This is a genomic window from Alicyclobacillus mali NBRC 102425, from assembly GCF_001570745.1.
GTDB lineage: Bacteria > Bacillota > Bacilli > Alicyclobacillales > Alicyclobacillaceae > Alicyclobacillus > Alicyclobacillus mali.
Map to the genome: position 1 here is coordinate 1 of NZ_BCSG01000022.1, position 57291 is coordinate 57291.

Consider the following 57291-nt stretch of genomic DNA (forward strand, 5'->3'; position numbering starts at 1 on the left):
CACACCGGGCCACATCATCGTGTCGGCCCAGCTTCCGAAGGTGCCCGGAGGACTGCTGCCTCAGACGTCCACACGCCTCCCTCTCTGGATTGCGTTGGGCCTCGCCCTGTTGATGCTCGGGGGTGGTTCCGCCGTTCCCGTGTGGCGGTGGACGCGGCGCTGGATGGTGTGAGTCATGAAGGCGAAGCAGATGCGGCGGCTCGCGCTCGGCGCGCGGGCCGTTCCGCTTCTTCTGGCGCTCATCGGGGCTGTGATGGCCGGTGACGCAGGATGGGCCTATTTGTGGGAGACCGCCTGGGTGAACCTTCGCCCCCTTCCCGTCTATCAGCCTGGGCCTCGCGCAGCCGGTCAAGGTGCTGGGGATATCGCGCTCTGGATGCCTCCGCCCCGGCTGGGACAAAAAATCGGTGAGCTCGTCTTTCCGGCCGAAGGCGTGCGCGTGCCTGTCGTCCAAGGGGACTCGTGGGCGGATCTCGCGCTTGGCGCTGGGCACGATCCGGCCTCCGCTCTCCCTGGGCAGGGCAGCAACGTGTACGTCGCCGGACACCGCGACACGGTGTTCCACGTCTTGAGCCGCCTGCGCGTGGGCGATCTCGTCGAATTTGAAACAGCCTACGGGACGTTCACCTACCAGGTGACGGGTGCACAAATCGTCCCGCCGACCGACACGGCCGTGACCGCGCCGACGCCGCGAGAGACGCTGACACTTCAGACCTGTTGGCCTTTTGACTACATCGGGTTCGCGCCGCTCCGCTACATCGTCCATACCCGCTTCCTTCACGGTCCGCGCTCAACGAACAGAGATTGAGGATCCCCCTTCGTCATGGGGGGGTTCCCCCGAATTCCCCCGGTTCTCGGGATATAGGCAGACTATTTCGGATTGTATACTCCAAGAAAGATGAGTGTCGTGGCGCGTGTCCCTGATGCAGGCCGAAGGGCTTGTACGGGAGGCATGGCGACTCGCGAGGGGGTGCGTGTCACATGGCGGTTGCGCTGAATACAGAGGAGAGAAACGAGCTGGAGCGAGCGCGGCGCTTCATCGAACGGGAGCGTCGGAAGATCACGCCGAGCAAGCGCCAGCGCGAGGTGGTGAAAGCGCTTGTAAAACACGGCGTGCTTCATGCGTTGCGCGATCGGAGCCGAGACGAAGAGGCTCGCCAGCGCCTCTTGGGACAACGGCTGCGCGCAGCGTTTGAAGAACTCGGCCCCACATTTATCAAGCTCGGGCAGGTCATCATGACCCGGCAGGAACTCCTGCCCGAAGCGGTGACGGCGGAGCTGGCCTACCTCCTCGACAGCGTGCCCCCGCTGCCTTTTCACTACATGATGGCCGTGCTCGAGGACGAGATCCCCAACTGGGCTGAGGTTTTTCGCTGGATCGACCCGAATCCGCTCGGTTCGGCTTCACTGGCGCAGGTGTATCGCGCGCAGTTGGCGGATGGTCGGATGGCGGCGGTCAAGATTGTCCGGCCGCTCGTCGATAGACTGTTCCAGGTGGACATCAACAACGTTCGCAAGCTCGTGCGGCGCTTGCAGAAATTGCTTCCGCCGCAGCTCGAGGTTTCCATCGATTTGAACGGCATTATTGAAGACTACTACAGCAGCACGATGAACGAGCTGGACCTGCGCCGCGAGGCGGAAATCATGGAAGAGCAGCGCGGCATGGTCCAGGAGTTCGAGACTCTGTACATCCCGGAAGTGTACCACGTCACGCAGCGCGTGCTCGTGATGGAGTTCATCGATGGGTGGAATCTGAAGGACTTTCCCGTCGACTTCTTCACCTTTGAAGAGCGCTTGGAGCGCATGACGGACCTCGCTCATTACTACGTGAAAGCGTTTGTCGAGGGCAATTACCACGCGGACCCGCACGCATCCAACCTGATGGTGGATAAGCGAACCAAGCGCATCGCCATTCTCGACTGGGGCCTGGTGGGGCGCATGGACGCGGCGCACACGGAGGCCATCTTCCGCATGCTCATGCACGTGCGCGTCAACCAGCAGGAGGACGCCATCGAGGCTCTGCTCGACATCTACGAACCGACCCGGTACACCGATCTCGTCCGCCTGCGCGATCAGCTTCGCTCCTTGCTCATTCACTACACCAACAGCACGCAGGCCAGCTACTACAACTGGGGCAACCTCCTGCTCACCACCATCGTGATCGCGGCGAAAAACTACTGCCGGATCCCGAACGGCCTGGCGCTTTGGACCAAAGGCTTTTCGGCAGCGGAGGGCACGGCGCGCTGGCTTTGCCCCGAGATCTCGTATCACCAACTGGTGGAGATTGCGGACGTCCAGATCCTGCGACGCTGGATGATGCGCCGCTTCAACTATCACACCAACGCCAGCTTTGCGGCTGAGTTCGCGAAACTCACCGCGACGTTGCCGCGGCGCCTGAACAAGATCCTCGAGCACTTCGAATGGAACGACTTTCGCGTCAACCTGGACGCGCAGTTGTCTCACCAGGCCGTGCGCACGCTGCATCGCGTGGTCAACAAGTTGCTTCTGGCCACCATGTCCGGGACGTTCTTCCTCGGCGGCGCCATCCTGCTCGCCTTTGCCGACACGCGGCCCGCTGCGCATGGCGGGATTGTCGATCTCGGCTGGGGCGGCGTGGCGGCCAGCGTGGCGCTCGGCCTCTCGGCGCTCTGGAGCACCATCCGATCCAAGAAGCGAATCTGAACAGCGGCGGAGGGGATGTGTATGGCGGTGCAGTTTCAGTCAAGGGAACCCATGCCGGCCCGCGGCGGGACGCGTGAGACGGGCGACCTGTCGCGGGAAGCGCAGGAGCAGTTGACGATTCAAAAACGCATGGAGGCGTTTTACCGCCAGTCCGGTGGCCCCAACAATCCGGATATCCCGAAAATTCTGGAGAAGCACCTGCTTTACGGGCGCGATCACGGCCCAAAGGGCAAGCGCGAGACGCTCGAGGACGCTTTGCGCGACATGATCACCCAGGACTATTCCAACCAAATCCTTTTCAAGTGGTTCATGCAGATGCGCATGGAGCGGCAGAAGCGTGCGCAGGCGGATCACGCCGAATTGGCTCGTATGCGGGGCGAGTTGGAAGCTCTGAAGCAGCAGGTCCAGGCGCTGCGGGCGCTGATTGAGGAGCACGTCGTCCCCCAGCGCGCGGCGTCGAGCGGCGCGCAAGGGTGCGGCGAAATGTCAAGGGAGGAACAGCCATGGTCATGACGAGTGTGAGACTCCCCGAGTACGGCATGTTCATTGACGGCGAATACACGCCTGCGGAAAGCGGCGAGATGTTCGAGGTGGTGAATCCCGCCTCGGGTCAGCCCTGCGCGCGCGTGGCCAAGTCGGACGCGCGAGACGTGGACCGCGCTGTGCGGAGCGCGCGGCGGGCGTTTGAATCGGGCGAGTGGTCGCGCGCGAAGCCCCACGAGCGAGCTCGGGTGTTGCTCCGGTTCGCGGACGAGATCGTCGCGCACGCGCAGGAGATCGCGTTTCTCGAAATCTTGACATCCGGTGCAACCGTGCGGCGCGTGTCGAGCGCGGATATGTTGCTCATTGTCGACCTGCTCCAGCAGACGGCCAAGTTCGCGCAGGAGTACGAATACGCCAAGACGCTTCCGCTGCGCCCGTTCCCGGCGCCGAGCCACAACCAGGTTTGGAGGGAGCCGGTCGGCGTCTGTGCGGGCATCACGGCGTGGAACTATCCGCTCATTCTCGCGATGTGGAAACTGGCGCCCGCGCTCGCCATGGGCAACTCCATCGTCATTAAGCCGGCGTCCAACACGCCGCTTTCCACGCTCAAGCTGGCCGAGCTCGCCGTGAAGGCCGGGCTGCCGAAGGGCGTGTTCAACGTGGTCACCGGGCCGGGATCGTCCGTGGGCGAGGCGTTGGTCACGCACCCGGAGGTCGACAAAATTGCCTTCACCGGATCGACCGAGGTCGGCAAGCGGATCATGCAGCTCGCGGCGCAGGGCGTGAAGCGCGTGACGCTGGAGTTGGGCGGCAAGTCGCCGGCCATTGTATTGCCGGATGCGGATCTGGATCTCGCCATTCCCGGCATCCTGTTTGGCGTCTTCCTGCACAGCGGCCAGGTGTGCGAGTGCGGGACGCGCGTGATCGTGCACGAGGCGGTCTATGACGAGGTGGTGGAGCGGCTCGCGCAGCTGGCGTCGCAGATTCGCCTGGGCAACCCGCTCGACGACAAGGTGGGCATGGGGCCCATCATCTCGGAGACACAGCTCAAGTCCATCCTGGGTTATATCGAGTCCGGTAAAGAGGAGGGTGCTCGCCTCGTGTGCGGCGGTTCGCGCGCGGACGTGGTAGGGCTCGAAGGCGGGTATTTCGTCGAACCCACCATCTTCGCCGACGTCGATAACCGCATGAAGATCGCGCAGGAGGAGATCTTCGGTCCCGTGCTCGCGGTCATGAAGGCGCGGGACGTGGACGAGGCGGTGCGGCTGGCCAACGACACCGTCTACGGTCTAGCCGGCGGCGTCTGGACGCGCGATCTCAACCAGGCCTATCGCGTCGCGCGCGAGATTCGCGCGGGAACCATCTGGGTGAACGATTGGCACATGTTCCGCAGTGACGCGCCGTTCGGCGGTTACAAGATGAGCGGCTTTGGGCGCGAGATAGGCCAGTATGCGCTTGACGAGTACACCCAGCTGAAGCACGTGCACGCCTCCCTCGTGCACGAGGTGGAAAACCGCCACTGGTATTCCATCGTCCTGCCCGAGAAGGCCTGACGCCATCGACGACTGCGAGGGGGTTCATCCATGCCATACATCCGATCCGGTTTTCAATTCATGGCGAGAACGACCATCACAAACGGCGTTGGCTCGCGCGTGCTCCTGCCCGAGACCGTGCGCGGGCTCGGCGGCAAGCGCGCGTTTGTCGTCACCGATCCTGGAATTGTGCGGGCCGGCTTGCTCGACAAGATATTGGAGCTGTTCGATCTCGTCCCGACGCCCGTGACCATCGCCGGCGTGTTCGATCGCGTCGAGCAGGACGCGAAGGCGCATATCATCAACGAGGCCGCGCGCGCGTACCGCGAGTGTGCCGCAGACAGCCTCATCGCCCTCGGCGGGGGCAGCGTGCTCGACACCGTGAAGGGCATCAAGTGGATGGTGAGCCGCGGTCTCACCGACATACGCCCCGCGCTCATCGGCAACGCGCTCGAGATGTGGCCCGAGGCGCAGCCCATCTTTATTCCGCACGTGGCGCTGCCCACCACCGCCGGAACAGGTGCCGAGGCTTCGCCCATCGCCGTGGTCTTCCACGACGATCTCGGCGTCAAGGTGAACCTCATCAACCCGTTCATCAACGCGGATATCGCCATTCTTGATCCCGAACTCACGGTCGGCCTGCCGCCCAGCATCACGGCCTTCACGGGCTTCGACGCGCTGACCCACGCCATTGAAGGCTTCTTCTCGCCGCAGGCCAACCCGTTCACCGACGCGTACGCCATTCAATCCGCGCGCATGATCTTCGAAAATCTGCCGAAGGCCGTGGCCAATGGGCAGGATCTGACCGCCCGCGCCAACATGCTCATGGCGAGCACGATGGCCATCATCAGCTTCAGCCTCGCCTTGAACGCCATTCCCGTGCACAACATGGCGCACGCCTTCGGCGCGAAGTTCGGCATTCCGCACGGCCTCGCGAACGCCGTGCTCTTGCCGAACGTGATGGCCGCGATGCCCGCGTTCTACCGCCCGCGCGTCGTCGAATTCATGCAGGCGCTGAATCTCGACGCCCCTTCCGATCCCGACGCCGCCCTCGACGCGCTCATTCAGCGCATTCGCCATCTGCGCGAGCAGGTCGGCCTGCCCGCGACGTTCGCCGAGTACCAGCTCGACAAGCGTCAGCTCGGCAAGATGGTGGATCTGGTGCACGCCGATCCGTCCGGCGTCGTCTATCGCCTGCCGGATGCCATCATTCAGCGCGTCACGCGAGAAGTGGCGAGTTAAGGCAAGGCGCAGGGTTGGAATGGGCTCCACATCTCATATTCCTCGGCGATCTCGCTCGTCGGTCGGGGGGAGTTTCAACAGCGAGCTCGTCGCCAACACAAATTGACGTCGTGGGCGCAGTTCAAATCGAGCTGCGCCCTTACGTATGGCAACAACGGCCCGGTCGTTCCATGTCGTTCCCCATTGCGTCCCTCTCCAGAAACCGCTATCATGATCCCTGTAGTTCTCATTTGAACTCGGATTTCATATTCGTAAACGACGGAGGTGAGTCGCGTGGACTTTACGCTCCCATCCGAGCTGGAGGAAATGCGGCGGACGATTCGCGACTTTGTGGAACACGAGATTGAGCCGCTCGCCATGCAGATCGAGGAAGAGGATCACGTGCCGGACAGCGTGTTGGAAAAATCGAAGGAACTCGGCCTGTTTGGCCTCAGCATCCCGGAGGAGTATGGCGGCATTGGGCTCAACATGTTGGGCAAGTGCGCCATCTACGAGGAACTCGGCAAGACCATCAATGGATACACGACCATCATCGGCGCGCACAACGGCATCGGGTCGGTCGGCATCGTGGAGTTCGGCAACAAGGAGCAGAAGGAGAAGTATCTGCCCAGGATGGCGACAGGGGAGTGGCTCGGCGCGTTTGCGCTGACAGAGCCGCAGGCGGGATCGAACGCGGCGGCCATCAAGACGACGGCTGTGAAAAAGGGAGACCGCTACATCCTCAACGGCCAGAAGATCTACATCACAAACGCGCCGTATGCGCATGTGTTCACGGTGATGGCGGTCACAGATCCGTCCAAGGGGCCGAAGGGGATCACGTCGTTCATTGTGGAACGCGACTTTCCGGGTTTTCGCGTGGGACACATTGAAAAGAAGATGGGGCTGCACGGCTCGCACACGGCGCAGATCTTCTTCGAGGACATGGAGGTCCCAGAGGAGAACGTCCTCGGCCGAGAGGGCGAGGGCTATGTCAACGCGCTCAAGATTCTGGCCAACGGCCGGGCGGGGCTCGCCGCAAGATGCCTGGGTTCCTGCGAATATCTGTTGGACAAATCGCTGGCGTTTGCACACGAGCGGATTCAGTTCGGCAAGCCCATCTTTGAGCAGCAGATCATCCAGCACTATCTCGCGGAGATGGCGCTCGAGATCGAACTTCTGCGCACGTTTGTGTACCGCGTGGCGTGGATGACGGATCAACAGATGAACGTCATCAAGGAAGCCGCGATGCTGAAACTGTATGGGTCCGAGGTCTACAACCGCGTGGCGGACAAGGCGGTCCAGATCCACGGAGGGCTCGGCTTCATCGCGGAGTATCCCATCGAGCGGTTTTATCGCGACGCGCGCATCACGAGGATTTACGAGGGCACCTCGGAGATCCAGAAGAACATCATTGCGGCACAGTTGCACAAGGAGTATGAGCGCACCAAGGCGGATGCGTGATCGCGAAATCGAAATTCTATTTCATCTATGAAAAAATTCTGGCGGTCAGTCGTCCGGCTGTGATAGGATGAAGATGTGCAATCAGCCTGAACGTTGGACCCATTCCGACATCGGCGAGCCGGTGGCTCAGGACGGACGATGTCAGCGCTTACGCGAACTGCCGGCGGGATGATGAGAGAGGAGTATGGATGATGGGCAAGTTGGATGGACAAGTGGCGATTGTGACGGGTGCAGCGCGCGGCATTGGTGCCGCGACGGCCAAGCGGTTGGCGGCGGACGGCGCGAAGGTCGCCGTGTTTGACATCAAGGAAGAGCTGACGAAGGACACGGTTGAGGCCATCCGGCAGGCGGGCGGCGAAGCCATCGGCGTCGGCTGTGACGTGACCAAGGCGGACGACGTGGAGCGGGCCGTCGAGTCGGTCGTGCAGCAGTGGGGCCGATTGGACATCCTCGTCAACAACGCGGGCGTCATCCGCGACAACCTGCTCTTCAAGATGACCGAAGAAGACTGGGACATGGTGATGAACGTCCACCTCAAGGGTGCGTTCCTCTGCAGCCGCGCGGCCCAGAAGTACATGGTGCAGCAGAAGTCCGGGAAGATCATCAACCTTTCGAGCACGTCTGCTCTTGGCAACCGTGGCCAGGCCAATTACTCGGCAGCAAAGGCTGGCATGCAGGGTTTCACGCGGACGCTCGCAATTGAGCTCGGGCCATTCGGTATTCGCGTGAACGCGGTCGCGCCTGGCTTTATCGAGACGGACATGACGCGCGCCACGGCCGAGCGCGTCGGTGTCGACTACGAGGCGTTCAAGCAGGCGGCCTCGCAGCAGATTGCGCTGCGGCGCACGGGCAAGCCGGAAGATGTGGCGAACGTCATTGCCTTCTTCGCCAGCGACGACTCTTCGTACGTGTCGGGCCAGGTGATCTACATCGACGGCTGCCGCCATCGTTGAGGACGTGGCCGATCGCGCCGGTATGGCGTGATCGGCCGCATGGACTTGAAAAGGGGGGCTCTCGGATGAGCGTGTTCGACCTGTTCCGCCTCGACGACAAGGTCGCCATCGTCACAGGTGGTGGACGTGGCCTGGGGCAGCAGATCGCGGAGGCGTATGCGGAGGCGGGGGCAAAGGTGGTGCTCTGCTCGCGCCGCGTCGAGAACTGCGAGGAGGTCGCGAAGGAGCTGGCCGATCGCGGCGCTGAGGCCGTCGCGCTTCCCCTCGACGTCACGGATGAGGCGTCCATCGACGCGCTGGTCGGTGAGGTGGTGGCTCGATTCGGACGGATCGACGTGCTCGTCAACAATTCCGGCACATCCTGGGGGGCGCCCGCGCTCGACATGCCGTACGACGCGTGGATGAAGGTGCTGCAGACAAACCTGACTGGCGCATTCCTCATGTCGCAGCGCGTCGCGCGGCACATGAAGGATCAGGGTGGCGGCAAAATTGTCAACATCGCGTCCGTGGCGGGCATGCGCGGATCGCCGCCGGAGGTGCTGGACGCGGCGGGTTACGCGGCCTCGAAGGGCGGACTCATCGCCATGACGCGCGATCTCGCCGTGAAGTGGGCGCGCTACCGCATCTATGTGAACGCAATTGCTCCTGGGTTCTTCCCGACCAAGATGACGCGTGTCGTGCTCGAGCGCGGTGGCAACCTGATTCATCTTCGCACGCCGCTCGGGCGCGTGGGCGGGGACCAGGACCTGAAGGGCGCGGCGCTGTTTTTCGCCACCGCGGCTTCCGACTACGTGACGGGACAGGTCCTCGCCGTGGACGGCGGCACGACGGCGATGTGACGATCGCGACTCGCGTGAAGGAGCGGTGTTTGTGGATTTCTCGTACTCCGACAAAGTGGTGGCGCTGAAGCAAAAGCTTGAGGAATTCATGGAGGAAGTCATCTACCCTGGCGAACGCGTGTACTACGAGCAGCTCGCGTCTCTGCCGAGCCGCTGGATGATCCCGCCCATCATGGAAGAGATGAAGGCCAAGGCGAAGGCGGCGGGGCTGTGGAACCTGTTTCTCCCGGACAGCGAGTACGGCGCAGGGCTCACGAATCTCGAGTATGCGCCGCTCGCCGAGGTGATGGGCCGATCCCCGATTGCGCCGGAGGTTTTCAACTGCAACGCGCCGGACACCGGGAACATGGAGGTGCTCGTTCGCTACGGCACACCTGAGCAGAAGGAGAAGTGGCTGAAGCCGCTCCTCGCCGGTGAGATCCGCTCGTGTTTCTCCATGACGGAGCCGGAGGTGGCATCTTCGGACGCCACCAACATTTCGGCGAGCATTGTCCGAGACGGCGACGAATACGTGATCCATGCGCACAAGTGGTGGTCTTCCGGAGCTGGGGATCCTCGCTGCAAGTTCGCGATCGTGATGGGCAAGACGAATCCCGACGCGCCAAAGCATGAGCAGCAGTCCATGATCATCGTGCCGCTCGACACGTCGGGTGTCACCATCGTCCGCACGCTGAACGTGTTCGGCTACGACGATGCGCCACACGGGCACGCCGAAATTGTGTTCGACAACGTCCGCGTGCCGAAGGAAAACCTCATCTGGGGCGAGGGCAAGGGATTCGCCATCGCGCAGGGACGGCTGGGCCCGGGGCGAATTCACCACTGCATGCGGCAGATCGGCATGGCGGAGCGGGCGCTCGAGCTCATGGTGGAACGGGTCAAGGAGCGCGTCGCGTTTGGGCGGCCGCTTGCCGAGCAGGGGGTCATTCGCGAGTGGATTGCCGAGTCGCGCATCGAGATTGAACAGGCGCGCCTTCTCGTACTCAAGGCCGCGTACATGATGGACACCGTGGGCAACAAAGCTGCACAAAAGGAAATTGCCATGATCAAGGTGGTCGCTCCGAACGTGGCGCAGCGCGTCATCGATCGCGCCATTCAGGCGTTTGGCGCCGCCGGCGTCAGCCAGGATACGCCGCTTGCCTACATGTGGACGCAGGCGCGCGTCATCCGAATTGCGGACGGCCCGGACGAGGTGCACAAGCGCCACGTGGCGAGGCTCGAGCTCGCGCAGGACACAAAGCGCCCCAACTGACGCGCTGATATCATCCGCATGAACTCGGTGTGGATACCTGCGAGGAAAGGAATTTTCGCGAAGGAGTCGATGACGATGATGAATTATCCGCTTCTGCTCAAATCGCCGCTCTACCGCGCCAAGACCATCTTCCCCGATAAAGAGATTGTCTCGCGCGGCTACAACGGCGTGTTTCGCTACACGTATCGCGATTTGTACGATCGCGTCTGTCGGCTCGCGAACGCGATCGACCGCGTTCTCGGTGTGAAAGCGCTTGAACACGTCGGATCGTTCGCGTGGAACCACCATCGCCACATGGAACTGTACTACGCGGTGCCATGCTCGCAGCGCGTGTTGCACACCGTCAACATTCGGCTGTTTCCCGAGCAGATTGCCTACGTCATCAACCACGCTGAGGACAAGGTCCTGTTTGTGGACGAGGACCTGTTGCCGCTCATCGAAGCCGTGGCGCCCAAGCTCACGACCGTTCAGGCGTACGTTGTCATGACGGACAACGACAAGCTGCCGGAGACGAAGCTCCCGAATGTCTACCATTATGAAGATCTGATTCGCGAGGCAGATCCTCACTTCGACTTTCCGGCGTTCGACGAGAACACGCCAGCGCTCATCAGCTACACCTCGGCCACGACCGGCAATCCCAAGGGCGTCGTCTACAGCCACCGCGGCCTCTACCTGCATTGCTTGACGGTGCTCGTCGACGAGCTCGGCACGCGCGAGACGGACGTGACGATGCCGGTGGTGCCCATGTTCCACGTGAACGCGTGGGGGCGGCCATACGCCGACACGTGGATTGGCGCAAAACAGGTCTATCCGGGTCCGCGGCCCACGGCGAAAGACCTGGCGGATCTCATTCACAACGAGCGCGTCACGTATTCGGCGGGCGTGCCTACCATCTGGATGGGCATCCTGAATCACGTCCGCCAACACCCGGGCGAGTACGACTTCTCCTGCGTGCGCTTCTTCATGTCGGGCGGATCGGCGTTGCCAGCGGCACTCACGGAAGCGTACGAGAAGGAGCTTGGCGTGACGCTGTACCAGGGCTACGGCCAGACGGAGACGAGCCCGGTGACCTTTGTCTCGTTTCCGAAGGAAAAGCTCAGAGATCTCCCCGCGCCTGACAAGTACCGCCTGCGCGCCAAGACGGGCCTCATTCTGCCCGGGCTTGAGATGAAAGTCGTCAACGAGCAGGGCGAGGAGGTCGCGCACGACGGCAAGGAGATGGGCGAACTTCTCCTCAAAGGGCCCTGGATCATCGATGGCTACTACAAAGATCCGGAGAAGACGAAGGAGACCTTCACCGAGGACGGCTGGTTCCGCACCGGTGACATCGCCACCATCGATGAAAACGGCTATCTGCAGATTGTCGATCGCGTCAAGGACCTCGTGAAGTCGGGCGGCGAATGGATCTCGTCCGTGGATCTGGAGAACGCCCTTATGGCGCATCCTGCGGTGGCGGAGGCGGCCGTGATCGCCATCCCTCACGAGAAATGGCAGGAGCGGCCGCTCGCGTGCGTCGTCCTGCGCGAGGAGTACCGCGGGAAGGTCACGAAGGACGATCTCCAGGCGCACCTGTCCAATATGGTGGCGAAGTGGTGGTTGCCGGACGACTACGTGTTTGTCGACGAGATCCCGAAAACGAGCGTTGGCAAGTTCTCGAAGAAGACACTGCGCGAGCAGTACGATGAGGGCCGGCTCGTGTCTATGTACTGAGTCTTGGCGGAGGAGATGAACGATGGAACTCGCGGATTTTGAGCGGTTGCTCGGCGTGTGGTCCAAACCTGTGAAAAACGAGGTGGAGAAGGGGGCCATTCGGAAGTTCGCGGACGCAATTGGCGATCCGAACCCCCTCTATCACGACGAGGAGCGCGCGGCGCAGAGCCGGTTCGGCCGCCTCGTGGCGCCCCCGACGTTCAGCCGCACGTTTGACTACGGCGTGATTCCGGGCCTCGAGATGCCGACAGAGGGTCTGATTCACGGTGAGATGTTCTATACGTATTACAAGCCCATTCTCGCGGGTGACGTGCTGTACGCGAGCTTCGCGCTCACGGACGCCAAGGAGCGGGCCGGCAAGCTCGGTCGCATGATCCTGCTCGTCTTCACGTACAAGGTGGAGAACGAAGCGGGCGAACTCGTCCAGGAGGCGAAGTCGACTGTCATCTATCGGCCGGAAGGGGGCGGGGCGCAATGACGGCGAAGCGATATCAGCCGGGCGATCATCTCACGCCGCTCATCAAGCCGCCCGTGAGCAAGATCCAGCTCGTGAAGTACTCGGGCGCATCGGGCGATTTCAATCCCATCCACACCGTGGAGGAATTCGCCAAGGAGGCGGGACTTGGTGGCGTGATCGCCCACGGCATGCTGACCATGGGCTTCGTGGCGCAGATGCTGACGGACGAGGTCGGCGAAGCAGGCGAACTTCTTTCGTTCGGCGTGCGATTCGTTGACATGGTGCGGCCGGGTGATATCATCACCTGTGACGGCGTCGTCCAAGAGGTGAAAGAGGAAGAAGGCTATCAGGTGGTGACGTGCGACGTCTGGGCGCAGAAGTCGCCGGGAGATGTCCGCGTCGTCCAGGGTACGGCGACGTTCCGCAAACCGCTCGCCTGAAGGCGGGCCAGACACTTTTTCGCGGAATGAGGGTGTCCGTTGGACTACCAAGTGCCATCTGTCGCGCTCGCGGCGCGCGTTTTGAAGCTTTTGAGCCGGCACAAATACCGGCAATCAACGCTGACAGAGATTGCCGAGCGGCTCAGCGTGAACAAGACGACTTGTCTGCGCGTGCTGCGGACGTTGGAGCGGGAGGACTTCGTCTCTTACGATCCGCAGTCGCGCCGCTACAGTCTCGGCCCGTACCTCATCCCGCTCGGCGCGCGTGCGGCGGATCTCAACGATGTGTACGCGCACGCGCTCGCCGAACTGCATCAGGTCGCCGCGCAGACGGGCATGACGGCGGTGCTCGTGAAACGGCTGCGGGACGATCGCGTCATTTACATCGGCTCCGCCGAGCCGCCGGGCGACGGGGTGCGCATCGCCGTGTCCGTGGGGCAGCAGTTCCCTGTGTACGGCGCCGCGTTCGGCCGATGCTTTCTGGCATATGACGACGAGTCCACGTGGCGTCGAGTGCTGCGGGATGGACTCAGGGCCTACACCGCGAACAGTGTCACCGATGAAGAAGCGTACATGCGCCTCCTGCAGGAGGTGCGCGACAAGGGGTACGCCGTCTCCCACGGTGAGCTCTGGGCCGGCATCTCGGCGGTGGCGGTGCCCGTCTTCAACCAGCAGAACAAGGTCGATCTCGTCCTGTCTTGTCTGACGATGACGTCGGTCATCCGCGACGAGGACGTGGAGCGGGCGGTGAAGGCGCTCAAGGACACCGCCGCCAAAGTCTCGGCGTGGAGCGGATATCAGGGTCGAGCATAGGCACCCGTTTCGGCGGGTGCCTTTTCAATTGGGCGCGATGGTGCTCTCTGCACACGTCGTTGATACGCCTTGACAGGAGGAATGCACTGCTGACGCTCGGGGAACAGGCGCTTTCGGAAGAGCAACGATTGCGGTTGAGAAAGGAGTTGCGCACGATGTATCGGCTCATCGACGAGATCTTTGAAGATGGTCGCCGAGAGGGGCGCCTTGAGGGCTTCAAGGAAGGTCTTCAGGAAGGCATGGAGAAAGGCGTCGAGAAAGGCATCGAAAAGGGAATCGAAAAGGGAATCGAAAAGGGAATCGAAAAGGGAATCGAAAAGGGTATGGAAATCGGTTCGGAGATGGGCGTTCGCCGAGTTGCGCGCAACATGCTCGAGGCGGGCATGCCGTACGAGGTCATCGAGCGAGCGACGGGGCTTTCACGCGACGTAATTGAAAGCCTGCAAAAACAGGTCAACTGAGACGAGGGGCCAGTCGGCGGCCGCGCCGGCTGGCCTTCGATATGGGCTTCGCGGCGATGTCAGCTGCGCTCCATCTCGACCTTGGCATGTTCCACGAGCGCCCGGATGCCGTCGCCAAATCGGGCGAAGCGAGCGTCGGACGTCTTCCCCATCTTGTAACGCACGTAAATCTGTTGCAAAATGACGGCGAGCTTGAACACGCCGAACACGTAGTAAAACTTCATGTCGTGCATGGAGCGCCCGGTCAGACCTGCATATCGCTCGGCCATCTCGCGGCGCGAGTAAAATCCTTCGAGCGTCGTCACGGAAGGGAAAAGCGCCCGGAGTGACGGCGGATCCGACGGCTCCGTCCAGTAGCTCAGCATGACGCCGAGATCCAACAAGGGATCGCCGACGGTCGCCATCTCCCAGTCCACGATGCCCATGATGTCCTGATACGCAGGCGGCGCAAACAGCATGTTGTTCAACTTGAAGTCGTTGTGGATGAAGGTGACGTCGCGCGATTCCGGGACGTGGCCGCTCAGCCACGCCATCACGGCGTCCGCGTGCGGGACGTCTTCATCCGTGCGAGATCGGTGGAATCTCTCGATCCATCCGTCGACCTGGCGGCGCAGAAAGCCCTCGGGTTTGCCAAACTGAATGAGACCGGATGCCACCGGGTCCACTGCGTGAAGCTCCGCGAGCGCCTGAATCGCGCGCTCGGAGATGGCCCGCCCCACCTCGGGCGCATATGCGAAGCCCGCGGGGAACGCGTCGTCCAACGGGACGCCCGGGCGGTACTCCATGACGAAAAACGGCACGCCGATGACATGCGGATCTTCGCAGTGGGCATACGGCTTCGGTGCTTTCGAGAAGTGCGGATGGAGCTTCGCGAGGATGGATGACTCGCGTCCCATGTCGTGCGCCCGCGGTGGGAGCGGGCCGTGGGGCGGGCGGCGCAGGACGGCCACAAACTCTCCGCTCTGGATCAGGTACGTGAGGTTGGACGCACCGGTGGGGAATTGGACGGCTTCAATCGGTCCAGCGTCCGCGGGAAGGACGCCCTCGCGCACAAGGTAGCTCCAGAGTGCATCCCAATCCAACTGGTCTTCTTCGCGAACCGGCATGACGCCGGAGACAGCGCGGATGTCCATGGGCTTGCCCTCCAAGCCTCGCGTCACAGGCGATCTGTGGCATAGATTTTATCAATGAAATACAATTTCTATTATGTGAAACGCGAGCTTCGGATGCAAGCGTTTTCGAGGAGGGGGCGCGTCATGCAGTCGGCGTCACCGGAACGAACCATCTTCATCAGCGACATACACGGGCACCTGCGCCCGTTTCTTCGCCTGTTAGCGAAGCTTGAATACCGGCCGGGCCGCGATCAGCTGGTTCTCGTCGGCGACTACATCTCCGGCGGGCCGGACAGCCTCGGCGTTCTCCACTTGGTGCATCAGCTTTGCGGCCAGGGGGCGGTTGCGCTCCGCGGCAATCACGAGGATGCAGTGGTGCACTGGATGCGCGGCGGCATGAAGGCGCTCGGCTCCGTGCGAGACAAGTTGTACCGATCCATCGCGGCGGACGCGACACTTGCTGCCTTTCTCCCCACGCTGCCCTACGCGTGGGAAGGGGACCGGTGGATTGCGGTTCACGCCGGGATCGATCCCGACAAGCCCGATTGGCGCCAGACTTCCAAGCGGGACCTGTTGACGATTCGCGAGCGGTTTTACGCACGTCCGCATCGGGCGGGCAAACGGGTGGTGTTCGGGCACACGCCGTGCATGGTGCTGCACGGGACGCATGACGTGTGGTATGGTTCGGATAAAGTCGGAATTGACGGAGGTGCGCGACACGGCGGACAGGTGAACGCGCTCGTCGACGCGGGCGGCGCGTTGACCAGCACGGCTGAGCCCGTGTGACATCGTGCGGCAGATGACCGCGGCGCAGGCGTGGATGCCGCGTAGCCAACAAGAAGGGGGCGGTGCGCGTGCTGTTTCGCAGCCCGACGCTCGGCGTGGTGACACTGGAACAGGTGGCGGCGGACGTCATTCAGGAGCGCAGCGAACATCCTCAGGACCGCTTTCGGCTGATCATCGGCACCGATTCGCAGCCGCATGAGCACACGGCATCCGCGACCTTCGTCACCGCGGTCATTCTGCACCGCGTGGGGCGAGGCGCCCGCTATTACGTGCACAAGGAGCAGCACGAGCACATTCATTCGTTGCGTCAGCGCATGTTCACCGAAGCCTCGCTGTCCCTTCAGGTGGGCGGCCTGCTGAGCGAGTTGCTCCAGAAGGCGGGGCAGGACTGGCAGATTGAAGTGCACCTGGACATCGGCGAGGGAGGCGAGACCAAGCAGTGGATCCGCGAGATTGTCGCTTGGATCGAGTCGAACGGCTATGAGGCGCGCATCAAGCCTGATTCGTTCGGCGCGAGCAAGGTGGCGGATCGCTACACCAAGTCGTGATGCCCCCGGCAACGATGCGGCCCGCGCATCCGGCTCATCCAGGACTCGACTGCCCGCCAATCGCGCTGTCCCGGCCAGAGCGGCGGTGGATCGCCCGAACCGCCGAAGAGGATCATCTCAGCCGCCCGCGCATCCTCGCGCAAGACGTCGAGGGTGCGCGTCTCGGAACGGATCCCGCGCCCGGGGTTGCCAATCAGCCTCTCGTCCCACGGGTCATATACTTTCCACGGAATCCCGGCGCGGCGCGTGAGGGCAAAGAATAGGCCGGGAGACGCCACGAAACGCGGTGAGACCCGCGCGAAGGCGGAAAGGGGGATGAAGTGCGGCAGGAGAAACGGCCGCAGCGATGCGGGCGCGCCCGCGCGGTGCACGAGGCGCTGCCAGCGCCGGTCGAGATCGGCCGCACGCACGTGGCCCCACACCCCCATGATGGCTTCCGGGTGTCGAAGCGCGTCCTGTAGGAAGTCCGCAAGCATTGGACCGAAACTCCCCCGCCAGTCCGCATCCACCATCAGCACGGCTGCCGATTCGGGCCAACGCCGCCACGCCTCCACGGCTGCAACCGCACGCGGGGCGTCGTGCCCCAGCGCCTGCTCAAACTCGATTACGGCGAGTTCCATGTGCAAAGTGTCCGACACGCGCCGCGCCTCTGCCACGGTGCCATCCGTGCAGCCGTTGGCGCAGAGCGCAACCCGGCGCACGCCTGCCCTTCCCACCTGCCGCAACACATTGCCAATCCGCCCCGCCTCGTCGCGCGCCCCGAGCGCGCACGCGATGTCTCGCGCATCCGCCATCTTTCCATCCCCCGGGATTCACGAAGCCGTCGTGCCGCATACCGTAGTCTAGAGCCCGCCAAGGGAGGCGATGACGGTGTGGCACATTGGCGATCGCGTCACGCGCCGCTCGTACGGCCACGACATATGCTTCGTGATTGTTGAATTGGACGAAAGCTCGAAGACCGCCATCCTCAAAGGAATGGACGTGCGCCTGATGGCCGACGCGCCCTTTGACGATCTCGCCCCTGTCACCGAGGAGGATATGCGCGCGTTCGAGGCGATGCGCACGCAGGTGGTCGGCGAATGCCTCCGCATCATTCGATCCCGCCGCGCCCACGACTCGGAGAAGCGGCTTCTCCGCAAGGAAGCGCGGTACCGTGCGAATCCCGATTTTTTCGAGCGCCCCGGCACCGTGCTCCACATGGACGGCGACGGCAGTTACCTGCAGAAGTGCCTCGCCATGTACGAGGAGCTCGGCATTCGCGCCGTCGGGCAGCACGTGGCGGAATCGGAGATGCCGGGAAAGGTCGTGCATCTGCTCGAGACGTATGCGCCGGATATCCTGATCATCACCGGCCACGACGGCGTCATCCGCAAGGGCAAGGACTGGGCGGACATCAAGAACTACCGCAACTCGCAAAACTTCGTGAAGACGGTCGCCAATGCGCGGAAATACGTGCGCAACATGGACGATCTCGTCATCATCGCGGGGGCGTGCCAGTCGCATTTTGAGGCGTTGATCGAGGCGGGCGCCAACTTCGCCTCGTCGCCGCAGCGGATCATGATCCACGCGCTCGATCCCGTCTTTATCGCGGAAAAGGTGGCGTTCACGCCCATTCACGAGACGGTGAACCTGTACGACGCGGTGAAGTCCACCTACACAGGGACGGACGGGATCGGCGGCCTGGAATCGCGCGGAAAGTACCGGCTTGGTCTGCCGAAATCCTTGTACTGAAGCCGTACTGTCGGGAAGTCACATGGGCGCGTGGCGCAGCAGCCGCTGCTGGCGCGGTGGCTTCGCCCTTCATCTCGGCGGGGTGAATTCACCGAACTTCGCCACAGATCCCCGTAAAATACCCATTGACACCGAAAAACATGCGGTGATATACTCATTAAATTTCATTGACACCATGTTCCGCGCGATGGTATAATGAAGCGCGGAAAGAGGTGGTGTGTGTTGGCCAGGAATGCGCTCCACGACATTAAGAAGAGTCTGGATGGACTCGTCGGTGAACGCGTGTTGCTCCGAGCAAACGGAGGCAGGCGAAAAACCATTGAGCGCTTCGGGGTTCTCGAAGAGACGTATCCGTCGGTATTCGTCGTCAAGCTCGACCCGCCGGACGGATCGTTTGAGCGCGTCTCGTACAGCTATGCGGACGTGCTGACCGAGACCGTCGAGCTGATGCTGTGCAAGGAGGACGGGAACACCACCAAGTTCGTGGTCGAACACTGAACCTCGAAGATGGACCGGGGTCTCGGCAAGGACAGGCCTCGTCACATACATGAGACAGGATGAATCGCACCGGGGTGAGGCGCTTGCCTTGCCCTTTTTTGTTGCCCGTCGGCGTGTCGCCGGCAGGACAAGGTGCATAGAACGTGCCAAGCGGGCGCATCGTAAGCCTGTCGCCTCTGACCCAGGGAGGGATTTGGCATGGCACGGCGGAGAAGCACCATGTCAGATGCGTTCAAGGTGGAACTGGCCAAGGAGCTCGGGTTCTACGACACGGTCCAGCGCGAGGGCTGGGGCGGGATCAAGGCGCGCGACGCCGGGAACATGGTGAAGCGCGCCATCGAGATCGCAGAACAGGCGTTGGCTGAGAAGTCCGGGCAGAGGTGACCGGGGCGGCCGGGATGATCCCGGCCGCCTTTTGCTGCAATCGCATGATGGCAAGCCATTTCGGAAAGATTATCTGGATGATCTAACCAATAACCTGGGAGGGCGTGCGGTTGGGGCAGAAAGGACCTCTCGTCATCATCGGCGGCGCGGAGGACAAGGTGGGTGAGTGCCGCATCCTGCGCCGATTTCTCCATCTCGGCGGCGATAAACACGCGCGGGTCCTCGTCATCACCGTGGCGACGAAGACGCCGGTCGAGGTGGGCGCGGAGTACGTGGATGTGTTTCACCGCCTCGGCGTGGACGACGTGCGGACGTTCGACGTGTCCACCCGCGAGGCTGCGAACCGCGACAGCGCGGTGCAGATGATCGCGCAGGCGACGTGCATCTTTTTCACCGGTGGTGAACAGGAGCGCATCACGAAGCTCCTGGGGGGAACCAAGGCGGACGCGGCGCTGCACGAGGCGCACCGCAACGGCGTCGTGCTCGGCGGCACGAGCGCGGGCGCCTCCATGATGTCGAGCACCATGATTGTCGAAGGCGAGGGCGAGACGAATCCTCGTCCGTCCATCGTGCACATGGCACCCGGCATGGAGTTTCTCGATGGCTGCGTGATCGACCAACACTTCGCGCAGCGGGGCCGGCTCGGAAGACTCCTGTCGGCGGTCGCGCAGTATCCGCATCATCTGGGACTTGGCATTGATGAGGACACGGCCGTCGTGGTGCACGACGGGCACGTGCTCGAGGTCATCGGCCGCGGAGCGGTGAGCGTCGTAGATGCGGGCAGCGCGACGTACTCCAATCTCGACCGCATTCGCCGGGACGAGTCGCTGGCGCTTTGCGACGTGATACTGCACACGCTGCCCGAGGGCTGCGGATTCCTGCTGCGCGAACGCAGGCCCATCCCCGACTTCCCACACTGGCTTCGCCAGAAGGAGCTATCCTCATGAACATCGTGCGCATTCGCTTCATCGAGGGGCCCAACATCTTTATCCACCGCCCCATTCTCCTGGCCCGCTTGGATCTCGGGGTCTACACGGGCAAAGAGAGCATCGACATCCCTGGACTCGGAGAGCGCCTTCTGCATCACTTCCCAGGTCTGCGCCAACACCACTGTGCCAAGGGCCGGCCGGGCGGCTTCATCGAGCGGCTCGAGGACGGCACCTATTTCGGGCACATCTGCGAACACGTGGCCATCGAAATTGGCCATCTCGCAGGCATTCCGGCCAACTACGGCAAGACGGTGTACGCCGGGCGGCCGGGGCTGTACGACGTGGCCATCGAGTGTGCGTCGTTTCCCGCCCAGCGCCACGCGCTCGAGGCCGCCGTGGACGTGGTGCGTTCGCTCGCCGAAGGCCGCGAACCGGGCGATCTCGACGCGCTGGTTCGGGAAGTCGCGCGGCTCTACGAGGATGACCGCCTCGGCCCGAGCACGCAGGCCATCGTGGACGCGTGTCGGCGGCGCAACATCCCCGTCCGGCGACTGCAGGCGAGCTTCCTCGAGCTCGGGTACGGCGTGCACCGCAAACGCATCGAGGCCACCCTCACCGACCGGACGTCGTGCGTCGCGGCCGACATCGCGAGCGATAAGGCGCTTACCAAGCACCTGCTCGAAGAGGCGGGGCTCGCCGTGCCGCCGGGCGGGGTGGCGGCGGACGAGGCCGAGGCCGTTTTTCTCTGGCGCCACCTCGGCGGGCCCGCCGTCGTCAAGCCGCTCGACGCGCGCCAGGGCCAGGGCGTATCGCTGCGCCTCGAGTCCGAGGCGGAGGTGCGCGCTGCATTTCGCGAGGCCAGGCGGTACGCGCGGGAGGTCATTGTCGAAGCGTATGTGCCAGGCGAGAACGTGCGCGTGCTGGTGGTCGACGGCCGCGCCGTCGCCGCGTCCGTGCGCGAGCCCGCCTTCGTGGAGGGGGACGGCGTGCACACGGTCCGTGAGCTGGTCGATCTCGTCAACCGCGATCCGCGCCGCGGCGAGGGCCACGAGAAGCCGCTCACCAAGATCGCGATCGACGAGATCGCGCGGCAGGTGCTTCTGCGCCAGGGCATGTCGCCTGAGTCGGTGCCGCAGCTGGGCGAGCGGGTGGCGCTGCGCGAGAGCGCCAACCTTTCGACGGGCGGCGAGGCGCGCGACGTGACGGACGTGTTGCACCCATCCTACCTGCGCATCGCCGAGCGGGCCGCCGAGGCCGTGGGCCTTGACGTGTGCGGCGTCGATCTCGTCGTTCCCTCGCTCACGGCTCCCGCGGACGCCGGCGGATGGGCGGTGATTGAGGTGAACGCGTGTCCGGGCATCCGCATGCACGAGCACCCGTCGAGCGGCTCGCCGCGCCGGGCTGCGGAAGCCATTGTGGAGTCGCTGTTTCCGGCGGGATCGGACGGCCGAATTCCCATCGTGTCCATCACGGGCACCAACGGCAAGACGACCACCGCGCGGCTCGTCGCGCACGGGTTCGCCGTCGCGGGCAAGACGGTGGGGCTCACGACAACCGGCGGCGTGTACGTCGGAGGCGAGTGCGTGTTAAAGGGCGATACCACGGGTCCGATGAGCGCGCGGCTCGTGCTTTCGAATCCGCGCGTCGAGGTCGCTGTGCTCGAGACGGCGCGCGGCGGGATTGTGCGCGGGGGGCTCGCCTACGATATCGCGGACGTCGGCGTCATCACCAACCTCTCGCTCGATCACGTCGGCCAGGACGGGCTCGAGTCCATCGACGACATCGCCTTTGTCAAAGCGCTCGTCGGCGAGTGCGTCCGCGACGACGGCGCGGTGGTCCTGAACGCGGATGATCCCCGTGTCCTCGCCCTGTCGCCGCGCTTTCGCGCGCGGCTGGTGCTCGTGTCGCAGGTTCCGGAAAACCCGCACGTCGCCCGGCACGTGCAGGCGGGCGGCATGGCGGTGGTGGTCTCGGACGGCGTGGTCTACGAGTGGCAGGGCGGCATCCAGCGGCCCATCCTCGCCGTCGGACAAATTCCCATCTGCCTGGGCGGTCTCGCGCGCTTTCACGTCGAAAACGCGGCGTTGGCGGCGGCCGCCATGCGGGCAGCGGGCCTCTCTCGCTCCACGGTTGCCAAGGCGCTCGCAACATTCTTGCCCCAGCAGAACGCCGGCAGGCTCGAGATGTACGTGTTGCCGAACGGGGCGCGCATCGTACTGGACTACGGTCATAACCCGGCCGGCTTCCGGGAGGTCGGACGATGGCTCCAGGCGCTGCCCTGCAGGCGCCGCGTCGGCGTGGTGGGTGTTCCGGGCGACCGGGCCGATCACGTCGTGGAGGAGGCGGGGCGGGCCCTCGCACCGTGGTTCGACGAATTCATCGTGAAGGAGGACGCCGATTTGCGCGGTCGCGCGCCTGGCGAGATCGCGGACATCCTGCGCTCTTCCATCGCACGGGCGTGTCCCGAGAAAAAGGTGGAGGTCGTCCCGGACGAGCGAGAGGCCGCGCTCGCTGCCGCGAAGGCGCTCGGGCCGGAAGACGTCGCCTGCGTGTTTTACGAGCGCCTTGCGCCGCTCAAGGAGGCGCTTGAGGAGCTCGGCGCGCGGCCGTGGCACAGGGTTCTGGCGGACGGAGCAGGCGAGCGGCTTGCGATGCTGTGATCCTTGACATTGGCACTCCGCCTCGGCATGCTAGTCCTAGTCGAGGTGGGGCGCTTTGTTGTTGCAACGCGCGTACGCGAAGATCAACCTGACCCTGGACGTCCTCGGGCGCCGCGACGACGGCTATCACGAGGTGGACATGGTCATGCAGACCGTGGATTTGTCAGACGTCATCTGGCTCGAGCCGCGAGAAGACGGCGAGATCACCATGGAGAGCGCGTCGTCCTCGGTGCCGGTGGACGAGCGGAACCTGTGTGTGCAGGCGGCGCAGGCGTTCAGGCAACGGACGGGTTTTGCTGGCGGCGTGCACATTCAGCTCGAGAAGAACATCCCTGTCGCCGCGGGGCTCGCCGGTGGGTCGAGCGACGCCGCGGCCGTTTTGCGCGGGCTGAATCAGCTGGCAGGCGCGGGGCTCACGCTGGACGAGCTCGCGGATATCGGCGCGGAGGTGGGCTCCGATGTCCCTTACTGCGTGTACGGCGGGCTCGCCATCGCGCGCGGGCGAGGCGAGCGGGTGGCTCGCTATCCGCACGTCCCAAGCATGTACGCGGTGCTGTTGCACCCGCGCCTCTTCGTCTCAACTGCGGACGTCTACCGCGGCCTTGAGCCTTCCGATTTCACCTCCTCCCCGCGCAGCGAAGAGATGGTTCGCTGGCTGGCGGAGGGAGATCACGAGCGGGCCGTCGCACTCGTATACAACGCTCTGGAGCGCGTCACCCTGAACCTCTATCCGGAGCTTCGGGCGCTCAAGGAGCGCGTGACCTCCATCGCGCAGCGGCCTGTGCACATGTCGGGATCGGGGCCGACGATGTTCGTGCTCACGCCGGTGCAAACGCACGCGCAGCGGCTGTACAACGCGCTCCGCGGCATCATGAAAGACGTGTACGTGTGCCGGTTTGTCGGCGGCTACCATCAGGCACACGCGCCGAGCTAGGAGGCGAGCCATGCAGCGGCATGAACGAATCATCCGCCTGACTCGCCGGCTCGTGGAGCGCCCCATGGCGCCCATCAGCATCTCTGCGCTCGCCGACGCGTGGGGCGCGGCCAAGTCCACGCTGAGCGAGGACGTGCAGCTGGTCCGCGAAGTGCTCGCCGAAGATGGTTCGGGCCGCGTGGAGACGCTCGTCGGCGCGCAGGGCGGCGTGCGCTTTGTGCCCCAGGTCGCCCGCGACCGCGCCGAGGCCTTTCTGTGGGCCGTCGCGCGTCGGCTCGCCTCGCCCGATCGCGTCATCGCCGGCGAGTTCCTGTACGCGTCGGATGTGCTGGGCGATCCGGACGTGATCGACACGGCGGGCGCTATGGTGGCGAGCCGATTCGCCCACGCGGGCGTCGAGGTGGTGGTGACCGTCGAGACGAAGGGCATCCCGCTCGCCGCGAGCGCCGCGCGGTACTTGCATGCGCCGCTCGCCATCGTCCGGCGCGAGCAGCGTGTGACAGAGGGCGCGTCGCTCACGACGCACTATGTGTCCGGATCGGCGAAGCGCATCCAGACAATGTCTCTGAGCACCCGGCTCGTCCCGAGGGGCGCGCGGGCACTCATCGTGGACGACTTCATGCGCGCGGGTGCCACGGCCCGGGCGGTGGCCGAGCTTATCGGCGAGTTTGGGGGCGAGGTCTGCGGCACGGCGGTGTTCATGGCCACGTCGCAGCCCGCGCAGAAGATGGTCGCCGACTACGTGGCCCTGCTCGAAGTTGGCCCCGTGCGCGAGGGCGGCTTTGACGTCCGACCGAATCTCGGCGCGCTGGAGCGCCGCGCCTCGCATGTCGACTGAGGAGGTCTTGTTGATGCAGATCATTCACACGGATCAGGCGCCGAAGGCCATCGGCCCGTATTCGCAGGCGGTCCAGGTGGACCGATTCGTCTACACCTCCGGCCAAATTCCGCTCACGCCCGAGGGCGAGATGGTCCAGGGCGGCGTGAAGGAGCAGGTGGAGCAGGTGTTCCGCAACCTCGACGCGGTGCTCACGGCTGCGGGCGCGCGGCGCAACCAGGTGGTGAAAGCGACCATCTTCATGACGGATCTCGCCGAGTTCCAGGTGGTCAACGAGGCGTGCGAGGCGTTTTTCGGCGATCACAAGCCCGCTCGCTCCACCGTGCAGGTGGCCGCGCTGCCCCGTGGAGCCAAGGTCGAGATCGAGCTCGTCGCGTTTCTCGGGTGAGCCGAGGCGGAAAACGGAGAACGAGGTCGAATTTTTGAAAAAATGATGACGATCGCTGCAGGAGTTTGCCACCCGGATGTTGAATTGGTCGTGCAAGACAGATGTGACCAATTCGCGACATCAGGGTGGTGAAGAGGGTGCAGATCACCGATGTAAGGCTTCGCCGGGTGGCGAGTGAAGGCCGCATGAAGGCGATCGCGTCCATTACCATCGACAGCGAGTTCGTCGTCCACGACATCCGCGTGATCGATGGCAATAACGGCATGTTTGTCGCGATGCCGAGCAAGAAAACGCCGGACGGAGAGTTTCGGGACATCGCGCATCCGATTTCGTCGTCCACGCGCCAGAAGATCCAGGAGGCGGTCCTCGCCGCGTATTATCGCGCGCAGGAGGCAGAGGTTGAAAACTCCCCGCCGATTCGCGACTCGGCCATGTGAAGCTTGTGTGAAAAGTCCCTGGCGAAAGTCAGGGCTTTTTTGTGATCGCGCGGCCGCGAAATTGAAATGCACCCCCCCATCGGGTACACTTTGTGGCGACAAGATTTGTGGGAGCGCACACATGGCGCGCTCGGAGGAGATATTGCATGGCGCAAACCGCTGTCGTGCTGGCCGCGGGGCACGGCACACGCATGAAATCAGAGACACACAAGGTGTTGCACCCGGTATGCGGCAAGCCGATGATTCATCACCTTCTGGATAGCCTCCGCGACGCGCGGATGGACCATGTCGTCGTCGTGGTTGGACAGCATCGGGAACAGGTGGAGGCGTCCATTCAAGGGCGCGCACAGGTTGCGGTTCAGGAGCAGCAGCTCGGTACGGCAGACGCTGTGCGAGCGGCGCTGCCGCTCATCACTTCCGATACAGAGACGGTTGTCGTGCTGTATGGCGACGCACCGCTCATTCGGCCGGAGACCATTGTGCACCTGATGCGGCTGCGCGAGGAGAACCGCGCAGCCTGTGTCGTGCTTGCGGCGGAAGTGACGAATCCGAAGGGCTTGGGCCGCGTCTTTCTGGACCCTCGCGGCCAGGTGGAGCGCATCGTCGAGGAGAAGGACGCGACGCCGGAAGAGCGCGCGCACAGGCTCATCAACACGGGCATCTACGCGTTTCGGCGCGACGCGCTGGAAGAGGCCCTTCGCGAGGTCAAGAACGACAACGCGCAGGGGGAATATTACCTGACGGACACGGCGCTCATCCTGTCCCGCCGAGGCGAGCGCGTCATCGCGCACATCGCGGAGGACGAGGACGAAATTGCGAGCGTGAACAACCGCGTGGAACTGGCGCGCGTGGAGGCCATCTGCAGGCAGCGCATTCTGACGCGCTGGATGATGGAAGGGGTCACGGTGGTGGATCCCGGCTCTACCTACATCGAGGCAGAGGTGGAACTCGCGCCGGACGTCACCTTGCTCCCCGGCACCATGCTCGCGGGCCGCACGCGAATATCGTCGGGAACAGTCATCGGACCGCACACGCGGCTGGTGGACACGGTCGTGCGGGAAGGCGCGCGCGTCCAGTACACGGTGGCGGTCGAGGCCGTGATCGGCGAAAATGCCGAGGTGGGGCCGTTCGCCTACCTGCGCCCGGGCGCGGAGATTGGGCAGCGGGTGAAGATCGGCGACTTCGTCGAGGTGAAAAACAGCCGCATCGGCGATGACACCAAGGTGAGTCACCTGGCATACGTGGGAGACGCCGAGATCGGCCGCAACGTCAACGTCGGGTGCGGGGCCATCACCGTGAATTATGACGGCGAGCGGAAGCACCGGACGGTTGTAGGTGACGACAGCTTCATCGGCTCAAACGTGAACCTGATTGCGCCGGTGACCATCGGCAAGGGCGCGTACGTCGTCGCGGGAACGACGGTGACGGACGACGTCGGCGACGACGGCTTCGCCATTGGCCGCGCGCCGCAGACCACCAAGCCGAATTACGTCCGGGCGTGGAAGGCCCGCAGGCAGAATCGGAATCCGGAGAAGGGCGGGAACCATTGTGGCCATTGACGCCGACTTGAAGCTCGTCACGGGAAATGCCAATCCCGCATTGGCGCAGGAGATTGCCGACTACATCGGGGTCCCGCTGGCGGACTGCCAAGTCGGGCGGTTTTCGGACGGCGAGGTCCGCATCCGCCTGGGCGAGAGCGTGCGCGGCGCAAACGTGTTCATCATTCAACCCACGAGCCAGCCGGTGAACGAGCACCTCATGGAACTCCTCATCCTGATGGACGCGGTCAAGCGCGCTTCGGCGCGCACCATCAACGTCGTGCTCCCGTACTATGGATACGCGCGGCAGGATCGCAAAGCCCGTGCGCGCGATCCTATCACGGCGAAGCTCGTCGCCAATCTGCTGCAGACGGCCGGCGCGAGCCGCGTCATCTCGATGGACCTGCACGCTGGCCAGATTCAGGGCTTCTTCGACATTCCGGTGGATCACCTCATCGGCATGCCCATCCTGGCGGATTACTTTCTGGACAAGCAAATTGACAACCCCGTGGTGGTCTCGCCCGACATGGGCGGCGTCACCAGGGCGCGCGCGTTTGCGGAGCGCCTGGGCGCCCCGCTCGCCATCATCGACAAGCGGCGGCCGGACGCGAACGTGGCGCAGGTGATGAACATCATCGGCGACATTGAGGGCAAGACGGCCATCCTGATTGACGACATGATCGACACGGCGGGGACCATCACCGCGGGCGCGGCGGAGCTTTTGAAGCGAGGCGCGCGCGGGGTGTACGCGTGTTGCATTCATCCCGTGCTCTCGGGCCAAGGCGTGGAGCGCCTGCGGGATTCCGCTGTCGAAGAGGTGGTCGTCACCAACACCATCGCGCTGCCCGAACACAAGCGGATCGACAAAATCAAGGTGCTGTCGGTGGCGGAACTCATCGCGGAGGCCATCATTCGCGTGCACACGCAGCGCTCCGTGAGCCAGCTGTTCGACTGAGGAGAGACGGACCTTGAAAGTCATCGTGGGGCTCGGAAATCCGGGGCGCGAGTACGAGCGCACCCGGCACAACGCCGGGTTCATGGCCATCGACATCTTGGCGGAGAAACTCGCGGCGCGCGTGGATCGGGCCGACTTCCATGCGCTCGTCGGCGACGCGCGCCACGCGGGCGAAAAGGTTCTGCTGGTGAAGCCGCACACGTATATGAACGTAAGCGGCCTTTGCGTGGGCGAGATCGTCCGCTACTATCGGGTCGATCCGGCCCAGGACCTGATGGTTCTGTACGACGATATGGACTTCCCGCCGGGCGTCGTGCGCCTGAAAGCGCAGGGGTCGGCCGGGGGGCACAACGGGATCAAGTCCATCATTGATTCGCTCGGCACGGAGAAGTTTGGGCGCGTCCGCATCGGCATCGGCCGGCCGCCGAAAGGAGCGCCGATCGTGCCGTACGTTCTGGGAGCGTTTTCGCGAGAGGAAGAGCCACACGTCCGCCAAGCGCTCGAGACGGCCGCGGAAGCCGCGCTGTTCGCCGTCGAGCGCGGCTTTGCCGAAGCCATGACGCGCTACAACGCGGCGGCCAGGGCCTGAGCCGCCGCGAGCGGCGGAGGTATGGGACGCGCATCGTCTCTCCATACTAAGGGGAGACCTGTCTGACATTCGTCTGACAAAGGGGCGATCCCGATGCGCTTCGAATACGTCTGCCGCTATTGCAGACAGAAAATTGGGGCGGTGGAGGCACCGCACTGGTCGCTCGGCGATGCGATGGAGCGGCTCGGTTTGCACCATCTCGAGCCGGATCACCAGTGGGACGTCATCCGCCCACGCGACAATCAGTTTGAGATCCAGACCGTTTGCGACGCCTGCGAGCAGGCCGTCGCGATGCATCCTGAGTTGCTCTTGGAAGGAAGTATCATACAATAAATCCAGGTACATGCGTGAGCTGGGAGGGGAAAAGGTGAAGGGTCTCGTCGAACTCATGGCCGCGGACGGGGCGCTTTCGTCATTGGCGGATGGGATGGGGCCGCGCCGAAACGACATGCTCATCACGGGCGTGACCGGCGCCGGGCGGCAGCTCGTGATGGCGGCCTTGTACCAGCTGCGCAATCGCCGTCTCCCAGAGTCGATGATTGTGGTGACGCACACAGCCAGTCACGCCCAGACCGTCTGGGAAGATTTGAAGGAGTATCTGCCGGACGCGCGGGTCTATCTGTATCCGGAGCGAGACAACGCGCTCGTCGACTACCTGGCGTCGTCGTCGGATGTCCTGGCGGATCGGCTGCACGTGCTTGAGGCCCTCGCGCAGGAGGGCCCTGTCGTCGTGGTCACCACGCTTCTCGCGGCCTGGCAACCGGTGACAAAAAGGCACCACTTTCTACACTCGCTGGTGAACCTCGCGGTAGGGGAGACCAAGCCCATCGACGATGTGGTGGCTCAGCTTGTGCGCGGCGGCTACGAGCGGGTCAATCTCGTCGAGAGCCGCGGCCAGTTCAGCGTGCGCGGCGGCATCCTCGACGTCTTCCCGCTGGGCCATGATCTCCCGTACCGCATCGAGTGGTTCGACACCGACATTGACTCCATCCGCACGTTCGATCCCGCCACGCAGCGATCCCAGGACAAGCGGGATCGCGTGTCGTTTGGCCCGGCGTTCGACCTGATGCTTCCGCAACCCGTTGCGGACATGGTGGCAGATGAACTTCAGATGCGTCTGGATGCCAGGCTGAAGACGGTGACGGATGCGACGCTTCGCGATCGGCTGGAACAGGCCATCTCCGCGGATATCCGGAAACTCCGCGATGGCCAGGCGTTCGCTGGTCTCGCCCGGTATCAGCTTCTGTTCCCGGATCACGCGGACACGCTGTTCGATCACGTCCCGCAGCCCGCATTCGTCTGCTTCGACGAGACGGCCCGCATCCTGGAGCGCGCGGACGTGCTCGAAAAGGAGTTTCGCGAGTGGCTGTCGGGCGCCATCATGCGGGGCGAGGTGCTCTCGGGCACGGTGGATGCCCTTCACTATGAGGCGAAGTTCCAGGAGTTGAACCGGGCCAAGGTGCATTTTTCCACGTTCGCCCACACGCGGGGAAGCCAGCGGTATCAGCAGGTCCTCAACATCTCGGCGCGCAGCATGCAGAATTTCCATGGGCAGATGAACGTGTTGAAGCAGGAGCTCGCGCGTTGGGAGAAGGCGCACACGCAGGTGATATTTGCGGCGGCGACCAAGGAGCGTGCGGATCACCTGGCGCGCGTCCTGGACGACTACCGCATTCAGGCGGACCAGGTGGAGGTGTTTACACCGGGGTCCAAGGTGCCGCAAATTGTCGTCGCCAACCTGTCGAGCGGGTTCGAATTGCCGATGCACCGCATGGCCGTGATCGTCGAGACCGAGGTGTTCACGGCAAAGCGCAGGCACCGCCAGACGCGCGCGCAGGTCTCGGATGCGGAGCGGATCAAGAGCTACCAGGAGCTGAATGTCGGCGACTACGTCGTGCACGTGAATCACGGCATTGGCCGCTACATGGGCATCAAGACGCTCGAGGTGGAGGGGCGCCGCAACGACTACCTGTACCTGAGCTACGCGGGTGGCGACAGCCTGTACGTGCCCGTGGATCAGATTGATCAAATCCAGCGTTACATTGGCTCGGGCGAACGGGAGCCAAAGCTGCACAGCCTGGGATCGAGCGAATGGCAGAAGACGAAGAACCGCGTCAAGAAGTCGGTGCGCGACATCGCCGGGGATCTCCTGAAGCTCTACGCGAAGCGCGAAGCGACGCCTGGCCACGCGTTCTCGCCCGACACGCCCTGGCAGGCGGACTTCGAGAACATGTTTCCGTACGAGGAGACGCCGGATCAGCTTCGCGCCATCGCGGAGATCAAGCGGGACATGGAGAAGGCGCGCCCGATGGATCGGCTCCTGTGCGGCGACGTGGGCTACGGCAAGACGGAGGTCGCCATGCGCGCGGCGTTCAAAGCGGTGATGGACGGGAAACAAGTCGCGGTGTTGGTGCCGACGACGGTCCTCGCGCAGCAGCACTACGAGACGTTCAAGGAGCGGTTCGCCGGCTTCCCGGTGAAAATCGAGATGCTGAGCCGCTTTCGCACGCGCAAGGAGACGCAGGAGGTGTTGAAGGGACTCAAGGAGGGGACCATCGACATCGTCATTGGCACGCACCGGCTTCTGCAGAGTTCCGTGCAGTTCAAGGACCTCGGGCTCCTGATTGTGGACGAAGAGCAGCGCTTCGGCGTGACGCACAAGGAGAAGCTGAAACAACTGCGCGCGAACGTGGATTGTCTGACGCTCACCGCGACGCCCATCCCGCGCACGCTCCACATGTCCATGCTCGGCGTGCGCGATCTCTCCATCATTGAGACGCCGCCCGAGAACCGGTTTCCGGTGCAGACGTACGTCGTGGAGTACAACGAGGGCCTTGTCAAGGAGGCCATTGAGCGCGAACTCGCCCGGGGCGGACAGGTGTACTTCGTCTACAACGACGTCCAGTCCATCCACCGCATGGCCGAGCGCGTGCAGTCGCTCGTGCCGGATGCCCGCGTGAGCGTGGCGCACGGTCAGATGGCCGAGGCGGAGCTCGAGCGCGTGATGCTCGACTTTCTAGAGGCGGAGTACGATGTGCTCATCACGACCACCATCATCGAGACGGGGCTCGACATTCCGAACGTGAACACCTTGATTGTGTACGACGCCGACAAGTTCGGCCTTTCTCAGCTCTATCAGCTGCGCGGCCGCGTCGGTCGATCCAACCGGATTGCGTACGCATATTTCACCTATCAACCGGCCAAGGTGCTGTCGGAGGTCGCGGAAAAGCGGCTGGCGGCCATCAAGGAGTTCACCGAACTCGGCAGCGGCTTCAAGATCGCCATGCGCGACCTGTCCATCCGCGGCGCGGGTAATTTGCTCGGGGCCGAGCAACACGGCTTCATCAACTCGGTGGGCTTCGACATGTACACGGAAATGTTGCAGCAGGCCATCCGCGAGCTGCGCGGCGAGCAGCTGGAGAGGCCCGTCGAACCGACCATCGATGTGCCTGTCGAAGCGTACATCCCAGACACCTATATTTCCGATCCGTCGCAGAAGGTGGCCATGTACAAGCGATTCCGGGCGATTCAGGCCGTGTCCGAGGCGGACGATCTCGAGGACGAGCTCATCGATCGCTACGGCGATCCGCCGCAGGAGGTGCGCAATCTGCTCGACGTGACGAGGCTCAAAAGCCTCGCGATGCACGCACACGCGGATCACATCGCGACGCAGGGAGCCGACACGACCGTGCGGTTCCCGAACGAGAAGCACGCGCCGGTCGATTATCCGAAGCTCCTGTCCATGGCGGTCAAGCACAAGGCGCAGGTCACCTCTCGGCCGAACGGCATGATCTTTGTGGTGTTCCGCACCAAGGGCGTGGCTGGAGACGAGATCGTCCGAAGGCTCATCGCCTTCTTGGCCGATTACCTGGAGATGGTGCGGCAATCCAAACAGCAGGAAGAGGTGGCGGGCGTCTGAGCCGTGCCGCGCTCAGCCCTCATGGGTTCGCTGGTGCATAGAGGATCTGGACGAGTCGCATAATACAGTCACGCCGGATTCCGTTGCACCAAACTTCATGAGGGTGAGGGATCTTTTTGAAAGCCACAGGCATCGTGCGGAGAATTGATGATCTCGGTCGCGTTGTGATTCCGAAGGAAATTCGACGGACGTTGCGCATTCGCGAAGGCGATCCCTTAGAGATATTCGTGGACCGCGATGGCGAGGTCATCCTGAAGAAGTATTCGCCCATCGGTGAACTCGGGGACTTTGCCAAGGAGTATGCGGATTCGCTCGCCGAAAACACGGGACACATCGCGATGATTGCGGACCGGGACGTGATCATCGCCGTGTCGGGAGCGCCGAAGAAGGAGTTTTTGGACAAGCCTGTGAGCGAAGACATCGAACAGGCCATGGAAGATCGCAAGACGGTGCACGATTCGACGGCGGGGGAGTACGCCATCGTGCGGGATCGCCCGGAGCGGTTCGGCGCGCGCGTCGTCGCACCCATCATCGCCGCGGGCGATCCGATTGGCGCGGTCATCCTCGCCACCCGCGAAGAGGGCGTGCGGATGGGGGAGACCGAGGTCAAGTTGGCGGAAACGGCCGCCGGGTTCTTGGGGAAACAGATGGAGCAATGAGCAATCTCCGTCCATAAAATACCATATGTGCATGGGGTGTGCAAGTGAGATTCGGACGGATGAGTGCCAGCGGCGCATGTCAGAACCGACCACCGCGCATCGCCATCGGGCCTCCCGCGCTGGGGAAACAGAGACCAGCGGGAGGCCGTTTTGTGTGCACAGGCAGTGTGCAGTATCATGTGGGAAATGTGGATTTGGACCAACTGGACCGAGGCGGCTTGCGGGACGCATTGGAACGCCGCATCGCCAAATGCGTGGTCTCCATCCCGAGGACCTCGAATGCCTGAAGCGCGAGCAGCATTGAAGCGGTTTTGCGATGGAGGGATACGTGCGTTGAGCATCCTGCACATTGTCGGATTGGGCCCCGGAGATCCAGACAGCATTCCGCTCGGCTCGTACGAGATCATGCGGCGCGGCTGGCCCGTGGTGCTTCGCACGCGCGAGCACCCCGCCGTGAAGAGGCTCGAGGAAATGGGCGTCACCTATCAGACGTGTGATGATCTTTACGACGCGTGCGACACGTTTGAGGCCGTCTACGAGGCGATTGTCGCGCGACTGCTCCACCTCGCAGAGGGCCATCCGCACGTCGTCTACGCGGTTCCGGGCCATCCTCTCGTGGCCGAGCGCGCGGTCCAGATCCTGTTGGCGCAGTCGCACCCGGGTGTGGAGGTCGAGGTGGGCCCGGGCCAGAGTTTTCTCGATCTCGCCGTGGCAAGGCTCGGAATCGATCCGGTGGAGGGACTCCTGCTCCTCGACGGCCTCGCGCTTCGGCACGATCAACTCAACCCGCGCCTGCACACCTTCGTCGCCCAGGTGTATGATCGCGCCGTGGCGAGCGAGGTGAAACTCACCTTGATGGAGCTCTACCCGGACGAGTACGAGGTCGTGGTGGTGCGCGCGGCCGGCGTTCACGGAGAAGAGCGGATGGAGCGCGTGGCGCTGTACGAGATCGACCGCCTTCCGTGGATCGATCACCTCACGACCCTGTACGTGCCGCCAGCCAGGGACGCGGCCGTGTTGTACCGGGACCTGCACGAGGCCCCACGCATTGTCGAGGTGCTGCGCGGGCCAAACGGTTGTCCGTGGGATCGGAAGCAGACGCACGCGTCGCTGCGCAAGTACGTCGTCGAGGAGGCGTACGAGGTCGCGGAGGCCATCGACGAGGGCGATGCAGATCACCTCGCGGAAGAGTTGGGGGATCTCCTGCTGCAGATTCTTCTGCACGCGCGCATCGCGGAGGAAGCGGGCGAGTTCTCGCTGCGCGATGTGTTCGCGGGGCTTGCTGCGAAGCTGGTCCGCCGCCACCCACACGTGTTCGGGGATGAGGTGGCGAAGACGGCAGACGACGTCCGCGGCATTTGGGAGCAGGTAAAACAGGAGGAGCGTAGAAATGAAGAGCGTGAAGAGAGCGTTTTGTCAGGCGTGAAGCTCTCCGGGCCAGCGCTCGCCGTGGCGCAGGCGGTCCAGAAGGCGGCGGCCAAGGTCGGGTTTGACTGGGCCAACGAGGCCGACGTATGGCAGAAGGTCAAAGAGGAAATGAATGAACTTGACATCGAGCGAGGTCGGGAGCCGCGGGATGTGGCCAAGCTCGCAGCGGAAGCCGGGGATGTCCTGTTTGCCGTCGTCAACCTCTGCCGGTTTCTCGATCTCGACGCCGAGGCCGTCCTGGCGCAGGCGACGCGCAAATTCGCCCGCCGATTCCGGTACGTGGAGCAACGGATGCGCTCAGATGGAGGATCGTGGGAAACCGCGTCGCCAGAAACGCTCGACGCGTACTGGAATGAGGCAAAAATCGCATTTTCGCAGTCGAACTAGCAGGATTCCTGGCGAGAAGAACGAATAACATTCCCGACATTCCCACGAAAGGGGTATCGCACGCGTGAATAAGATGGAACTCATCAACCGTGTCGCGGAAAAGACCAACTTGAAGAAGAAGGACGCGGAGAGTGCGGTCAACGCCGTGTTCGAGATCATCGAGGAGGCCCTCGCCAACGGCGAGAAGGTGCAGATCATCGGCTTCGGCACGTTTGAGACGCGTTCTCGGGCTGCGCGCTCCGGCCGCAATCCGCAGACGGGCGAAGTCATCGAGATCCCGGCTTCCACGGTGCCTGCGTTCAAACCGGGCAACAAGCTCAAGGAAGTCACGCGCTGAACCTTGCGACTCGATAAGTTTCTCAAGGTGTCCCGCTTGATCAAGCGCCGCACACTGGCGAAGAAGATCTGCGATGCCGGGCGCGTAGATGTCAACGGACGCCCCGGCAAAGCGGCGACGGACGTCGCCGTGGGGGACGAGATCGTCATCCACTACGGCAACAAGACCGTGACGGTTGTCGTCCGGCGCCTCGCGGAGAATCCGCGGCGGGACGAGGCGGCCTCTCTTTACGACATGGTCCGCGTGGAACCGCGCGCGGGCGACGTCGACGAAGAGTTTGTCGACGACGAAGCGGAAACTCCATAAGCCCGGTTCGGGACCGGCCCGTGCGGCCGGTCTTTTACTGTTCCCAAGGACGCGGCCGCCCGCCTGTTCGGGCCGGCGTTCCGGGCCTGCGCGGTTCGCGCGTTCCCTCGGTCTACATGTCCACCCTCCGTCATACACTCGGAGCGACAGGATGGTTGGAGGTGTCGGCATGGATCCGGCCGAGGGACACGATGTGCACATCCTCGCCAGGCGGGAGATCGAGGTGACAGGGGTTGAGCGCCTTGAGCGGTTCGACGCGGAGGCCTTCGTGATCTCGACGCGGGCGGGCGAGCTTTGTGTCGAGGGCCGCGCCCTCGCCATCAAGGCGTTCGATCGGCAGGCGGGGATCATTCGCATCGAGGGCGACATTGGTGCCCTGATTTACGGGGATCATCGCCGCGCAGCGCGGTGGGGGCGGCTTCGGCCATGAGCGCGGGGCAGAACGTGGCCTATGTGCTGTGGATGATCGCCTCGGGCGCGGCGATGGGCGCGGTGTTCGACTGGTACAACACCATCTCGGGCGGCTTCCGCTGGCTGCGGCGCCTACGGCCGTTGTGCGATCTCGCCTTTTGGACGGCATCCGCCTTCTTGGTGTATCTGCTCACGTTTCGCACCATCGACGGCGAATTCCGCTTATGGACGCTGGTGCTGCTCGCGGTGGGATACGGGCTGTACCGCCTGACACTCAGGCGGCGGGTGATGCGGAGCGCGTTCGCGGTCGTGGCGGTCATCCGCTTCATCGTGCGAATTGTGCGCCGCGCGTTGGAGATGGTGGTGGTATGGCCGCTCAGGCTGTTGGCACGCCTCGCCCTGGGCGTCGGGCGCGCGCTGTATCGAGCGGGGATCGTGGTGGAAAACGGCCTGTGCCGCATGGTCGCCATCCTCTTCGCCGTCGTCACATTCCCCGTTCGCCGCTACGTTCGTCGAGACGCCGCATGGCGAAAAAAACTAGTCGCCTGGCAAGAGGATTTCTGGCAGCGCGCGTCGAATTGGTTGATTCAAAGCCGCAAGTCGGCACGTTGACGCCTTCACTGGGGCGCCGGCGCGCACAGCGCGGTCAGTTCTCACAGAGGAGCGTTTCGCCATGCGAGCAGTCGAATCACGCCCGCTGACCAGCGTCAGGCAAGAGCCTCATCGGCAGCGCCGGAACTTCCCTGTGCGCATCCGATACGTGGCTGCGCTCGTCATCTGTGCGTGGGCGTTCTTTTACTTCTGGCATGCGGAACGTCCCCAATTGCGCCAACTGGCGGCGGAGAACGCCAAACTGGAGCGACAACTGACTTCGCTCCAGGCCGAGCAGCGCACGTTGCAGACACAGAAGCAACAATTGAACAATCCGGCGTACATTGAAAAGTACGCGACGGAGCATCAGAACCTCGTGATGCCCAACACCGTGCCGTTCGATCTGCAGTCGCCGTCAAAGTCTCACTGAGGTCGCGGACGTGGGTGAGTCGAAAGGGCGCAAGGCGGATATCCTACGGATGAGCGGAGGTGGCCACCGGGGCTTCACGCCGTATGTCAGGCAAGCCGTTCATCGGATTCTTTTCGTTCAAGCGGACAGGGAGGAACAGGCAACTTTATGGCCATTGAGGTCGGGAGCAAAGTGACGGGCAAAGTGACGGGAATCACGCGGTTTGGCGCATTTGTCACGTTGCCCGAAGGCGAGACGGGTTTGGTGCACATCTCCGAGATCTCGGACGACTACGTCCGCGACGTCAACGATTACCTGAAGGTGAACGATGAGGTCACCGTCAAGGTGCTGAGCGTCAGCGGAGATGGGAAAATTGCCCTGTCCATTCGCCAGGCCAACGAATCGTCGTCTGGCCGCACGCACCGCGGAGGATCGCGAGGGGGTCAGCGCCAGGAGCGGCGCCAGGGATTCGAACAGATCATGAATCGATTTCTCAAAGACAGCGAAGAGCGCCTTGCACAGCTCCGGCGGAGCGAGGCGAAGCGGGGTGGCCGCGGCGGTCGTCGCGGCTGATATCGAACCGCGTTCGCACCTCTTTGCGGCGAGGCACACTTCGCGAGAAAATCGTGAAAAAAGCACCGGGTTCTGCGAAGGGCCCGGTGTTTTCGCGTCATAAGATGCATCGCTTTCATCACATCGCTGCCGCGCGGCGAACGCCTGAGAGGAGAAGTTTCGTGCAGGAAGACACCTACTACCTCGAGTACGAGCTTGACGACGGCACGCGGCTCTTTCTCGCCTTCGACAACGAGAACGACCGCGACGGTTGCCACATCTCACTCGATATGTACAAGGCCCAGCTCGGCCCCATCACGCAGGAGGTGCTGGACCGCATTCTGGGCAAATTCAACGGGCGGATCGCCGGCTTTCCGGGCTAAGGCGCGTTCCGCTTCAGATGCCGCACCGGCGCGCCGGGGTCGCGGCGGAGGGCCGGGCCAGCAATTTTCATGGCTCCCCTCACGGCTCCGCTTTCACATCCGACCGGCGATATCGATAGTACGCTTCGTTCAGCATCACGATGGCCTTGCGATCGCGATTGAGGAACGCTCTCCTGAGTTGACTCCGAAGCCATTCCGGCATTCCACATCACCTCGCTCGTCGCCAGTTGTATGTAGTGTACGCGGCGGGGACACAAATGGCGCCCAGAAATCTCGCGCTTCGAAGGCTCCGCTTCGGCTCAAAGCGCGAACGGGGCCGATCCACGCGTCACGCCTGCACCGCACACCGCCCTACACCAGAAGATCCAACCGGCTTCGCACTTGTTCGACAACCACGCCCGCCTTCGACAGCAGTTCCATCGCGTACGGGTCCGGCCGATACTCGAACTCGTAAAACACACGCCGGATCCCGGCCTGAATCAGGCTCTTCGTGCACGTCAGGCAGGGCGTGTGCGTCACATACAGATCCGCGCCTTCCGCCGCAATGCCAAATCGCGCGCACTGCAACAGCGCGTTCTGCTCCGCGTGAATCGCCCGCACGCAGTGGCCATCCACCACCTTGCAGCCCACGTCCACGCAGTGCTCGTCCCCGTGGATGCTGCCGTTGTATCCGCTGGCAATGATCCGCTTGTCCCGCACCAACACGCACCCCACCTGCAGTCTCGTGCAGGTCGATCTCGCCGCCATCACCCGCGCCTGCGACGCGAAGAAGCTGTGCCAGTCCATCCGCTCTCGCTTCATCTCCATGTCGATCACGCCCTCTCCGTGCCGAACGATGTCCAGAATTCTCGAAAACTTTCCCGCTGTTGCAGACGCCATTTGACAAAATCTGCAGTTCTGCCTGCCCTATAATGGCCATACACATGGATGAAAGGGGACGGATGTATGGTCGGAAAGCGAATCAGGGGCGGGCCGAACACTTCACACCTCAAGGCGAACCGGGCGGCCCGCGCGCAGGCTGCCTCTCGCTGGACCCTTCGGGCGTGGCGCCGCGCCCTGCTCATCGGCGCGCTCGCATTTCTCCTCGGCCGCGCCTCCATCGATCACGCCGTGGCGCCGTTTGCCCTCGCCTATTACGCGGTCGTCATGGCGCTTGCGGGCGAGCGCCGCGCGTGGCCCGCGTATGCCGGTATCCTCGGCGCGTTCACAGCGGGCGTCGACGGAGGTCTCGAACTCGCCGCGGCCATCGTGTTGTACAAGCTCGTGCACCGGATGATCTTCCGCCGCAAGACCGCGGACATCATCTGGGCGCCTGTCCTCGCTGGCGCCGTGGGCTTCGTGGTTCACCTCGCCACGTTTGGGACAAGCCTCACGTTCGCCGAGGCGCTGCTCGCCTTCAGTCAGGGCGCCCTCGTCACCATCTTAGCGCTCATCTTCCTGCAGTGCATTCACCTCTTCCTCGGCCAGGAGCTCACGCGCACGCTGCGCTACGAGCAGGTGATGAGCGTCGTCATCCTCATCGCCTCCGTCATCATGGGCTTCGACGGGCTCGCCATCCACGGCGTTCCGCTCGCGCTCTTGGCCATCGACTGGATTGTGCTCGTGCTCTCCGTCACCGGCATTGGGCCCGCCGTGTCCGGGGCCGTCGCCATCAGCATGCTGTCGCTCTTGAGCCACCAGGCATCGCTCATGGAGGTGGCGGTCCTCGGCTTTATCGCGCTCATCTGCGGCCTGATGCGCGACGCCAACCGGTTTGCCGTGGCCGCCACCTTCGTCGCCGGGGTCGGCGTGCTCACGCTCGCCTACGCCCACGCCTATGCGCCCCTCCTCGTGCAGATGACGGCCGCCGGCGCCGCGTCGGTGCTGTACCTCCTGACGCCCCGGAGTCTCTTTGCCGAGCTTCGCTCCTTCGTGCCCGGGACGCCTGAACATTCCGCCGACGAGCGCACGCGCGCCGAGCGGGTGCACGCGCTCATGACCGAGAAGATCCACGAGGTCAGCCAGATCTTCGAGGAGCTCGCCGACACCTTCTCCGACGTGAGCGGCAACGACTACCTCTTGATGCGCGATCTCGTCACGCAGACCATCCAGAAGACCCGCGACAGCGTCTGTTCGCTCTGCCCGCGCCAGACCCTCTGCTGGGGGCGCGAGATGCTGCAGACCTACAACGCCATGAAGCACACCCTGACCCAGATTGAGTCCGCCAACGGCCGCCGCGCCGCGCCCACGCCGGAACTCAGGGATCGCTGCATTCGCCTCGATCCGATGATGAGCACGCTGCGCTACAACCTCGATCTCACGCACCGCGACTACAAGTGGCTGAAAAAGATGATGGAAGAGAGAAAGCTCGTGGCGCATCAGCTGGCGGGGGTGGCGGATGTCGTCCGGGCCATCGCGAAGGAGCTCGAGATGGAGCAGAAGACGCTCCTGTCGGATCGCGAGAAGATTGTGAGCGCGCTTGAGGAGCTCGGGCTCTACGTGGACGACGTCCGCATCGTAAGCCTCGAGCCGGGTCGCGTGGAAATTGAGGTGGTGCAGCCGTCCGAGAGCGCGCACGAGACGTCTGCGCGCATGATTGCGCCCCTTCTGTCGGGCATCCTCGGCGAGCACATCACCGTCGCCAAGCTCTCCGTGCCGCCGCACGGCGGACCCTGCACGGCGACCTTCGCCTCGGCGCGCCAGTATCAGGTGCATGCCGCGGCCATGGCCATCGCGAAGGACGGCCGCCCCGTCTCCGGCGATACCCACACGGCGGTCGATCTCGGCAACGGCCGCTATGCCCTCGCCATTTCCGACGGCATGGGCAACGGCGAGCGCGCGAAGCAGGAGTCGAAGTCGGCCATCGACCTCCTGAAGCGGCTCATGAAGGCAGGATTCGACGAAAAGCTCGCCGTGCGGACCATCAACTCCGCGCTCGTGCTGCGCTCGCGCGAGGAAATGTTCACCACGCTCGACATGGCCGTGATCGACCTGTTCCACGCCAAGTGCGAGTTTCTGAAGGTTGGCTCCGCGCCGAGCTACATCAAGCGGGGGCAGGAGGTCATCAAGGTCACCGGCAACAGCGTGCCCATCGGTATCCTCGAGGAGATCGAGGTGCAGACCATCGAAGTCCAGCTCCTGCCGGGCGACGTGCTCATCCTCGTCTCGGACGGTATCTACGACGCGGCACCGGAAGGCGCGGACACGGACGACTGGGTGCAGGCGGCGCTCGCCCAGATCCGCTCGACAGATCCGCAGGCCCTCGTGGACGAGCTCGTGGAGATGGCGGTCGAGGCTTCGCACGGCAAGGTGCGCGACGACATGACCGCGGTGGCGGCCGTGATCGAGCGGTATCAGGAGCAGTGGGCGGCCATCCGGCTCCCGAACGTCCCGAGTCTCCGGTCCGCCGAGCGCAAGCGCCGCATGGCTTGAAGGCGGCCCGCAACGGATTCTATCAAGCTTTTGGGAATGAAACGGTTCCACCTCGGCGATACTGGCGACTAGCAAGTTTCGCGGAGGTGGATTGTTTTGTCCAGGGAAGCGACCATCCGGCAGATCCTCGTCATCACCGACGGCTGTTCCAACATCGGGCCCGATCCCGTCGAGGCCGCGCGCCGCGCGCATCGGCACGGCATCGTCGTCAACGTCATCGGCATCGTGGGGCGCGGCGACGCGGGCGAGCAGGGGTATCACGAGGCGCACTCCATCGCGGACGCGGGTGGGGGCATGTGCCGCATCGTGCAGCCTGCGGACATCTCGGCCACCGCGCAGATGATGACGCATCAGACCATGCAGATGACGCTTCAGCAGGTGGTCAACCAGGAACTCCTCGCCGTCATGGGCAAGTCGACGGAGGATTTGCCGCCCGCCGAGCGCGCCCGCGTCATGCAGGTGGTGGAAAAGCTCGAGGACGAGGTGGCGCTCCATCTCGTCGTCTGCCTCGACACGAGCGCGAGCATGCGCGAAAAGATCCCGACCGTGCGCGAGGCGGTGCGCGATCTCGCCCTGTCGCTCAAAGTGCGCTCCGGCCCCCTGGCGGTGAGTGTCATCGCGTTCCCCGGCAAGGGCGAGGAGGCGACGCGGCTCGTCCAGCCCTTCTCCTCCGAGGTGAACGTCGCGGCGCTCGAGGCCGAGCTCGTGGCGCGCGGCGGCACGCCGACCGGCCCAGCCATCGATCACGCCGCCGATCTTCTCCTCTCGAACGCGCGCAACGTGGACGAGGACGCCCCGCGGCGTGAGTTCGGATGACCGGTCCTGCCCGCCCGCTCGCGCCCGGCACGTGGGTGGAGGGCAAGTGGACGCACCGGCGCTGGCGCATCCGCGGCGTCCTCGGCACAGGCGCGAACGGGATTGTCTACGCGGTGGAGCGGGACGACGGGCTCCCCGGGGCCATGAAGGTGTGCGAGACAGCGGGCCAGGTGGCGTTCGAGTGGTCGCTTTTGAACCTCGTGCGAGGGCCGGGATCGCCGTTTCCAGCGCCGCAGCAGATCGACGACTCCAATCGCGCCGGCGCCCGCTTCTTTTACGTCATGGAGCGCATTTCCGGCAAGCCGCTCGACAAAGTCTGGCCGGCGCTTGCGCCCGCCACGCGCAAACAGGTCATGATTCGCATCGTCGAAGGGCTCGCCAAGCTGCACGCCACCGGCCATGCGTTCTGCGACGTCAAGCCGCAGAACGTGCTCGTCCAGGAGGCCAGCGGCGAGGTGCGCTTCGTCGATCCCGGCGGCGTGACGCCGTTTGGCAAAGCCGTCCGCCAGTTCACGCCGACAACCGACGGCGCCTTCTTCGGGCTGTGCGACAGGCGCGCCGGCGCGGCGTACGACGTCTTCGCCGTGGCGCTCATGGCCGTATCGCTCGACGCGCCGTCGCCCGCGAATCTGTACGATCTCCCGCCCGAGAAGCGGCGCGAATGGCTCCTGCGCGCGGTGGCGGATCAGGTGGACGGGGCGTGGCGACCCGTGTGGAACCGCGTGCTGCGCCGGGAGATTCGGGACGCCGACGCGCTTCGCGCCGCCATCGCGGAGGTGCGCGTGAAGGTGGAGCAGGCGAGGGCGGGGCAGCGCGATTGGACGGCCGCGTTCATGTGGGCGAGCGTCGCGAGCGCCGTGATCACCACCGCCTGCGCCTGGGCGCTCTACCTCCGCATCATCTGAGCCAACGGTTTCAGCGGCTTCGATGGGCGGCCCCACTTTGCTACAATGAAGGGAGCAAGGGCACGTCCACGCGGGACGAAGCGCGGGCGGTCCACACGGGAAACGGCGGGAACACCCTTGGAACGAGCGGGGCATCTCCTCACGCACGTGATTTCCTTCTTCCAACAGCATCGGCTTGAGACCGCCCACGCGGTGTTAGGCGTGTCCGGCGGCGTGGATTCCATGGTGCTTCTGCACCTGTGCCAGCGCGCCGCAGAGGAGGCGCCGCGCGCCTTGGGCGGTTTTTCTGTGGTCCACGTGCATCACGGCCTGCGCGAAGCGGCGGATGGCGACGCGGCTTTCGTGGAGCAATATTGCCGAGATCGCGGCATTCCGTGCGAAATTGTCCGCGTGACGGTCGTGGATGGCCGCGGCGAAGGGTTGGAGGCGGCGGCTCGGCGCGCGCGGTATGAGGCGCTCGCGGAACGGGCGCGGGCGAAGGGCGGCGTCATCCTCGTGGCGCATCACGCGCAGGATGAGCTCGAGACCTTCGTCATGCGCCTGTTGCGCGGCGCGGGCCCGGGTGGACTTGGCGCCATGCGCCCGGACGTGGAGATGAACGGCGTACGGGTGCTGAGGCCGCTCCTGGCGGTGGAGAAGGGCGAGATCGAGCGGTACGCGGCTCGGCACGGGCTTTTGCACGTCGAGGACGAGACGAACGAAGATCTCCGGTTTTTTCGCAACCGCGTCCGCCAGGTGGTCATCCCAGCGCTCCGCGCCGTCGAACCGCACGTGGAGGAAAAGGTTCTGCAGGCGCTCGAGCTCTTGTGGGAGGAGGACGCGTACATGCGCGAGCTGGCGCGTGAGGCTGTGCGCCGCGTTGCCGTGCGCGGCGCCGACGGCCGAATCGCCTTGTCCGCCAGCCGCCTCGCTGAACTTCACGTTTCTTTACAACGCAGGGTGATTCACATACTATTGAATTGTTTCTCCGCGCGCGAGTGGACGTTGGCCCACGTCGAGGCAGTTCGCCGCCTGGCCCTCTCGGGGCCTCCGTCCGGCGAAGTCCATCTCGCGGCGGATGTGCGGTGCGTCAGATCCTACGATAACCTGTACATAGGTCAGCCGCCCATCGCGCGCCCCGCGGTGGAGGCCGCGGTGGCGTGGGATCTTGATCGGGCGGCGGAGGCGCGCATCGGGATAGGCGAGGCGCGCTGGCGGTTCCGGCGGCTGCGCGTGGCGCATCCGGCATCTCCCCGCATGCCGTCGCCTTGGAGGCTCCTTTTGCCTGCCGACGTGTCCCGCGCCGCAATCTTCATCGGGGTGCCGACGAGCGAGCGGGTGAAGCTTTTCGGCGGGAACGGAACCAAGAAACTGCAAGACGTCTTCACCGACGCCAAGTTGCCGCGGGACCTGCGCGCGCGCTGGCCCATCCTTCGGGTGGACGGCGAAATCGTCTGGATCCCCGGCATCATGCGATCCGGCGCGCACCTGTGGCGCGGCGGGCCCGCGTTTGTCATTCAAGCGCGACCGCCTGTGGCGTGCCAACGCGCGCTTGGCCAGCGGTAGCGGCGGTGGCCAAACAATTTTACAGCGGACATGGGGAGGCACTCATGCATCCTGATCTGGAGCGTATCCTGTTCGATGAGGAAACCCTGCAGGCCAAAGTGGCCGAGATGGGAGCGACGCTGAGCCGAGACTACGCGGGCAAGACGCCTCTTCTCATCTGCATCCTCAAGGGCGCGGCGCTGTTCATGAGCGATCTCGTCAAGCGCATCGATGTTCCCATCGAGATGGACTTCATGGCGATTTCGAGCTACGGCCAGTCGACGAAGTCGTCCGGCGCGGTCCGCATTTTGTACGATCTCGAGCGCCCGGTCGAAGGTCGCGATGTCATCATCGTGGAGGACATCGTGGACACGGGCCTCACGCTCGCGTACCTGCGCGACACGATGATTCGGCGGCAGGCAGCGAGCGTGAAGATTGTCTCCCTCTTTGACAAGCCGAGCGGGCGAAAGGTCGACATTCAGCCAGACTACTTCGGTTTCACAGTGCCGGACGCGTTCATCGTCGGCTACGGCCTCGACTACGCGGAGCGGTATCGCAACTTGCCATACGTGGGCATCCTCAAGTCTGACATCTATGCGACAGGTTGACGCGCGTCTCCCTGGCGGGCGTCTTTCTTGCTAGGAACGCCCATCCTGGTATGGTACAATAGTCGCGCCGTAACCGAGAGGAGGTAAGGCATGAACCGTTTTTACCGGAGCGTTGTCCTGTACGTGCTGATCCTGTTCGTGCTGATCGGCGTACTGAGATACCTCACCGGCCCTGAGCAGGTTCGCGGGCCGATTCCATATAGCCAGTTCATTCAATATGTCGAGCACAATCAGGTCACGGGCACGCTGCAGGTCACGCCCGACGGCCTCACCGCGACCATTGATGGAACGCTGAAGAACGGGGAAAAGTTTGAAACTCGGGCTCTATACGACAACAACCTGGAGCCCTTCTTGCAGAACCACAACCTGTCGTTCAACATCATTCCGCAGCCCCGCGGAAGCGTGTGGCTCTCGCTCCTCGAGCAGGTGGTTCCGTTTGCCTTCCTCTTCATCTTAATGTTCATCCTGTTCAACCAGGCCCAGGGCGGCGGCAACCGGGTCATGAACTTCGGCAAGAGCCGGGCTCGGATGTACACCGACGACAAGCGAAAGGTGACGTTCGCGGACGTCGCGGGAGCCGACGAGGAGAAGGAAGAGCTTGAGGAGATTGTCGAATTTCTGAAAGATCCGAAGCGCTTCACCGCGCTCGGGGCGCGCATCCCGAAGGGCGTGCTGCTCGTGGGCCCGCCGGGCACCGGTAAGACGCTGCTCGCGCGCGCGGTGGCGGGCGAAGCGGGTGTGCCGTTTTTCAGCATCAGCGGATCCGACTTCGTCGAAATGTTCGTCGGCGTCGGCGCTTCGCGCGTTCGCGATTTGTTCGATCAGGCGAAGAAAAACTCACCCTGCATCATCTTCATTGACGAGATCGACGCCGTGGGGCGGCACCGCGGCGCGGGGCTAGGCGGCGGACACGACGAGCGCGAGCAGACGCTGAACCAGTTGCTCGTCGAGATGGACGGCTTCTCAGCGAACGAAGGCATCGTCATCATCGCGGCCACCAACCGTCCCGACATCCTGGATCCGGCGCTGTTGCGCCCGGGCCGGTTTGACCGGCAGATTGTCGTCAACCGCCCGGACGTGAAAGGGCGCGAGGAAATCCTGCGCGTGCACGCGCGCAACAAGCCGCTCGCGTCCGACGTGAACCTGGAGATCATCGCGAAGCGGACGCCGGGCTTCACCGGCGCGGATCTGGAGAACGTGTTGAACGAGGCGGCGCTGCTTGCGGCGCGCAAGAAGCAGAAGGAAATCACCAACGCGGATGTCGACGAGGCCATCGATCGCGTGATGGCGGGGCCGGAGAAGCGCAGCCGCGTGATGAGCGAGAAGGAGCGCAGGCTCGTGGCGTATCACGAGGCGGGCCACGCGGTGGTGGGTTTCTTTATCCAGCCGGATCGCACGGTGCACAAGGTCACCATCGTGCCGCGCGGCATGGCCGGCGGTTATACGCTGAGCCTGCCGAACGAGGACCGCTACTTCATCACGAAGCAGCAGATGCTCGATGAAATCTGCATGACGCTCGGCGGGCGCGTCGCGGAGGAGATTGTCTTCGGCGAGATCTCGACCGGCGCGTCGAACGACCTTGAGCGCGTCACGAACGTCGCCCGGCAGATGATCACGGAGTACGGCATGAGCGACAGGCTCGGTCCGCTGCAGTACGGCAGCCGCGCGGGAGGCGCCATCTTCCTCGGGCGAGATCTCCAGGGTGAGCCGAACTACAGCGATCAGGTGGCGTACGAGATCGACCAGGAGATGCGGGAAATCGTCGAGACGTGCCACGAGCGCACGCGACACATTCTGACGGACAAGCGCATGGCGCTCGATGCGCTGGCGGAGCGGCTCCTGGAGAAGGAGACGCTCGACGGCGAGGAAGTCAAGGAGATTCTCGAGCGATATCGGTGAACAGGGCCTAAGACGAAAGTGGACAGCGGGATGCGCCAGGGAGGTGGCGGCATCCCGCTGTTCCTTTTTGAGGCAGGACAAGGCGCCGATATGGCGCGGAGCCTGATGGTCGACAAAGGGCACGTTGCGGCCGGTCGGGGCACGTGGTCTGCCAGTCGTTCCTGTGCCGTCGCCTTGCGCTCAGTGCGTCACGTTGAGCGCGGGATAGCCGGCAGGTGGACGGCCGTCCTGGAAGTAGTTCACGGTGTAGAGCGCCGGACCGACGATTTCCTCACCGCGGACGCCACGCTTCTCGAGCACGGCCGCCACTTGGATGAGCTGATTCCAATACCCGCTTGGCGGATAGAACTCGGCGTACACATTGCAGATGGAACTCGGCGGAATCAGGACGCCGCCGTCTGTGAGCGGTCTCGCGTCCTTTGGATAGCCGCCGGAGAAATCGGCCTGATTCAGTTCGTAACCCGTCTTGGAGAACCGAAATCCTCCGGCCGTTTCAAGGCCGAGGAGGCGAATCGGGAGGCCGGACGTGTTGACGAACTGCACGTCAAAGGAATGAACGGTGTGGGAGATATCCCCGGATTCTCCTCCAGGTACGATGCGAGCCTCAAGCCACGAGACCGGACGTTGTGCGACGCGGGTGTATGCCTTGCCGAGATCAAACGATTGCTCGCCGTTTGCGAGATTCACGTGGAGGCGGACCGGATCGGCCTGATACGCGCCCGCCGCGTGGACGGTCCACAGCAGCGCGTATTGGTAGAATTCTGGAGTTTGACTCGCTTGCACATGCACGGGCGCGACAGGTTGGAGCGCGTTCGATTCAAGCGTCGCACCGCGGAGCGAGAGACGTTCTTCATTGTGCGGATTCGTGATATTCACCTGTAAATTGACTGTTCCTCCTGGAGCAGTCACGACGGAGTACAGCCACTTGTTGTAGACAGTCCAGCGATCCGGCGGTGCACTGGCATGCCCGCAGCCTGTGAGGAGGCTTGCGGACAGAGCGGCCATACCGAACGAGATCCAGATGCGTGAGCGGTTCACGCGACTCCCCCTTAGTATGAATGGTTACGTGTGTATGTTGCAATTTGTTCGATTGCCGCGGATGAAGGAGCCTGGCGGGTATACTGCATCGATTAACATAGTCTTAATAGATTGGGCTTCAGTACACAATGGTCATGCTGGCGAGCTACTGTCTATGGACTGCCCGCAAGGGATTAACAGGACGGGGCTAGCCGCCCCGCCGAGCTCCAATCTTAAGAACAAACATTGCTGACGCATCACAAGAGATTAGTGAGTCACCGTGATGCCTTGCGAAATTGGCGTCCAGTCGGTTTGCTGATTGTAAATTATCCATTTCTTGGAATTAGGCTGATACTCAAATGTGTACGTCCATGCCCCGCTGTCCCCTGTATAGTTGCCCGCATAGGACTCAATATCATTCATCTGGAGACCCGTCTGACCATTGCTAAGCTGCACCAATGTCAAGGTTGGGCTTGCCGTCATCTTTTTGTAGATTTCCTGATCTGTCCACAAGTCTGAGCGCTGAACATCGTTTTGGTAAAGCGGTCCATCAGGTGCGAGATATTTGAGTACCGGCTGAAAGTTATTCTCCGAGTAGGCTTTGGCCTTGGCTGCATTGAACTCGTCGACCAACTTGAAGAGTGCCTGAAACACAGTGCTATTGGGATCCGGAATGGGCTGCGTCTGGACTTGATCACCTTGGACGGTCCCGGATTCCTGATACGTGCCCCAAGGCTCCTGGATCGAAAGTGTTATATGTTTTCCATTCAGCGAAGGCACGGGTGATATCGTTCCAGTATTGACTCCCCAGCCCGGTTCCATATTCACCACTGCCTGCTTGCCGTTGACGATGACGTTGGCCTGCCCTACGATGTCCGGAGACTGAATGGTGAGTGTGTCGCCCTGCACCTGAACATTGGTCTCATCCTGAGTAGGTTGCACTTGTGCTGTTTGCACGCACGTTCCAAACGGAGTGGGTATGGATGCGACCACCGTATACATTGCTGGTGGGGCGTAGAAAGTGTTCGACACAGGCTCGTGGCCCAGTTCCAATTTTGTACCACTTGGCGCTGCAATGTGCACGGAGTACACCGGAATATCGATTTGATATGAAATGAACCCAAGTACGTTCCGGGGCGTGGCTTGGACCGAGCCTGAAGTGTCTAGAATGGATTGCAGTGTTGAACCATTCGCATACGTATTTTCCTCGAGCGGGGATAGAAATTGCTTCAAGTCATCCATATGGTTTTCATAGTACTGGACAAACTGCTGCCACACCGGTTGCGGGACGGGGTGACTGGTCGCGGAAAGGTGAATCACGGAATCGGTAGCTCCGTCCTGAACTGCAACAATAAAACGCCCGACCGTCCGCGTGAGTGAGTGCTGGGTATTGTAGACGGAACGGGCTACAAAGTAACCTATCATGATCACAACAATGGCGCCGAGGGAGTACATGATGCGACGGTTTCGAACAAACCGGATTGTACGAACGCGATGACGAATTGCATGCGGGGTCGGCCCTTTTCGGCTTTTCGACAACAGGTGAGATGTCATGCGAATGATCGGTTCATCTTTCCAGTTCATCTGTCCGTCTGCTGACCGACTTGCTGTCCGAACAAGCCATATGGACCATATTGTCAGCGCGATAGCGTCAAACAATGTGAAATAGAAGCCGTACGAGGGGGAAGTGATTGCGTCCAATATCGATGAGGCGCCCGACGACGCCTTCGGGTTGACTCCGAGCTGGTCACTCAGTTGCGCGGCGGCCACCTGGTGCACTAAGGGATTCGATATGATGCAGAGCAGCAGACTCGCTACGCCAGATACGAGACTTACCCAAGCGCGTAAGATTACAGAGCGCAGGAGTGCGCTAAGGATTAAGATGCACCCAAAGATGGTCAGCAGGATTCCTAGGGGGCCTAGCTGAAAAGCTGACAGATGTAGTTGCATGATGACCACATTAAAACTGAACCATGGGAACAGTGAAAACAGAATTAAGAGACCGCCGAGTACGGGAGCGGTCATGAAGCGCAAACGCTCTGGTTGAAACGACATGATAATGGACCTCCTTGCCCGCTCCAGAGTAAGCAGGGGTGGTGTTCGAACGGAAGCAAGATGAGTGCAAGATGTACAACCATAAGAGAGTTCTTTCTTGGCTGGATCACCCCCCTGAATGCCTATCCTTCTGTTCGTATGGCATATTTGTGTTCATGTGGGGAAGGATGTGCTTCACACTCAGCATGGTATTGTATATCAACTTGCCAAAAGTGTCGAGATATAACGAAAATGTAATATCAAAGATTATCGGGTATCTGCCTGTTGATGAGCTAGGAGTAATAGGGTAACTGGCCTGGCTATGGGCTAGATCCGTCCGCTAGTCAGTTTGACCCGCGTTGCCGACAGGCGCCAGGGGGTGTAGGGTTGCTCAAGCCACTTCCAAGGATGCTCGACGACGCCTGTGTGCACCTTGCCGAGAGCAAAGGATTGAGCGCCTGTTGCAGGCTGGACCGTTATGCGGAACGGATTACCTTGACGCGTGCCCGTAGCACGGGCCTTGCAGAGGAGCGCATATCGGTATACGACTTGACTTTCGCTCGTCTCGATATGCACAGGTGCAACAGGCTGGAGTGCGTTCGAATACATCTCTGCGTTCTGAAGTGGAAGTCACTCCTTCTGGTATGGGTTCGTGATATTCATCTTGAAGACCCACGTTCTCTTCGGGGCTTGCCACGACAGAGTACAGCCGCTCGCTAAAGACGGTCCAGCGATCGCTGGTATGCTTGTGTGCCCGCAGCCGTAGCGGGGCTTGTGGACAGCACGGCGACACCGAACGAAATCCAGACGCGTGCGCGGTGCATGCGGCCTCGCCTTATCTGAACCATTATGTGTGTTATACACTTCGCTCGTGTGCCGCGCATGAGTCTTCGGGCCCATTTTGCGCTGGGCATCGGGTAACATGCGGGGATGCGTGGACTGGAGGTATTTCAGGAGATTCCGGAGCGGTATCGGTGAATGCGTGCAAGGGCGAAAAGCAGAAGCGGGATGCGCCAGGGAGGTGGCGGCATCCCGCTGTTCCTTTTTGAGGCAGGACAACGCGCCGATATGGCGCGGAGCCTGATGGTCGACAAAGGGCACGCTGCGGCCGGTCGGGGCATGTGGCCTGCCAGTCGGTCCGCGTGCCGTCGCCTTGCGCTCATTTCGTCACGTTGAGCGCGGGATAGTACGCGGATGGATCTGCGTTCAGGAAGTAGTTCAGCGTGTACATCCCTGTACCCACGATCTCCTCGCCGCGGACACCGCCTCTCTCGAGCACGGCTGCCACCTGGATCAACTCATTCAAGTACCCACTCGGTTGTTTGAACTCCGCATACACGTTGCAGGTAGCGTGCGGCGGGATAACGACACCGGCGCTTGTGAGCGGTCTCGCATCCTTTGGATAGCCACCTGGAACGTCCTTGCTGTTCATCACATAGCCAACCTTTGAAAACTGAAACCCTCCGGCTGTTTCTAGACCCATGAAGCGCACCGGGACGTTCGAATGATTCGCAAATCGAAAGCCAAAATCGTGCGGCCCCGTCAGGTAGTCGGGCTGTCCTGCTTCTCCGCCAGGCAAGTAGGGGAGCGCGAGCCAATCGACGGGGTGCTCGACGACGCGGGTATACGCTTTACCGAGAACAAAGGACTGGTTTCCCGTCGCAAGACGAACGGTGACGCCGACCGGATCCCCTTGATACGTGCCGGCAATGCGGACGTTCCAAAGGAGTGCATATTGGAATACGACTTGACTTTCGCTCGTCTGGATGTGTACTGGCGCGACGGGTTGGAGCGCATTTGCATGCAGCTCTGCACCTTGCAGCGGAAGCTGTTCTTTTCGGTAAGGGTTCGTGATATTCGCCTGAATCGTGATGGTCTGGCCGGGGCCTGTCACCACAGAATACAGCCACTTGTTGAAGATGGTCCATCGATCCGTCGGCCCGCTCGGGTGCCCGCAACCCGTGGCCAGCCCGGTTACCAAAGCCGCAATCGAGGTGAAGGTGACGAGTCTGGATGAGCGTGTCATGAGTTCGTCACATCCCGATGTGAATATTCAAATTGTTTCCATCTATAAGCTGTACACGCGACTGGAGAGCCTACGGGCCAGCTGCCACCTGGGTGGTTTACGACATATTCTTGTTGGTGGACGTTTCTGCATAAATAGTCGTTCCGCCACATGATTTCATATTTTCGATTGCTCGGAACAGATATTTGGAAACCGGTGTTTTCTCCATAGCATGTTGGGTTCGAGTCAAGTGGAGTCACCGCTCCATAGGCAACCGTGAAGTGCATGCGCATGTGACAGACAAACCGACAAATAGGATTTGTGCGGTACGACTGAGGCGCAGAAACCGTCGGCCGTGCATGACAATTGTCCCCCTTTGCGCGGATGTATATGTCGTTTATACATCCCCCACACACACCTCACATGAGTCTTCAGACCCATTTGGTGCTAGCAAAGTGATAGCACTAAACTGGCCTGAGTGCCCCCTGCTGACGCTGCGCTGCGGTGAAATGTGTGAGCGGGCAGCAGGATCTGGGGCACCTCGCCTTGAATGAAGATAGGGTGTTTGCTCAACAGGGATAGGACATGCGGAGGGATGCGCCCCGTGAGGTGGGTGGCCACACAGTACGTAAAACCGAATTCCATTTTGGCACAACGCGTGCCGGACAAGCGGGGCCGCACCCTGCTGGCGCGAGGCGTGATCTTGACCGAAAACTTGATCCGCCGCCTCATCGAACTCGGTGTGCGGGCGGTGTGCATCGAGGACAGCGCCACGGAGGACATCGTGGTCCGAGAAGTGGTGCGGGAAGACACCAAGGTTCGCCTGTTCGGCATGACATACGACACATTGCATGAACTCGCGGTCACCCAATTTGCGCCGCACGTGCGGGCGTTTCAGATTCGGAAGATGTTTACGCCGGTGGTGGAGGACGTGATCGACGAACTCCGGTCCACGGGGGCGGCTGCGGATCAGCTGAGCACCGTGTATGTGCAGGACGGAGAACTCTTCCACCACTCGGTCAACGTGATGTTTTACGCAGTGACGCTCGGCCTGAGGCTTGGCCTGAACCGACACGACCTCGTCGATCTCGGCATTGGCACGCTCCTGCACGACGTCGGCAAGCTGCGGTTGGATCGGAAGATCCTGCAGAAGCCGGGGCGGCTCACGGACGAGGAGTTTCGCATCATTCAGCAGCACGCGCGCATCGGGTACGATATTCTGATGAAGCAGGGCGATATCTCGGCGAGATCGGCCGTGATTGCCCTCCAGCATCACGAGCGGCTGGACGGAACCGGCTATCCTGACCGCTTGGTGGGCAGGGACATTCACCTGTTCAGCCAGGTGGCGATGGTCGCGGATGTCTACGAGGCGCTCACGGCCAACCGCGTCTACCGCAGGGCGTTCCTGCCGCACGACGCCCTTGCCATCCTGGAGAACGACGCGGCGCAGGGCAAGCTGCCAAAGCGCGTCATGGAGGCGTTCCTTGCCACGGTGTCCCTGTATCCGCTCGGCATGTCCGTGCGGTTGTCGGACGGGACGCTGGGCGTCGTGGTGGTGCCATCGGCGCACAACCGGCAGTATCCCATCGTGCGCGTCATTGAGGATGCGGATGGGCGCCCGGTGGAACCGTATGAGATCGATCTCGCCAACGCGCGGGACGTGCACATTGCGACCTGCGAGGCGTGAGACAAGGCGGCGGGACTGCGAGCCCGCCGCGCAGGGGGAATGGACATGTCGAAAGACCGCGTGATCCGCGCCATCGCGCGGGAGGGGCGCGTGCGGGTCCTCACCTGCCACACCACCGAGCTCGTGCGCGAGCTCGCGAGGCGCCACCAAACCTGGCCGGTGGTCACGGCGGCGCTCGGCCGCACGGCGTCCATCGCCGCGATGATGGCGATGCTGCTCAAGAATCACGAGTCCGTCACGGTCAAGATTGAAGGCGACGGGCCGATTGGCTACCTGGTGATGGAGGCGCTGCCGTCGGGCGATGTGCGCGGCTATCCCGGCAACCCGCACGTGCACCTGCCGCCCAACAGCCAGGGCAAGCTGGACGTGGGCGGCGCCATCGGGCGGGGGCACCTGTACGTGGTGCGGGACACGGGGCTGAGATCGTACTACACGTCGTCGAGCGAGCTCGTCTCGGGCGAGATTGCGGACGACTTCACCTATTACTTTGTCACGTCGGAGCAGACGCCGTCCGCGGTGGGCGCGGGCGTCCTCGTCGGCACGGACAACGTGCCCATCGTGGCGGGCGGATTCCTGATTCAGCTCATGCCCGGGCACACGGAGGAGGACGCCGCGTACGTGGAAGAGCGCCTGGCGGAGGTGCCGAGTGTCACGGGCTTTTTGGGGAAGTCCCCGGCTGCGGACGCGCTTTTGTTCAAGCTGTTCCCGGACGCGCATATCCTAGCCATGCAGGACGTGCGCTTCCGCTGCAAGTGCAGCTATCCCCGCTTGCGCGACGTGTTGCTGAGCCTCGGCGCCAAGGAGTTGCGGTCCATGCGCGACGAGCAGGGCCAGGCCGAGCTCACGTGTCACTTCTGCGGCAACGTCTACACGTTCGGGCGAGAGGAGCTCGACGAGATGATTGCCGAGATCGAGCAGCAGGGGGTGGGCGCGCCGTGACGGTGGTCATGGGGATTCTGAACGTGACGCCGGATTCGTTCTCGGACGGCGGCCGGTATCTGGATCCGGAGGCGGCCGTGGCGCGCGCGCTGGAGATGGAGGAGGAGGGCGCCGGCATCATCGACATCGGCGCCGAGAGCACGCGGCCCGGTCACACGCCGCTCTCGCCGGACGAGGAGTGGCGCCGCTTGGAACCGGTGTTGGCGCGGCTCGCGGGGCGGCTCAAGGTGCCCATCTCCATCGACACGTACCACGCCGAGACCGCGCGCAGGGCCGCGCAGTACGGCATCGCCATCGTGAACGACGTGTCCATGCTGCAGGATGTGGACATGCCTGCCGTCGTGCGCCGTCATGGCCTGCGCTACGTGCTCATGCACACGCGCCGCGAGGTGCTGCCCGGGCTTCCCGTGGCCGCCATGGTGGAAGAACTCCGCCGCCCACTCGCGCGGCTCCTCGAAGAAGGCGTGCCCGCGCGAGACATCCTCGTCGATCCCGGCATCGGCTTCGGCAAGACGCGCGAGCAGGATCTCGCCTGCCTCGCCGAGATCGGCCGCTTTCAGGCGCTCGGCCACCCGGTGCTCGTCGGCGCGAGCCGCAAGCGGGTCGTCGGCCACGCTTTGGGCGGCGTGCCGGTGGGCGAGCGGCTCGCCGGATCGCTCGCCGTGGTGGCGCACGCGTGCATGGCGGGCGTGGACATCGTGCGCGTCCACGACGTGCGCGATTCGGTGCGCGTGTTGCGGATGATGGAGGCGATTTTGGGGCATGGCGGATCCTTCGCTTCATGACGCGTACATCGGGGCCGGATCGAACGTCGGCAGGCGCATCGTTCACCTCGGCTTCGGTATCGAGGGGCTCAAGGCGCTTGGCGAGATCGCGGGCGTGTCGAACGTGTATGAGACCGCGCCCGTGGGCTACCTGGACCAGGGCGACTTCCTGAACCTCGCCGTCCACCTGCGCACGCCGCTTTCGGCGCACGAGCTCCTGCGCGCGCTGCTCGCCATCGAGCGGAGGGCCGGGCGCACGCGCGAGATCCGCTTCGGCCCGCGCACGCTCGATCTCGACCTGCTCCTGTACGACGATCTTGTGCTCGACGAGCCGGAACTCACGCTGCCGCACCCGCGCATGTGGCAGCGGGCGTTTGTCATGGTGCCGCTCGCGGATCTGAACCCCGACCGCCTCGCCCCGACGGGCGAGACGTGGGCGGATCTCGCGGCGCGCCTTCGCCAGAAAGACGAGGTGCATGAGGTTGGACGCTTTTGGTAGGCGGCTGCGCGCCTTTCGCAAACTGAAGCAGATGACCCAGGCCGATCTCGCCCGCGCCCTCGGCGTGAGCCTCGCCACCATCGGCGGCATTGAGCGAGGCACGCGGCAACCGACGGAGCATCTCGTGCACGCCATCGCCAGCGCGCTCTCCGTCGATGCGCGGGAGCTGTGCGGACTGGCCTGGCAGGCCGAGCCCGAGGCTGCCGAAGCGCGGGATGCAGCGGGCGATGCGGGCTTGGCGGCCGATGCCCGCCAGTGTGACCCGGGCGTGGGCCTGGCGTCCGCGCGGCGCGAGGTGCCAGCGATTCAGCCGCAAATCCCGAGACTAAGGGCCACTTGAGCGCCGGAGAAGGTGATGCCGCGGACAGCTTGCCTGAGTCTGCAGAGCCCCGGCAGGACGCGGCAATGGTACGTTGACAATCTGTGGGGCCCTCTCTATAATGGCGCATAGATCCGCGAGTGACGATTCCTTTTTCCGTAAAATGGTATCTTGGATGGCTCACAGCGCGCGTGCTGCCAGCGATGGCATGCACGCTTCTCGCTATTCCGGAGCCTTGAAGCACCGACTGGGAGCAAAGGAGAGACAGCCATGGCAGATAAAGAAGTGTTGCTCACGCCCGAGGGCCTGCGCAAGCTCGAGGAGGAGTTGGAGCTCCTGAAGAGCGTCAAGCGGCGCGAGGTTGCGGAGCGCATTAAGGTTGCCATTAGTTACGGAGATATTAGTGAGAATTCTGAGTACGAGGACGCGAAGAACGAGCAGGCGTTCATCGAAGGCCGCATCATGACCCTCGAGAAGCAGCTGCGCAACGCGCGCGTCATCAACGAGGACGAGGTCGACACAAACGTCGTCAGCATCGGATCGACGGTCAAGGTGTTGGATCTGGATCTGGACGAGGAAGTGGAGTACACCATCGTCGGCTCCGCCGAGGCCAACCCTGCGGAGAACAAAATCTCGAACGAGTCGCCCGTGGGCAAGGCGCTGCTCGGCAAGCAGATTGGCTCGACCGTCGAGGTGAACGTGCCCGCAGGCGTCATTAAGTTCAAAATCCTCGAGATTAAGCGGTAAGCGTATTCCGCGACAGCGCGCCCGACTTTTGGCATTCGGTTTTGCGGACGAGGCCCTGAGCCTCGTCCTTTGCATGTCTGCCGGAGGTCGGGCGAGATCGCCCGCTG

58 protein-coding genes are annotated in these 57291 nt (G+C 63.1%); 51 read left to right on the forward strand and 7 right to left on the reverse strand.

Features of this window, described 5'->3' with window-relative positions; all coding sequences use genetic code 11:
* Positions 1–175 precede the first annotated feature (175 nt).
* The 14 genes from AMA01_RS08685 (at position 176) to AMA01_RS08750 (ending at position 14301) form a co-directional block, all read left to right on the forward strand.
* Complete coding sequence (locus AMA01_RS08685) at positions 176–808, forward strand: class D sortase (protein ID WP_067850058.1); 633 nt, start codon at positions 176–178, stop codon at positions 806–808.
* Between the two features lie 173 nt (positions 809–981).
* The gene (locus AMA01_RS08690) at positions 982–2682 is read left to right on the forward strand and encodes an ABC1 kinase family protein (protein ID WP_067850060.1); all 1701 of its coding nucleotides are present in this window, start codon (positions 982–984) and stop codon (positions 2680–2682) included.
* Positions 2683–2703: 21 nt separating this feature from the next.
* Positions 2704–3195, forward strand: a complete 492-nt coding sequence (locus AMA01_RS08695) for a hypothetical protein (RefSeq protein WP_067850062.1) — start codon at positions 2704–2706, stop codon at positions 3193–3195.
* Positions 3186–4718: an aldehyde dehydrogenase family protein gene (locus AMA01_RS08700; RefSeq protein ID WP_067850063.1), complete on the forward strand. Its 1533-nt coding sequence runs from the start codon at positions 3186–3188 to the stop codon at positions 4716–4718. Before AMA01_RS08695 ends, AMA01_RS08700 begins: the two co-directional genes overlap by 10 nt.
* A gap of 30 nt (positions 4719–4748) precedes the next feature.
* Entirely contained in the window at positions 4749–5939 is a 1191-nt protein-coding gene (locus AMA01_RS08705) for an iron-containing alcohol dehydrogenase (protein WP_067850065.1), read from the forward strand.
* A 273-nt stretch (positions 5940–6212) separates the two neighbouring features.
* Positions 6213–7379: an acyl-CoA dehydrogenase family protein gene (locus AMA01_RS08710; RefSeq protein ID WP_067850066.1), complete on the forward strand. Its 1167-nt coding sequence runs from the start codon at positions 6213–6215 to the stop codon at positions 7377–7379.
* A gap of 188 nt (positions 7380–7567) precedes the next feature.
* Positions 7568–8332 carry a beta-ketoacyl-ACP reductase gene (locus AMA01_RS08715; protein ID WP_230087693.1) on the forward strand — a complete coding sequence of 255 codons (765 nt, stop codon included), beginning with the start codon at positions 7568–7570 and terminating at the stop codon, positions 8330–8332.
* 65 nt (positions 8333–8397) lie between these two features.
* Positions 8398–9171 (forward strand): SDR family oxidoreductase, encoded by a 774-nt coding sequence (locus AMA01_RS08720; protein WP_067850069.1) that lies wholly within the window; start codon positions 8398–8400, stop codon positions 9169–9171.
* A 31-nt stretch (positions 9172–9202) separates the two neighbouring features.
* Entirely contained in the window at positions 9203–10420 is a 1218-nt protein-coding gene (locus tag AMA01_RS08725; RefSeq protein ID WP_067850071.1) for an acyl-CoA dehydrogenase family protein, read from the forward strand.
* Positions 10421–10495: 75 nt separating this feature from the next.
* Positions 10496–12130, forward strand: coding sequence for a long-chain fatty acid--CoA ligase (locus tag AMA01_RS08730; RefSeq protein ID WP_067850073.1), 1635 nt, complete (start codon positions 10496–10498; stop codon positions 12128–12130).
* 22 nt (positions 12131–12152) lie between these two features.
* Positions 12153–12608, forward strand: a complete 456-nt coding sequence (locus AMA01_RS08735) for a MaoC family dehydratase N-terminal domain-containing protein (RefSeq protein ID WP_067850075.1) — start codon at positions 12153–12155, stop codon at positions 12606–12608.
* Positions 12605–13027, forward strand: coding sequence for a MaoC/PaaZ C-terminal domain-containing protein (locus AMA01_RS08740; RefSeq protein ID WP_067850077.1), 423 nt, complete (start codon positions 12605–12607; stop codon positions 13025–13027). The genes AMA01_RS08735 and AMA01_RS08740 overlap by 4 nt, the downstream gene beginning before the upstream one ends.
* A gap of 39 nt (positions 13028–13066) precedes the next feature.
* Positions 13067–13840 carry an IclR family transcriptional regulator gene (locus AMA01_RS08745; protein ID WP_067850079.1) on the forward strand — a complete coding sequence of 258 codons (774 nt, stop codon included), beginning with the start codon at positions 13067–13069 and terminating at the stop codon, positions 13838–13840.
* 155 nt (positions 13841–13995) lie between these two features.
* Complete coding sequence (locus tag AMA01_RS08750) at positions 13996–14301, forward strand: Yae1 family protein (protein WP_067850081.1); 306 nt, start codon at positions 13996–13998, stop codon at positions 14299–14301.
* A 59-nt stretch (positions 14302–14360) separates the two neighbouring features.
* Here AMA01_RS08750 and AMA01_RS08755 read toward each other — a convergent pair whose 3' ends face one another.
* On the reverse strand, positions 14361–15434 hold the full coding sequence (locus AMA01_RS08755; protein WP_067850082.1) for a phosphotransferase family protein: 1074 nt from the start codon (positions 15432–15434) through the stop codon (positions 14361–14363).
* 123 nt (positions 15435–15557) lie between these two features.
* Between AMA01_RS08755 and AMA01_RS08760 the strand changes: the two genes are divergently transcribed.
* The gene (locus tag AMA01_RS08760) at positions 15558–16199 is read left to right on the forward strand and encodes a metallophosphoesterase family protein (RefSeq protein ID WP_067850085.1); all 642 of its coding nucleotides are present in this window, start codon (positions 15558–15560) and stop codon (positions 16197–16199) included.
* Positions 16200–16267: 68 nt separating this feature from the next.
* Positions 16268–16747 (forward strand): ribonuclease H-like YkuK family protein, encoded by a 480-nt coding sequence (locus AMA01_RS08765; protein WP_067850156.1) that lies wholly within the window; start codon positions 16268–16270, stop codon positions 16745–16747.
* On the opposite strand, the gene AMA01_RS08770 is transcribed toward AMA01_RS08765, so the two are convergent.
* A complete protein-coding gene (locus tag AMA01_RS08770; protein ID WP_067850087.1) occupies positions 16732–17541 on the reverse strand; it encodes a hypothetical protein in 810 nt (269 codons plus the stop codon). The two genes, AMA01_RS08765 and AMA01_RS08770, sit on opposite strands and share 16 nt — an antisense overlap.
* Before the next feature lie 70 nt (positions 17542–17611).
* Here AMA01_RS08770 and yabG point away from each other — a divergent pair, with 70 nt between their 5' ends.
* From yabG to AMA01_RS08885, 23 genes are all read left to right on the forward strand, one after another.
* A complete protein-coding gene (gene yabG / locus AMA01_RS08775) occupies positions 17612–18478 on the forward strand; it encodes a sporulation peptidase YabG (protein WP_231862891.1) in 867 nt (288 codons plus the stop codon).
* A gap of 222 nt (positions 18479–18700) precedes the next feature.
* Positions 18701–18976: a biofilm formation stimulator Veg gene (gene veg / locus AMA01_RS08780; protein ID WP_067850091.1), complete on the forward strand. Its 276-nt coding sequence runs from the start codon at positions 18701–18703 to the stop codon at positions 18974–18976.
* A 198-nt stretch (positions 18977–19174) separates the two neighbouring features.
* Positions 19175–19360 carry a small, acid-soluble spore protein, alpha/beta type gene (locus AMA01_RS08785; protein WP_169304837.1) on the forward strand — a complete coding sequence of 62 codons (186 nt, stop codon included), beginning with the start codon at positions 19175–19177 and terminating at the stop codon, positions 19358–19360.
* Between the two features lie 110 nt (positions 19361–19470).
* Complete coding sequence (locus tag AMA01_RS08790) at positions 19471–20307, forward strand: cyanophycinase (protein WP_067850094.1); 837 nt, start codon at positions 19471–19473, stop codon at positions 20305–20307.
* Entirely contained in the window at positions 20304–22949 is a 2646-nt protein-coding gene (gene cphA / locus AMA01_RS08795) for a cyanophycin synthetase (protein ID WP_067850095.1), read from the forward strand. Before AMA01_RS08790 ends, cphA begins: the two co-directional genes overlap by 4 nt.
* Positions 22950–23004: 55 nt before the next feature.
* Positions 23005–23883: a 4-(cytidine 5'-diphospho)-2-C-methyl-D-erythritol kinase gene (gene ispE / locus AMA01_RS08800; RefSeq protein ID WP_067850097.1), complete on the forward strand. Its 879-nt coding sequence runs from the start codon at positions 23005–23007 to the stop codon at positions 23881–23883.
* A gap of 10 nt (positions 23884–23893) precedes the next feature.
* Entirely contained in the window at positions 23894–24721 is an 828-nt protein-coding gene (gene purR, locus AMA01_RS08805; RefSeq protein ID WP_067850099.1) for a pur operon repressor, read from the forward strand.
* A 13-nt stretch (positions 24722–24734) separates the two neighbouring features.
* Positions 24735–25109, forward strand: a complete 375-nt coding sequence (locus AMA01_RS08810) for a RidA family protein (RefSeq protein WP_067850101.1) — start codon at positions 24735–24737, stop codon at positions 25107–25109.
* Between the two features lie 137 nt (positions 25110–25246).
* Positions 25247–25546 carry a septation regulator SpoVG gene (gene spoVG, locus AMA01_RS08815; RefSeq protein WP_067850103.1) on the forward strand — a complete coding sequence of 100 codons (300 nt, stop codon included), beginning with the start codon at positions 25247–25249 and terminating at the stop codon, positions 25544–25546.
* Positions 25547–25692: 146 nt separating this feature from the next.
* Positions 25693–27105 carry a bifunctional UDP-N-acetylglucosamine diphosphorylase/glucosamine-1-phosphate N-acetyltransferase GlmU gene (gene glmU, locus AMA01_RS08820; RefSeq protein ID WP_067850105.1) on the forward strand — a complete coding sequence of 471 codons (1413 nt, stop codon included), beginning with the start codon at positions 25693–25695 and terminating at the stop codon, positions 27103–27105.
* Positions 27095–28039, forward strand: a complete 945-nt coding sequence (locus tag AMA01_RS08825; RefSeq protein ID WP_067850107.1) for a ribose-phosphate diphosphokinase — start codon at positions 27095–27097, stop codon at positions 28037–28039. The genes glmU and AMA01_RS08825 overlap by 11 nt, the downstream gene beginning before the upstream one ends.
* Positions 28040–28052: 13 nt before the next feature.
* Positions 28053–28628 (forward strand): aminoacyl-tRNA hydrolase, encoded by a 576-nt coding sequence (gene pth / locus AMA01_RS08830; protein ID WP_067850109.1) that lies wholly within the window; start codon positions 28053–28055, stop codon positions 28626–28628.
* Between the two features lie 93 nt (positions 28629–28721).
* Positions 28722–28961 (forward strand): anti-sigma-F factor Fin, encoded by a 240-nt coding sequence (locus AMA01_RS08835; RefSeq protein WP_012809625.1) that lies wholly within the window; start codon positions 28722–28724, stop codon positions 28959–28961.
* Positions 28962–28995: 34 nt separating this feature from the next.
* Complete coding sequence (gene mfd / locus AMA01_RS08840) at positions 28996–32547, forward strand: transcription-repair coupling factor (protein ID WP_067850111.1); 3552 nt, start codon at positions 28996–28998, stop codon at positions 32545–32547.
* Positions 32548–32663: 116 nt separating this feature from the next.
* Positions 32664–33206: a stage V sporulation protein T gene (spoVT, locus tag AMA01_RS08845; RefSeq protein ID WP_067850113.1), complete on the forward strand. Its 543-nt coding sequence runs from the start codon at positions 32664–32666 to the stop codon at positions 33204–33206.
* 333 nt (positions 33207–33539) lie between these two features.
* Positions 33540–35021, forward strand: a complete 1482-nt coding sequence (mazG, locus tag AMA01_RS08850) for a nucleoside triphosphate pyrophosphohydrolase (protein WP_067850115.1) — start codon at positions 33540–33542, stop codon at positions 35019–35021.
* A gap of 64 nt (positions 35022–35085) precedes the next feature.
* Positions 35086–35358, forward strand: a complete 273-nt coding sequence (locus AMA01_RS08855) for an HU family DNA-binding protein (protein ID WP_008340720.1) — start codon at positions 35086–35088, stop codon at positions 35356–35358.
* Positions 35359–35361: 3 nt separating this feature from the next.
* The gene (locus AMA01_RS08860; RefSeq protein ID WP_067850116.1) at positions 35362–35664 is read left to right on the forward strand and encodes an RNA-binding S4 domain-containing protein; all 303 of its coding nucleotides are present in this window, start codon (positions 35362–35364) and stop codon (positions 35662–35664) included.
* A gap of 169 nt (positions 35665–35833) precedes the next feature.
* Positions 35834–36094 carry a YabP/YqfC family sporulation protein gene (locus AMA01_RS08865; RefSeq protein ID WP_067850118.1) on the forward strand — a complete coding sequence of 87 codons (261 nt, stop codon included), beginning with the start codon at positions 35834–35836 and terminating at the stop codon, positions 36092–36094.
* Positions 36091–36687, forward strand: a complete 597-nt coding sequence (gene yabQ / locus AMA01_RS08870) for a spore cortex biosynthesis protein YabQ (protein ID WP_067850120.1) — start codon at positions 36091–36093, stop codon at positions 36685–36687. The genes AMA01_RS08865 and yabQ overlap by 4 nt, the downstream gene beginning before the upstream one ends.
* Positions 36688–36748: 61 nt before the next feature.
* Entirely contained in the window at positions 36749–37096 is a 348-nt protein-coding gene (locus AMA01_RS08875; protein ID WP_067850121.1) for an FtsB family cell division protein, read from the forward strand.
* Positions 37097–37243: 147 nt separating this feature from the next.
* The gene (locus AMA01_RS08880; protein WP_067850123.1) at positions 37244–37648 is read left to right on the forward strand and encodes a S1 domain-containing RNA-binding protein; all 405 of its coding nucleotides are present in this window, start codon (positions 37244–37246) and stop codon (positions 37646–37648) included.
* A gap of 161 nt (positions 37649–37809) precedes the next feature.
* A complete protein-coding gene (locus AMA01_RS08885) occupies positions 37810–38010 on the forward strand; it encodes a hypothetical protein (protein ID WP_067850124.1) in 201 nt (66 codons plus the stop codon).
* A 79-nt stretch (positions 38011–38089) separates the two neighbouring features.
* On the opposite strand, the gene cmpA is transcribed toward AMA01_RS08885, so the two are convergent.
* Both cmpA and AMA01_RS08890 read right to left on the reverse strand, forming a co-directional pair.
* A complete protein-coding gene (gene cmpA, locus AMA01_RS13835; protein ID WP_156468433.1) occupies positions 38090–38212 on the reverse strand; it encodes a cortex morphogenetic protein CmpA in 123 nt (40 codons plus the stop codon).
* Between the two features lie 149 nt (positions 38213–38361).
* Positions 38362–38817, reverse strand: a complete 456-nt coding sequence (locus AMA01_RS08890) for a ComE operon protein 2 (RefSeq protein WP_067850158.1) — start codon at positions 38815–38817, stop codon at positions 38362–38364.
* A gap of 138 nt (positions 38818–38955) precedes the next feature.
* Here AMA01_RS08890 and spoIIE point away from each other — a divergent pair, with 138 nt between their 5' ends.
* The 6 genes from spoIIE (at position 38956) to ftsH (ending at position 47173) form a co-directional block, all read left to right on the forward strand.
* Positions 38956–41421: a stage II sporulation protein E gene (gene spoIIE / locus AMA01_RS08895; RefSeq protein WP_067850126.1), complete on the forward strand. Its 2466-nt coding sequence runs from the start codon at positions 38956–38958 to the stop codon at positions 41419–41421.
* Between the two features lie 96 nt (positions 41422–41517).
* Positions 41518–42237 carry a vWA domain-containing protein gene (locus AMA01_RS08900; RefSeq protein WP_067850128.1) on the forward strand — a complete coding sequence of 240 codons (720 nt, stop codon included), beginning with the start codon at positions 41518–41520 and terminating at the stop codon, positions 42235–42237.
* Positions 42234–43142, forward strand: coding sequence for a protein kinase domain-containing protein (locus AMA01_RS08905; protein WP_067850130.1), 909 nt, complete (start codon positions 42234–42236; stop codon positions 43140–43142). The genes AMA01_RS08900 and AMA01_RS08905 overlap by 4 nt, the downstream gene beginning before the upstream one ends.
* Positions 43143–43259: 117 nt before the next feature.
* On the forward strand, positions 43260–44687 hold the full coding sequence (gene tilS, locus AMA01_RS08910; RefSeq protein ID WP_067850132.1) for a tRNA lysidine(34) synthetase TilS: 1428 nt from the start codon (positions 43260–43262) through the stop codon (positions 44685–44687).
* Between the two features lie 44 nt (positions 44688–44731).
* Positions 44732–45274, forward strand: a complete 543-nt coding sequence (gene hpt / locus AMA01_RS08915) for a hypoxanthine phosphoribosyltransferase (RefSeq protein WP_067850134.1) — start codon at positions 44732–44734, stop codon at positions 45272–45274.
* A gap of 90 nt (positions 45275–45364) precedes the next feature.
* Complete coding sequence (ftsH, locus tag AMA01_RS08920; RefSeq protein WP_067850136.1) at positions 45365–47173, forward strand: ATP-dependent zinc metalloprotease FtsH; 1809 nt, start codon at positions 45365–45367, stop codon at positions 47171–47173.
* 180 nt (positions 47174–47353) lie between these two features.
* Here ftsH and AMA01_RS08925 read toward each other — a convergent pair whose 3' ends face one another.
* From AMA01_RS08925 to AMA01_RS08935, 3 genes are all read right to left on the reverse strand, one after another.
* Entirely contained in the window at positions 47354–48211 is an 858-nt protein-coding gene (locus AMA01_RS08925; RefSeq protein WP_067850138.1) for a hypothetical protein, read from the reverse strand.
* Between the two features lie 246 nt (positions 48212–48457).
* Positions 48458–50245, reverse strand: a complete 1788-nt coding sequence (locus AMA01_RS08930; RefSeq protein WP_067850140.1) for a hypothetical protein — start codon at positions 50243–50245, stop codon at positions 48458–48460.
* A gap of 1138 nt (positions 50246–51383) precedes the next feature.
* On the reverse strand, positions 51384–52250 hold the full coding sequence (locus tag AMA01_RS08935) for a hypothetical protein (RefSeq protein ID WP_067850142.1): 867 nt from the start codon (positions 52248–52250) through the stop codon (positions 51384–51386).
* A gap of 574 nt (positions 52251–52824) precedes the next feature.
* On the opposite strand from AMA01_RS08935, the gene AMA01_RS08940 reads away from it, so the two are divergent.
* The 6 genes from AMA01_RS08940 to greA all read left to right on the forward strand — a co-directional run bounded on the left by AMA01_RS08940 (position 52825) and on the right by greA (position 57184).
* Positions 52825–53916, forward strand: coding sequence for an HD-GYP domain-containing protein (locus AMA01_RS08940; RefSeq protein WP_231862893.1), 1092 nt, complete (start codon positions 52825–52827; stop codon positions 53914–53916).
* A 45-nt stretch (positions 53917–53961) separates the two neighbouring features.
* Positions 53962–54855, forward strand: a complete 894-nt coding sequence (hslO, locus tag AMA01_RS08945; RefSeq protein ID WP_067850146.1) for an Hsp33 family molecular chaperone HslO — start codon at positions 53962–53964, stop codon at positions 54853–54855.
* The gene (gene folP, locus AMA01_RS08950) at positions 54852–55640 is read left to right on the forward strand and encodes a dihydropteroate synthase (protein ID WP_067850148.1); all 789 of its coding nucleotides are present in this window, start codon (positions 54852–54854) and stop codon (positions 55638–55640) included. The genes hslO and folP overlap by 4 nt, the downstream gene beginning before the upstream one ends.
* Complete coding sequence (gene folK, locus AMA01_RS08955; protein WP_067850150.1) at positions 55618–56118, forward strand: 2-amino-4-hydroxy-6-hydroxymethyldihydropteridine diphosphokinase; 501 nt, start codon at positions 55618–55620, stop codon at positions 56116–56118. The genes folP and folK overlap by 23 nt, the downstream gene beginning before the upstream one ends.
* The gene (locus AMA01_RS14065; RefSeq protein ID WP_231862894.1) at positions 56096–56458 is read left to right on the forward strand and encodes a helix-turn-helix domain-containing protein; all 363 of its coding nucleotides are present in this window, start codon (positions 56096–56098) and stop codon (positions 56456–56458) included. The genes folK and AMA01_RS14065 overlap by 23 nt, the downstream gene beginning before the upstream one ends.
* Before the next feature lie 249 nt (positions 56459–56707).
* Complete coding sequence (gene greA, locus AMA01_RS08965; protein ID WP_067850152.1) at positions 56708–57184, forward strand: transcription elongation factor GreA; 477 nt, start codon at positions 56708–56710, stop codon at positions 57182–57184.
* Positions 57185–57291 lie beyond the last annotated feature (107 nt).

What these genes read in the sequence shown, in the direction of transcription:
- AMA01_RS08730 (WP_067850073.1), top strand. Translation starts at nt 10,496, where the DNA reads ATGATGAATTATCCGCTTCTGCTCAAATCGCCGCTCTACCGCGCCAAG.
- AMA01_RS08835 (WP_012809625.1), top strand. Translation starts at nt 28,722, where the DNA reads ATGCGCTTCGAATACGTCTGCCGCTATTGCAGACAGAAAATTGGGGCG.
- AMA01_RS08685 (WP_067850058.1), top strand. Translation starts at nt 176, where the DNA reads ATGAAGGCGAAGCAGATGCGGCGGCTCGCGCTCGGCGCGCGGGCCGTT.
- ftsH (WP_067850136.1), top strand. Translation starts at nt 45,365, where the DNA reads ATGAACCGTTTTTACCGGAGCGTTGTCCTGTACGTGCTGATCCTGTTC.
- AMA01_RS08770 (WP_067850087.1), bottom strand. Translation starts at nt 17,541, where the DNA reads ATGGCGGATGCGCGAGACATCGCGTGCGCGCTCGGGGCGCGCGACGAG.
- AMA01_RS08810 (WP_067850101.1), top strand. Translation starts at nt 24,735, where the DNA reads ATGCAGATCATTCACACGGATCAGGCGCCGAAGGCCATCGGCCCGTAT.
- AMA01_RS08875 (WP_067850121.1), top strand. Translation starts at nt 36,749, where the DNA reads ATGCGAGCAGTCGAATCACGCCCGCTGACCAGCGTCAGGCAAGAGCCT.
- hslO (WP_067850146.1), top strand. Translation starts at nt 53,962, where the DNA reads ATGTCGAAAGACCGCGTGATCCGCGCCATCGCGCGGGAGGGGCGCGTG.
- AMA01_RS08690 (WP_067850060.1), top strand. Translation starts at nt 982, where the DNA reads ATGGCGGTTGCGCTGAATACAGAGGAGAGAAACGAGCTGGAGCGAGCG.
- AMA01_RS08760 (WP_067850085.1), top strand. Translation starts at nt 15,558, where the DNA reads ATGCAGTCGGCGTCACCGGAACGAACCATCTTCATCAGCGACATACAC.
- spoIIE (WP_067850126.1), top strand. Translation starts at nt 38,956, where the DNA reads ATGGTCGGAAAGCGAATCAGGGGCGGGCCGAACACTTCACACCTCAAG.
- cphA (WP_067850095.1), top strand. Translation starts at nt 20,304, where the DNA reads ATGAACATCGTGCGCATTCGCTTCATCGAGGGGCCCAACATCTTTATC.
- AMA01_RS08705 (WP_067850065.1), top strand. Translation starts at nt 4,749, where the DNA reads ATGCCATACATCCGATCCGGTTTTCAATTCATGGCGAGAACGACCATC.
- AMA01_RS08740 (WP_067850077.1), top strand. Translation starts at nt 12,605, where the DNA reads ATGACGGCGAAGCGATATCAGCCGGGCGATCATCTCACGCCGCTCATC.
- AMA01_RS08940 (WP_231862893.1), top strand. Translation starts at nt 52,825, where the DNA reads ATGCGCCCCGTGAGGTGGGTGGCCACACAGTACGTAAAACCGAATTCC.
- yabQ (WP_067850120.1), top strand. Translation starts at nt 36,091, where the DNA reads ATGAGCGCGGGGCAGAACGTGGCCTATGTGCTGTGGATGATCGCCTCG.
- AMA01_RS14065 (WP_231862894.1), top strand. Translation starts at nt 56,096, where the DNA reads ATGAGGTTGGACGCTTTTGGTAGGCGGCTGCGCGCCTTTCGCAAACTG.
- AMA01_RS08735 (WP_067850075.1), top strand. Translation starts at nt 12,153, where the DNA reads ATGGAACTCGCGGATTTTGAGCGGTTGCTCGGCGTGTGGTCCAAACCT.
- hpt (WP_067850134.1), top strand. Translation starts at nt 44,732, where the DNA reads ATGCATCCTGATCTGGAGCGTATCCTGTTCGATGAGGAAACCCTGCAG.
- AMA01_RS08720 (WP_067850069.1), top strand. Translation starts at nt 8,398, where the DNA reads ATGAGCGTGTTCGACCTGTTCCGCCTCGACGACAAGGTCGCCATCGTC.
- AMA01_RS08930 (WP_067850140.1), bottom strand. Translation starts at nt 50,245, where the DNA reads ATGTCGTTTCAACCAGAGCGTTTGCGCTTCATGACCGCTCCCGTACTC.
- AMA01_RS08700 (WP_067850063.1), top strand. Translation starts at nt 3,186, where the DNA reads ATGGTCATGACGAGTGTGAGACTCCCCGAGTACGGCATGTTCATTGAC.
- cmpA (WP_156468433.1), bottom strand. Translation starts at nt 38,212, where the DNA reads ATGCCGGAATGGCTTCGGAGTCAACTCAGGAGAGCGTTCCTCAATCGC.
- AMA01_RS08865 (WP_067850118.1), top strand. Translation starts at nt 35,834, where the DNA reads ATGGATCCGGCCGAGGGACACGATGTGCACATCCTCGCCAGGCGGGAG.
- AMA01_RS08755 (WP_067850082.1), bottom strand. Translation starts at nt 15,434, where the DNA reads ATGGACATCCGCGCTGTCTCCGGCGTCATGCCGGTTCGCGAAGAAGAC.
- AMA01_RS08785 (WP_169304837.1), top strand. Translation starts at nt 19,175, where the DNA reads ATGGCACGGCGGAGAAGCACCATGTCAGATGCGTTCAAGGTGGAACTG.
- AMA01_RS08935 (WP_067850142.1), bottom strand. Translation starts at nt 52,250, where the DNA reads ATGACACGCTCATCCAGACTCGTCACCTTCACCTCGATTGCGGCTTTG.
- glmU (WP_067850105.1), top strand. Translation starts at nt 25,693, where the DNA reads ATGGCGCAAACCGCTGTCGTGCTGGCCGCGGGGCACGGCACACGCATG.
- AMA01_RS08750 (WP_067850081.1), top strand. Translation starts at nt 13,996, where the DNA reads ATGTATCGGCTCATCGACGAGATCTTTGAAGATGGTCGCCGAGAGGGG.
- AMA01_RS08715 (WP_230087693.1), top strand. Translation starts at nt 7,568, where the DNA reads ATGATGGGCAAGTTGGATGGACAAGTGGCGATTGTGACGGGTGCAGCG.
- greA (WP_067850152.1), top strand. Translation starts at nt 56,708, where the DNA reads ATGGCAGATAAAGAAGTGTTGCTCACGCCCGAGGGCCTGCGCAAGCTC.
- AMA01_RS08695 (WP_067850062.1), top strand. Translation starts at nt 2,704, where the DNA reads ATGGCGGTGCAGTTTCAGTCAAGGGAACCCATGCCGGCCCGCGGCGGG.
- AMA01_RS08905 (WP_067850130.1), top strand. Translation starts at nt 42,234, where the DNA reads ATGACCGGTCCTGCCCGCCCGCTCGCGCCCGGCACGTGGGTGGAGGGC.
- AMA01_RS08890 (WP_067850158.1), bottom strand. Translation starts at nt 38,817, where the DNA reads ATGGAGATGAAGCGAGAGCGGATGGACTGGCACAGCTTCTTCGCGTCG.
- folK (WP_067850150.1), top strand. Translation starts at nt 55,618, where the DNA reads ATGGCGGATCCTTCGCTTCATGACGCGTACATCGGGGCCGGATCGAAC.
- AMA01_RS08880 (WP_067850123.1), top strand. Translation starts at nt 37,244, where the DNA reads ATGGCCATTGAGGTCGGGAGCAAAGTGACGGGCAAAGTGACGGGAATC.
- yabG (WP_231862891.1), top strand. Translation starts at nt 17,612, where the DNA reads ATGACGGTGTGGCACATTGGCGATCGCGTCACGCGCCGCTCGTACGGC.
- purR (WP_067850099.1), top strand. Translation starts at nt 23,894, where the DNA reads ATGCAGCGGCATGAACGAATCATCCGCCTGACTCGCCGGCTCGTGGAG.